This window comes from Candidatus Phytoplasma meliae, assembly GCF_016876135.2.
The window spans coordinates 1-57,671 of sequence record NZ_JACAOD020000005.1 but is presented as its reverse complement, the minus strand read 5'-3'; the positions used below and the strand labels follow the sequence as shown (position 1 = coordinate 57,671).

43 protein-coding genes, 4 tRNA genes and 1 pseudogene (1 of these 48 running past the window's edge) are annotated in these 57,671 nt (G+C 27.3%); 46 read left to right on the top strand and 2 right to left on the bottom strand.

Going from position 1 to position 57,671, the window contains the following annotated elements:
* The 10 genes from CHTY_RS01450 to CHTY_RS01405 form a co-directional block, all read left to right on the top strand.
* A protein-coding gene (locus tag CHTY_RS01450; protein WP_203552152.1) for a type ISP restriction/modification enzyme crosses the window boundary here: on the top strand, positions 1–1,735 show its final stretch. It extends 2,588 nt beyond the left edge of the window; only the last 1,735 of its 4,323 coding nucleotides appear in the window; its start codon lies beyond the left edge, outside the window; it ends in the stop codon at positions 1,733–1,735.
* Positions 1,736–2,132: 397 nt separating this feature from the next.
* Entirely contained in the window at positions 2,133–4,433 is a 2,301-nt protein-coding gene (locus tag CHTY_RS01445) for an ABC transporter substrate-binding protein (protein ID WP_203552151.1), read from the top strand.
* Between the two features lie 92 nt (positions 4,434–4,525).
* Positions 4,526–6,253, top strand: a complete 1,728-nt coding sequence (locus CHTY_RS01440; RefSeq protein ID WP_203552150.1) for an ATP-dependent metallopeptidase FtsH/Yme1/Tma family protein — start codon at positions 4,526–4,528, stop codon at positions 6,251–6,253.
* Positions 6,254–6,333: 80 nt separating this feature from the next.
* Complete coding sequence (locus tag CHTY_RS01435) at positions 6,334–6,939, top strand: ATP-dependent metallopeptidase FtsH/Yme1/Tma family protein (RefSeq protein WP_203552149.1); 606 nt, start codon at positions 6,334–6,336, stop codon at positions 6,937–6,939.
* 1,417 nt (positions 6,940–8,356) lie between these two features.
* Positions 8,357–10,042 (top strand): ribonuclease J, encoded by a 1,686-nt coding sequence (locus CHTY_RS01430; RefSeq protein WP_203552148.1) that lies wholly within the window; start codon positions 8,357–8,359, stop codon positions 10,040–10,042.
* A 224-nt stretch (positions 10,043–10,266) separates the two neighbouring features.
* Complete coding sequence (locus CHTY_RS01425; protein ID WP_203552147.1) at positions 10,267–11,127, top strand: DegV family protein; 861 nt, start codon at positions 10,267–10,269, stop codon at positions 11,125–11,127.
* Positions 11,128–11,416: 289 nt separating this feature from the next.
* Positions 11,417–11,492: transfer RNA gene (locus tag CHTY_RS01420), tRNA-Glu, on the top strand.
* A 6-nt stretch (positions 11,493–11,498) separates the two neighbouring features.
* Positions 11,499–11,575: transfer RNA gene (locus tag CHTY_RS01415), tRNA-Arg, on the top strand.
* 19 nt (positions 11,576–11,594) lie between these two features.
* A tRNA-Pro gene (locus CHTY_RS01410) sits at positions 11,595–11,671 on the top strand.
* 23 nt (positions 11,672–11,694) lie between these two features.
* A tRNA-Gly gene (locus CHTY_RS01405) sits at positions 11,695–11,769 on the top strand.
* Positions 11,770–11,918: 149 nt separating this feature from the next.
* On the opposite strand, the gene CHTY_RS01400 is transcribed toward CHTY_RS01405, so the two are convergent.
* A complete protein-coding gene (locus tag CHTY_RS01400) occupies positions 11,919–12,719 on the bottom strand; it encodes a Cof-type HAD-IIB family hydrolase (protein ID WP_203552146.1) in 801 nt (266 codons plus the stop codon).
* Positions 12,720–12,921: 202 nt separating this feature from the next.
* On the opposite strand from CHTY_RS01400, the gene CHTY_RS01395 reads away from it, so the two are divergent.
* The 36 genes from CHTY_RS01395 (at position 12,922) to gap (ending at position 56,186) form a co-directional block, all read left to right on the top strand.
* Positions 12,922–14,610 (top strand): ribonuclease J, encoded by a 1,689-nt coding sequence (locus CHTY_RS01395; protein ID WP_203552145.1) that lies wholly within the window; start codon positions 12,922–12,924, stop codon positions 14,608–14,610.
* Between the two features lie 623 nt (positions 14,611–15,233).
* Positions 15,234–15,686 carry a transcriptional regulator Spx gene (gene spx, locus CHTY_RS01390; RefSeq protein ID WP_203552144.1) on the top strand — a complete coding sequence of 151 codons (453 nt, stop codon included), beginning with the start codon at positions 15,234–15,236 and terminating at the stop codon, positions 15,684–15,686.
* A 225-nt stretch (positions 15,687–15,911) separates the two neighbouring features.
* Positions 15,912–16,487, top strand: a complete 576-nt coding sequence (gene pduL, locus CHTY_RS01385) for a phosphate propanoyltransferase (protein ID WP_203552143.1) — start codon at positions 15,912–15,914, stop codon at positions 16,485–16,487.
* Positions 16,488–16,714: 227 nt separating this feature from the next.
* Positions 16,715–17,959 carry an HD domain-containing protein gene (locus tag CHTY_RS01380; protein ID WP_246454061.1) on the top strand — a complete coding sequence of 415 codons (1,245 nt, stop codon included), beginning with the start codon at positions 16,715–16,717 and terminating at the stop codon, positions 17,957–17,959.
* Positions 17,960–18,023: 64 nt separating this feature from the next.
* Complete coding sequence (gene rsmA, locus CHTY_RS01375; RefSeq protein ID WP_203552141.1) at positions 18,024–18,863, top strand: 16S rRNA (adenine(1518)-N(6)/adenine(1519)-N(6))-dimethyltransferase RsmA; 840 nt, start codon at positions 18,024–18,026, stop codon at positions 18,861–18,863.
* 200 nt (positions 18,864–19,063) lie between these two features.
* On the top strand, positions 19,064–19,372 hold the full coding sequence (spoVG, locus tag CHTY_RS01370; protein ID WP_203552140.1) for a septation regulator SpoVG: 309 nt from the start codon (positions 19,064–19,066) through the stop codon (positions 19,370–19,372).
* 118 nt (positions 19,373–19,490) lie between these two features.
* Positions 19,491–21,473, top strand: coding sequence for a heavy metal translocating P-type ATPase (locus tag CHTY_RS01365; RefSeq protein WP_203552139.1), 1,983 nt, complete (start codon positions 19,491–19,493; stop codon positions 21,471–21,473).
* Between the two features lie 646 nt (positions 21,474–22,119).
* Positions 22,120–22,389, top strand: a complete 270-nt coding sequence (locus tag CHTY_RS01360) for a GroES family chaperonin (protein WP_203552138.1) — start codon at positions 22,120–22,122, stop codon at positions 22,387–22,389.
* A gap of 158 nt (positions 22,390–22,547) precedes the next feature.
* Entirely contained in the window at positions 22,548–24,161 is a 1,614-nt protein-coding gene (gene groL, locus CHTY_RS01355) for a chaperonin GroEL (RefSeq protein WP_203552137.1), read from the top strand.
* A 119-nt stretch (positions 24,162–24,280) separates the two neighbouring features.
* Positions 24,281–24,757, top strand: coding sequence for a hypothetical protein (locus CHTY_RS01350; protein ID WP_203552136.1), 477 nt, complete (start codon positions 24,281–24,283; stop codon positions 24,755–24,757).
* A 467-nt stretch (positions 24,758–25,224) separates the two neighbouring features.
* Entirely contained in the window at positions 25,225–26,979 is a 1,755-nt protein-coding gene (locus CHTY_RS01345) for a nitrilase-related carbon-nitrogen hydrolase (RefSeq protein ID WP_203552135.1), read from the top strand.
* A 127-nt stretch (positions 26,980–27,106) separates the two neighbouring features.
* On the top strand, positions 27,107–28,234 hold the full coding sequence (gene mnmA, locus CHTY_RS01340) for a tRNA 2-thiouridine(34) synthase MnmA (RefSeq protein ID WP_203552134.1): 1,128 nt from the start codon (positions 27,107–27,109) through the stop codon (positions 28,232–28,234).
* Positions 28,235–28,333: 99 nt separating this feature from the next.
* Positions 28,334–30,544 carry a RelA/SpoT family protein gene (locus tag CHTY_RS01335; RefSeq protein WP_308705368.1) on the top strand — a complete coding sequence of 737 codons (2,211 nt, stop codon included), beginning with the start codon at positions 28,334–28,336 and terminating at the stop codon, positions 30,542–30,544.
* A 1,436-nt stretch (positions 30,545–31,980) separates the two neighbouring features.
* Positions 31,981–32,436, top strand: coding sequence for a hypothetical protein (locus CHTY_RS01330; protein WP_203552133.1), 456 nt, complete (start codon positions 31,981–31,983; stop codon positions 32,434–32,436).
* Positions 32,437–32,917: 481 nt separating this feature from the next.
* Positions 32,918–33,322, top strand: coding sequence for a hypothetical protein (locus tag CHTY_RS01325; protein WP_203552132.1), 405 nt, complete (start codon positions 32,918–32,920; stop codon positions 33,320–33,322).
* 26 nt (positions 33,323–33,348) lie between these two features.
* Positions 33,349–33,501, top strand: coding sequence for a hypothetical protein (locus CHTY_RS01320; protein ID WP_203552131.1), 153 nt, complete (start codon positions 33,349–33,351; stop codon positions 33,499–33,501).
* Positions 33,491–33,838, top strand: a complete 348-nt coding sequence (locus CHTY_RS01315; protein ID WP_203552130.1) for a hypothetical protein — start codon at positions 33,491–33,493, stop codon at positions 33,836–33,838. The genes CHTY_RS01320 and CHTY_RS01315 overlap by 11 nt, the downstream gene beginning before the upstream one ends.
* Before the next feature lie 747 nt (positions 33,839–34,585).
* On the top strand, positions 34,586–35,470 hold the full coding sequence (locus CHTY_RS01310; protein WP_203552129.1) for a hypothetical protein: 885 nt from the start codon (positions 34,586–34,588) through the stop codon (positions 35,468–35,470).
* 56 nt (positions 35,471–35,526) lie between these two features.
* On the top strand, positions 35,527–35,949 hold the full coding sequence (locus CHTY_RS01305) for a hypothetical protein (RefSeq protein ID WP_203552128.1): 423 nt from the start codon (positions 35,527–35,529) through the stop codon (positions 35,947–35,949).
* 1,300 nt (positions 35,950–37,249) lie between these two features.
* Positions 37,250–38,260, top strand: a complete 1,011-nt coding sequence (locus CHTY_RS01300) for a lipoate--protein ligase (protein ID WP_203552127.1) — start codon at positions 37,250–37,252, stop codon at positions 38,258–38,260.
* Between the two features lie 124 nt (positions 38,261–38,384).
* On the top strand, positions 38,385–39,056 hold the full coding sequence (locus CHTY_RS01295) for a hypothetical protein (RefSeq protein WP_203552126.1): 672 nt from the start codon (positions 38,385–38,387) through the stop codon (positions 39,054–39,056).
* 233 nt (positions 39,057–39,289) lie between these two features.
* Complete coding sequence (locus CHTY_RS01290; protein ID WP_246454059.1) at positions 39,290–40,963, top strand: AAA family ATPase; 1,674 nt, start codon at positions 39,290–39,292, stop codon at positions 40,961–40,963.
* Positions 40,964–41,246: 283 nt separating this feature from the next.
* Complete coding sequence (locus CHTY_RS01285) at positions 41,247–44,006, top strand: cation-translocating P-type ATPase (protein ID WP_203552125.1); 2,760 nt, start codon at positions 41,247–41,249, stop codon at positions 44,004–44,006.
* 256 nt (positions 44,007–44,262) lie between these two features.
* Entirely contained in the window at positions 44,263–44,931 is a 669-nt protein-coding gene (locus CHTY_RS01280; protein ID WP_203552124.1) for a S24/S26 family peptidase, read from the top strand.
* Between the two features lie 50 nt (positions 44,932–44,981).
* Entirely contained in the window at positions 44,982–45,623 is a 642-nt protein-coding gene (locus CHTY_RS01275) for a uracil-DNA glycosylase (protein WP_203552123.1), read from the top strand.
* 108 nt (positions 45,624–45,731) lie between these two features.
* A complete protein-coding gene (dut, locus tag CHTY_RS01270) occupies positions 45,732–46,193 on the top strand; it encodes a dUTP diphosphatase (protein WP_203552122.1) in 462 nt (153 codons plus the stop codon).
* Positions 46,194–46,587: 394 nt separating this feature from the next.
* Positions 46,588–47,385, top strand: coding sequence for a 30S ribosomal protein S2 (gene rpsB, locus CHTY_RS01265; RefSeq protein WP_203552121.1), 798 nt, complete (start codon positions 46,588–46,590; stop codon positions 47,383–47,385).
* Positions 47,386–47,610: 225 nt separating this feature from the next.
* Positions 47,611–48,438 carry a translation elongation factor Ts gene (gene tsf, locus CHTY_RS01260; protein WP_203552120.1) on the top strand — a complete coding sequence of 276 codons (828 nt, stop codon included), beginning with the start codon at positions 47,611–47,613 and terminating at the stop codon, positions 48,436–48,438.
* A gap of 81 nt (positions 48,439–48,519) precedes the next feature.
* Positions 48,520–49,239 carry a UMP kinase gene (pyrH, locus tag CHTY_RS01255; RefSeq protein WP_203552119.1) on the top strand — a complete coding sequence of 240 codons (720 nt, stop codon included), beginning with the start codon at positions 48,520–48,522 and terminating at the stop codon, positions 49,237–49,239.
* A 2-nt stretch (positions 49,240–49,241) separates the two neighbouring features.
* Complete coding sequence (gene frr / locus CHTY_RS01250; protein WP_203552118.1) at positions 49,242–49,796, top strand: ribosome recycling factor; 555 nt, start codon at positions 49,242–49,244, stop codon at positions 49,794–49,796.
* A 33-nt stretch (positions 49,797–49,829) separates the two neighbouring features.
* Positions 49,830–50,747, top strand: coding sequence for a phosphatidate cytidylyltransferase (locus CHTY_RS01245; RefSeq protein WP_203552117.1), 918 nt, complete (start codon positions 49,830–49,832; stop codon positions 50,745–50,747).
* A gap of 289 nt (positions 50,748–51,036) precedes the next feature.
* Complete coding sequence (tpiA, locus tag CHTY_RS01240) at positions 51,037–51,843, top strand: triose-phosphate isomerase (RefSeq protein WP_203552116.1); 807 nt, start codon at positions 51,037–51,039, stop codon at positions 51,841–51,843.
* Between the two features lie 102 nt (positions 51,844–51,945).
* Positions 51,946–52,740 (top strand): HAD-IIB family hydrolase, encoded by a 795-nt coding sequence (locus CHTY_RS01235; RefSeq protein ID WP_203552115.1) that lies wholly within the window; start codon positions 51,946–51,948, stop codon positions 52,738–52,740.
* 206 nt (positions 52,741–52,946) lie between these two features.
* The gene (gene fba / locus CHTY_RS01230) at positions 52,947–53,813 is read left to right on the top strand and encodes a class II fructose-1,6-bisphosphate aldolase (RefSeq protein ID WP_203552114.1); all 867 of its coding nucleotides are present in this window, start codon (positions 52,947–52,949) and stop codon (positions 53,811–53,813) included.
* A gap of 99 nt (positions 53,814–53,912) precedes the next feature.
* Complete coding sequence (locus CHTY_RS01225; RefSeq protein ID WP_203552113.1) at positions 53,913–55,115, top strand: phosphoglycerate kinase; 1,203 nt, start codon at positions 53,913–53,915, stop codon at positions 55,113–55,115.
* Between the two features lie 63 nt (positions 55,116–55,178).
* Positions 55,179–56,186: a type I glyceraldehyde-3-phosphate dehydrogenase gene (gap, locus tag CHTY_RS01220; protein WP_203552112.1), complete on the top strand. Its 1,008-nt coding sequence runs from the start codon at positions 55,179–55,181 to the stop codon at positions 56,184–56,186.
* Between the two features lie 83 nt (positions 56,187–56,269).
* Here gap and CHTY_RS01215 read toward each other — a convergent pair.
* A pseudogene (locus tag CHTY_RS01215) lies at positions 56,270–57,671 on the bottom strand (hypothetical protein); the annotation flags it as partial.

Genomic DNA, 57,671 nt, shown 5'->3' with positions numbered 1-57,671 from the left:
ATATTATGATGATTTGTTGCATATTCAAGAAATTAATTTTACTTCTTATATGATTGGTTTGTTTAAGGTTGCCATTGCTGCTAATAAAGATTATTTTTTAAAAAATGCTCATTGGGGCGATTCTTTAAAACCTCCAGCAGAGAATGATCATATTATTAGTAAACAAGGTAATTTGGAGCGCAATAAAATTAAAATTTGTATTACTAATCCTCCTTGGAGGGGCGGTCAAAAAAAAGATACTGGGAGAAAACAAGAATTATATCTTCCTAAGGATTCAGATGCTCAAGAAAAAGGTAAATATTGGGTGGATGAAAGAATTAAAGAAACTTTTGTTAAGAACACTTCTTCTCAAAACCCACGCTCTTTATACGACATGTATTGTCGCTTTTTGAGATGGTCCCTGGATAAAATTCACAAAGGTTGGATTGCTATGGTTTTGCCTAATTCCTTTTTAACAACCACGGTTGAAGGTTTAAGAATTAGTTTGACACAAGAATGTCAAAAAATTTATATTGTGGATTTAAAAGGAAAAGCTGGAATGGAAGCTGATCCTACTCAAGAAGGGGAAAATGTTTTTAAAACCGAGACTCAAGAGGCCAATACCCGAGGCTGCTGTTTATTATTGTGTTATCTTGATAAAGATGCTTCTGTTAAGAATGATACTTTTTATGTTTCAGTTCCTCCTGAAAGTGTTGAAAATAAAAAACACTTTATTGAAACTCATTATAAAGAAAAAGATTTTTTTCAAAAAATTATGTTAAATAAAGAAGGGCATTGGTTTTTTAAATCAGAAAAACTTCCTAAAGGATGGCAACCTTTAACAAAAAAAGAACACAAACAAGATCTGCAACCTCAACAATTTTATTTCACTACTCGCAACGATGGCATAGTAAGCGGTTGTGATGAATTTGTTTATTATCGTGATTATGACCAACTGAAAGAAAGAATGATCTCTTTTATCCAATATTATAATGAGTGTCGCTTTAGCCAAGAAACTCCAGAAAAACCTTTAATTATGAAATGGCATGATAATTTAAGAAAAAAATGTCTTCAAAATAAAGAAATTATTTTTGATGAAAATAAAATTATCAAAGCTTATCGTCGACCTTTTGATAAACAATATCTTTATTTCGATTCACTTATTATTGATGAGATCCACAACCAAGATAAATACTACTCCCATCCTAATCTATCTCTTTGTGTTAGTGATAAAAAACCAACTTTTGATTGTTTAATAGTAGATTGTGTTCCTCATGCGTCCATGTTGTCCCATATAAAATGCTACCCCCTAAGCGAATTCATCCCAAGACCTCCTTATCAACCCAAAGAATGGATGGCAATCTTATATGCTCTTTTCCATCACAAAGGATATAAACAATCTGCTTCTAATTTCCTAAAACATAATCTACCAACTATTCCGCCATTAACCAAAGAACAACAAGAACAGTTATTACCTATTGGAAAAAAATTAATGGAGTTACATCTTAATTATGAAATTGTTGAACCAACTACCATTTATCACAATTCACAAGATGTAGAACATCCAGAAAATTATATTAAATATCATTCAAAAATGCCTTATGTTCCTAAAGTTGCTTTAGAATATTGTTTGCAAGGAAAACCGATGTTGTATAAATTAAGAGATTCTGAAATCTTTGGAAAACTAACGACTGTGGCTTTAGAAACAGCTTTATTATTGCAACAATTAAACAAGATTGAATTAGATCTAGAATAATGTTTTATCTTTAAAAACCTCATTATCATTACTTTTATTATCTTAATTTATTATTGTTGCAATTAATTCCCCTTTCTTCTAAAAAACGCATGTTGGTAAACATAATTAAAGAAGAAATTGAAAAATTAGTTTAATTATTTAAATAATATTACAAATACAAAGAGACTTTTGTAAGTCTCTTTTTTTATTTTAATGAAATTTGATCCAAAATATAAAAAAACAAGTAAAAAATTCATATATAAAGATTATATGAGCATAAAACTTGNTTTTTTTTTTTTTTGGTGTATAATTATAATTAATAGCTATTTATATTGAAAATTTGATAGCTATGTCATGTGATGCGATCATTCAATATTACATTAAAATAAAAAATAAAATGCAATAGAAAGGATTCAAAATGAATAAATTTAAAAACTTTATTAACAAGAATAAAAAAATATTATTAATTAGTAGTTTAAGTTTGTTGCTGGTTTTAACAATTATAGCGGCGGGATGGTGTTGGTGGAAAGTCAAGCAGCCAACTTCATCCATTTCCGAACAAAATATTTCGGAAAGACAACGTTTTAAAGATAATTTAGAACCAGTTAATCAAGAATTATTGCGAATTGCTTATCCAGAAGAAATAGGATCCTTAAATCCTTTGCACCCTCAAACCCCCCCTCATGTTAATGTGAGCAAAGGTCATCTTCATCAATCAATTTATAAATTATTAACTAAATCGTTTTTTGAAGAAAAACAAGACGCCAATTTTTTACTTCTTCTGCCTAATTTGATTGTTTCTGTAAAAGATAATGATAACCAAGAATATCAAATCAAAACAGAAGCAGATTTTCATAATGCCAAAAATATCCAAAGCCCTGCTTTTAGTTTTAAAATACAGGATCATGCCACATTTGAAGATAAACAACCGATTAATACTGATGTTGTTGAATATACAATCGAACAATATTTAAAATATTATCAAAATAATTATCGCAATAAAGATTTTAAAGATAGAATTAAGTCGTTGCAACATATAGGAATTGAGTTCCCTAGCTGTTCAGAAGACAACAGTGTTATTAATTTGAGTCAGTGTTTTGAAAAAGTTTCTGATTTAGAATTTAAAATTAAATATCCTGAACCTAAAAATTTATTAGAAGTGATGCAAAAAATTAATAATATTACATTGGTTCCAAAATTACAATTTTCTCAATCTTTGGTAGGTGATGAAATTAGATACGGCACTAAACAATATCCCTTTATTTCTTATGGTGATTATAAAATTGCTTCAGGTTATAATCCTGATAAATGTATTTTTGTTCGTGTTGATGGCGTTAATTCTGGAAACACACCAGTGATTAATAAAAATAAAAAACCTCAAACAATTGAAATCATTACAATGACTCAAGAAGAACAACAAGAATTGTTACAACAACATAAATTAAGTTTTGTTATCCCTTTGGTGCCCAAAGAATGGAATATGTTAGATAAATACTTAGATAATCCAGGTTTAGAGTCATTTTCTAGTAATTTTATTTCTTTGTTTAGAATAGAAGATGATGAAAATACAGATGAACAATCTTTAAAAAAAGGTGATGCGTTATTAAAAGATGTGTGTTTTAGAAAAGCTTTGTTTTATGGTTTGAACCGTGCCCAAATTGCTGATATAACAAAGATGTCCCCTTCTCTTTCGTTGGTATCAGATGTTGCCAAAGTTTCTGAAAATGCTCCTTTTTATAATGGAACTCAAGAACATCGAGATAATGTTTATGAGTTTTTAAAAGAAGATGGCATTATTGAAAACGATACCAATCATAATTTAGATGACAATAATTTATTGATTTCTTTGAAAGATAAATTTTTGGAAAAAGCAAAAGTTTTAATTAAACAATCTTATGAACAGTTTATTAATAAATATTATTCTGAATCTAATGAAGATTCGATAGTTCCTTTAGAGATTAAATTGCGTTATCAAAGTGATGCAGTTGAAAAAGAAGCAGTGGATAAAACTATTGAAATTTTAGAAAATCTTTTTTCTGATGCTTTAGGTGTTAATAAAATTAAAATTAAGAAAATTAAAGTAGGATTAGAACCGAATGCAACTGAAGAAGAGGTGGCCGCCCTGATGATGGATCCTGAATTATTTAACCCCAGCAACTATTCAGGTTACACTAACCAAGATAAAGATGATCCTGACACTATTCTTTATCACTTTATTCCTTATAACAACCAGCAAACTATTAAATTCAATTTACCACAATTTAGACAATATTTGGAAACCCATTTTGGAAATTTATCAAATGAACAAAAACCCGATTGGTATCCAAAATTAATGACAACAGGTGGAGAATTGGAAATATTGGATTTAACTAGTAAACAATTTAGTGATTTATTAAAATTAGATTCTACAACCACCATTCAAGATGCTACAAGTCAATTAAATGCATCCATTAAAAAGGTACACTTTAATGCCATTAGTGAAAATGGGGATTGGGAAGGAAATGCTACACAATTAATCGGTGTTTTAAGTACTAGTTTATTAAAAGCTAATATTTCACAACAAGCCAAACAAGATGTTTGTGTCGAAATTATTAAAGTGTTAGAAAAAAACCGTTATAATCAATGTTATTCTATTCCTTTAACCACTATTAAAAAATTTGTTGTTTTTGATGATGTTTTACGCGATAAAGACAATTATTTAAATTTTTTTCATTTTTAAAAATTGGATTTTTTAAAAGCAATATTGGAAAATTTAATTAATATTGAATAATCTTCTTTGATTACATAACAGAAAGGAAAACCAAAGCAGGAATGTTTCAAAAAATTAAACGGAATTATTTAAAATTTTTAATTCTTATTGTTTTGCTAATTGTGATTTTTGCTAATGTTTTTTTAGGAGTGGGAAAATTTAATCCGAAAGGAATTTTAATTGGGGAAAATGATGTATTTAAAAAATATAACTCTTCAACTATTAGAAAAATACGTTATAGTCAAAGAGGTTTCCCTCATTTGAGATCTTTTGCCAATTATGATAAAGTAGAAATTGAAGATATTAATGGTATTTTTTTTTATGCTGATGTTTATAAAAACGAAATTGCCCCTTTAATGCAAAAAATTCCTTCTGAAAAAGTTTTTAGTTTTGATGTTGTGACCTTTTTTTTAGATATTTTGAGTCCTTTTTCAACTATAGTATTTTTGTTTTATATTTTATTTCAAAAGAAATTTTTAGGCGGACAATTAGAAGGAGATACTAAGATAAATTCTAAACAAAAATCTCTTTTTACTTTCAAAGATGTTGCAGGCAACGAAGAAGAAAAAGAAGAGATGAAGGAGTTAATTGATTTTCTTAAAAATCCTCGCAAATATGAAGAAATTGGAGCTTCAATTCCTAAAGGGGTTTTATTAGAAGGACCTCCTGGAACAGGAAAAACCTTACTTGCTAAAGCAGTAGCAGGAGAAGCAGGCGTCCCTTTTTTTGCTGTTTCAGGTTCTGAATTTGATGGTATTTTGGTGGGTTTAGGAGTTAAAAAATTACAAAAATTATTCAAAGAAATAAATTATCATGCTCCTTGTGTTTTGTTTATCGATGAAATTGATTCGGTAGGAAAAAAACGCGGAGGAATCGATAATAAACACGAACAAACCCTAAATCAACTATTAACCGAAATGGATGGCTTTAACACTTCTAAGGGGATTTTAATTATTGGAGCCACTAATAGAAAAGACATGCTAGATGCTGCTTTACTTCGTCCTGGTAGATTCGACCGTCAATTTACTGTTGGTTTACCTGATTTCAAAGCAAGAGAGGCCATTTTAAAAGTGCATGCTAAAAATAAAAAACTAGCCCAAGAAGTTGATTTATCACAAATTGCCAAACAAACTCCTTATATGAGTGGAGCTCAACTTGCTTCTGTATTAAATGAAGCTTCTATTTTAACAGTTCGCAATAATAAAACATTAATCACAAATGAAGAATTATATGAAGCTATCGACCGCGTTTTAATGGGTCCTGCCAAAAAATCACGTAAATATGATGAAGATGAGAAAAAAATGGTTTCATATCATGAAGCAGGACATGCTGTTATTGGATTGAAATTGCAGCACGCTCAAAAAGTCCAAAAAGTAACCATTATTCCTCGTGGTAATGCAGGTGGTTACAACTTAATGCTTCCTGAAAAAGAAACTTTTTTTTCTTCTAAAAAACGTATGTTAGCAAATATCATCTCTTTTTTAGGAGGACGTGCAGCTGAAGAATTAATTTTTGATGATATTTCAAATGGTGCTTATGGCGATTTTAAATCTGCCACTCAAATTGCTACTCAAATGGTAACTAAACTTGGCATGAGTGAAATAGGTCCTGTCCAAGATACAGATAAAAAATCTGTTGATAAAGAAATTAAAAATATCATTGATACTTGTATGCAAGAAGCTAATAAGATTATCCAAGAAAACCAAGATTTACTTCATAAAATAGCTAATTTATTACTGAAAAAAGAAACTATTACCAAAGAAGAAATTGAAAAATTAATTTCAAAATAAAGGTCATAAATATGCATTTTTTACGCTTGAAAAAACATATCATATGGGGATTAATATTTGTTCTACTGGTTATAGAAAACATGATGATAATTTTTTATTATAAAAACTTATATAGCCCAACCTCGCCTCCCCCTAACACCATTATTCAAGATGGTGCAACTTGCGACAATAAAGAGGAAGAAACAAAAACTGCTGTTCATGAAGCAGGACATGTAGTGGTAGCTTCGATATTAGGAAGACAAATAAAAAAATCCTATATATCAGGAAGCAAAGGGGGCACATTTTATTATCGCAAAGCTGATAAAGATATGAGTTTACAAGATTATTTAGATGAAATCACAATTAATTGTAGCGGTAGAGCTGCAGAAGTTTTGGTCTTTAATAACGATGGTGGTAAAACAAATTATGAGGATGACGAACAACACACTAAGGAAGAAATAAATAAGATCTTTGATAAACAACTGGGTGATGATTATTTAAAAAAGAGGCATGACGCCAAACATCAAGCTACTTCAGATATTTTAAATGAATGCTATAATAGAGCTAAAAATATTTTGATTAAAAATAAATTTATTTGGAAAATTATTGTTGAAAGGTTATTAAATAACAAGTCATTAGATGATGAAGGTTGTTTGATCAAAAAACCTATGAAAGACTTAACATCGCAAAGATCATGGACTTGGTAATGTTTTTTGTCGTTCACTTCATATTTTTTAAAGAATACACAGAAAAATAAAAATAGCAGCATTGCATAAATCATATTTTAATAAATATTTTGAAGATACAAAGGGTGGGATATACCAAACAATGACTTATTCTTACTTCCTTCCCCCTTTTTTTATTTTTGACCTAAATTACTGAACTTCTATGATTCCTGGGTAACATTAAAATATCAATACCAATATCTTTTGAAATTAGTGAAATATCAAAAAAGTTTAAATACTTTTTCACTCTTCAGATATAAAAATAGATTTCTTTAGTTTGAAAAGATATGAAATGATAGGATTAATTTTTTAACCTTAAAAAATAATTTTAATAGATTAAACAAAAAAACACTTCACCAATAACTGTTTTAAAATGAAATTTCCCAAAAGTTGGTCGCCCCTTTCTTAGTTGTTTCAAAACTCATTTTATCTTTTTTTGGTGCACAGCATCATCGTTCAAAAATGCTAAACAACTTATGCAAGTGATATCAGATGATAATTTATCAATTTTTTCATAAATGTGTTTTTAAAAAGTATTTTTTTAGTATAATATAAGTATATTAGATAGTATTTTTTTATTTTATAAAGCGATTAATTGTATTTCATAAATGTAATTTTATTTGTCAATCATAATTTTGATAATTTAAAAAATATAGCATTTGATTAACTTAATGCGTTTTCAATTAATTGTTAAAGATAAAAAAGCCACACTTTCTTATCACATGAGTCAATAAAATTTATTATTAAATGACTTGTATTTTAAGATTTTTATAAAATTAATACTACTTATATATCGTTTTTTCATTTAATTAAGATGAAACAAAGATATTTAGAATTTTGTTATGTAAAATGATGATCCAATTATCATCAAATGTTATGGTGATAGAATACTATTATAATTACGGGAATGATGATTATTAGTGTCAGTTTTAAACGCAATGGGATAAAATGAAGTTTCCATATGTCTTGTCGATTCTATTTAACCAATACATAAATGAAATTAATCAATAATTTATGTTTCTCCCCCTCATTTGGTTTCAAAATAATGGTTTATATATTTTATTGTTTATTATTTGGCGTGATTGACTATTTGTGATTTATTTTTTGCTTGCTAAAGTTTTTCACATTTAGCAATGAAGCAGCTACCGTGGATCTGATTATTTTTTTGGGACGGGATCGCTTTGTGATCTTGTGACTGAGGCGCTAAAAAATAAAAAAAGCGTAATATTTTGATTGCAAACATTTATCTTCTTCTTATTTTATAATTGTTTACTATAATAAGCGATTGGGGAAGATCGCTTTACATCAACAATATTAATTCATCGTTTAATCTATTTAAATATGATAATTTTTAAGAACTATGAAAAATTAAAAAAAGACAACAATCTGGAGGTCTTAAGTGAATGACATCAAATTTTTTGCTTTAGGTGGCTTGGGTGAAGATGGAAAAAATTTTTATCTTTTACAAATTAACAAATCTTATTTTATTATTGATGCAGGGTTAAAATATCCTAATATTTCTTTGTATGGTATCGATTTTATGATATCTGATTATTATAAATTAGAAGATATCAAAGATCAAATTAAAGGTGTTTTTTTATCATCTTCTTTAGAATCTCATTTAGGAGCTCTACCTTATTTAATTCAAGATTTTAATTTACCTATTTATGCTTCTTATTTTACTATGCAAGTGGTAAAAACATATTTTCAAAGTCATAAAGTACATTATAAAAATTTGAATTTAAATATTGTGAAATCAGAGGATATTGTATATTTTGACAATGTAGCAGTTTCTTTTTTTGCTACCTCACAATTAGTGCCAGAAACATTAGGGATTTCTTTTCAAACAGAAAGAGGAGCCATTGTTTATACTGGTGATTTAAAGTTTTTGGAGTTTAAAAATAAATTTTTTCAAACTAATTTTACTAGTTTATCGCATATAGCGCAACAAAAAGTCTTGGCTTTTTTACCCTCTTCACAAGGTGCTTTTGATAAATCACACAATAATGAAGATGATAATTTTGAATATAAGTTGAATAATTATTTTATTAGTTATGCCTTAAAACCACAAGGAATCATTGTGATAGCTTCTTTAGCTCTTGATTTATTAAAGATTCAAACAGCAATTGATTTAGCTTGTAAATTAAATTTTAAAATAGCTTTTTTAGGTCTTAAAAATGAAAAAATTATTGACGTTGCTTTGAAAAAAAATTTTTTAAAAGTCCCCTCTTTTAATTTAGTTGAATTAAATACTTTTGAAGATCATCGCAAACATAAACAATTAGTTGTTTTTGTTTTTGGCAAGCATTTTGCCACCTTACAGCGTTTGCAACAAATGTCACAACAAAACGATCGCGTTATTCATTTAACTAATCAGGATTTGGTTTTATTAATGTCGAAAGAGATGGCAGGAATTGCTAAAATGCAATCACAAACCTTAGATCTTTTATCTCGCAACCATATTAAAGCTCATGTTTTGGTGAAAGATTTATCGATTTGCCCAAACAATTATGAAAAAAATTTAAAAATCATGTTAAATTTATTAAAACCTAAATATATTATTCCTGTTATTGGTGAATATCGTCATCAACACCAAGTTAAAAAAATAGCTCAAAAAATAGGATTTAAACCTTATAATATTTTTTTATTAGAAAATGGTTCTATTTGGAATTGCCGCGATACGCAAGAACCTTTTGTCGAACATAATCATATGACTTTGGGAGAGATTTTAATTGATGGGACTCCTGTAGTTGAGGGACAAGATTTTATTATGAAAGATCGTGAACTTTTAGCTGCTGATGGAGTGGTGATTGTGGTTGCCCATGTTAATGCTAGATATAAAAAAATTGTGGGTGAACCTCAATTGGTTAGTAAGGGTTTTTTAGCTGTTGCCGAAACTAATCATATTTTCCCCAAATTAAAAGATATTTTCAATGAAAAAAGTGCTATTTTTTTGAAAAAAAAATATCTTAAATGGAATGATTTTAAAAAAAATATTAGAGAATCATTAGGAAAATTCTTATTTAAAGAAACTAAAAAAAGACCTATTGTTATTCCTATTTTTATTAGTGTTAAAAGTGAGTAAATCAATCATTAATAATATTTTTGTTTGTTTGGATAATAACCATATGACATCTTGTTTCTTGCAACATTAATGTGAATGATTCCTCTATAAATTAGTTGATATGTTAAATTATTTTAATATTGCCGTGATAAACATATTGATCTCACCGTTTTAAAAAGAAGGTTTACTTTGTCTTTATAATTTACAATGATTTGTCTAAAATGACCAAATTAAAGGAGTATTATATGAAAATCAAGGTAGCAGCAACTTCGACTAGTTGTCTTGATTATTATTCTCATTATTTTGATATTGATATTATCAGAATTAAGATTTTAATCGATGATCAAGAATATCTTGATGGTAAAACTATGCCATATGAAACCTTTTATCAAATGTTTCAACAAAATCCTGATTTTATGCCAAAAACTTCACAAATATCAGTTGGCGAGATGGTAGTATATTTTGAAAAATTAATAGCTCAAGGTTATCAAAAGGTGTTTATTACAACTTTATCATCCGCCTTAAGTGGCACTTATAATGCTATTTTGCAAGCTCAAAAAATAGTAGCTGATAAAATCGAAGTTTATTGTTATGATACTAAAACGGTTTGTTTTTGTGAAGGTTATTTTGCCTTACAAGCTTATCAAATGTTTCAACAAGGTAGTTCCTTGGAAGAAGTGTTAACAAGGTTAGATTGGATTAAAAATAATAATACTATTTTGTTTATGGCTAAGAAATTAACTCAATTAATCAATAATGGACGTCTTACAGGTGCTAAAAGTTTTTTTGGTAGACTTTTGAGGATTAAACCACTTTTGCAAGTGCAAGATAATGGTCAAATTGCTCTTATTCAAAAACACTTAACCACTCATAAAACTTTTTTATCGATAGTTGATAAAGTTAAAGAATATACTAAAAATCACAAATACCAAGCTCATTTAATTTTTACAGGTTATCCTGAATTAAAAAATGATTTTAAACAAATTTTAAAGGAACAATTAGGGTTAACTAATTTATTAGAAATTCCTTTGACTCCTGTTATTGGTTGCCATGTAGGCGATAGTGCTATTGGTTTGGGGATTATTCGCAATCCATTAGTAAGTTAAGATAGATTATTAACACATTCACTGTGTTATTATCATTTTTTCATACAATTAGTGTATCTAAGGTTTTTAATATGACTAATAAATATTTATTTTGTTCCTTCTTGCCATTTTTACTTGACTTTTTTGATAAATATTGATAAAATTTAAAAGTAACCTTTTTCATTTATTTTGGAGTTTTTTAAATAAATATTTTCAAAGATTAAAATAATTTTATTATAGATGCAGATTGGGTTATGGGTTTTGTAAATGGATAATGATAAGTAATTACAATTATAAGAAATTTTAAATTGGCCCGTTGGAGAAACGGTTAACTCACATGCCTTTCACGCATGCATTCACGGGTTCAAATCCCGTACGGGTCACCAAAAAAAGCACCCATAGCTCAATTGGATAGAGCGTCTGACTACGGATCAGGAGGCTAGGGGTTCAAATCCTCTTGGGTGTGCCATGAAACTAATATTATTTTACGGGAAGTAGCTTAGCTTGGCATAGCGCCTGGTTTGGGACCAGGAGGTCGCGGGTTCAAATCCTGCCTTCCCGACCATATAAGCTGTTGTGTTTATTAAAGCGGGCGTCGTATAATGGCCATTACCTTAGCCTTCCAAGCTAAAGACGTGGGTTCGATTCCCATCGCCCGCTCCATTTTATTGATTTAAATGAATAAAAATTATAAAATTAAAAGTCAAACTACTTCTTTTCTGAAAGAAACTAGTTTGACTTTCTTTTTTTATTCAAAAACATTGGCATTAAACATTATTATATCTTATCTTATAATGACTTTACCCCTTTAATTAAATTAATTTGGCTTGTTCGAAAAAATCATAGATACGATCTTCGTCGATATGAGGAGTTATTAGATTAGCAATGTTTTTCAATTTTTCTATTTTGCTGTTTCCCATAGTGATAGCTATATCAGCTAATTGGAGCATTTCAAAATCATTAGGTCCATCACCAATGCAAATTAATTGATGTTGAGGATATAATTTTTTAATTTGTTTAATGCCATATGATTTATCTACTGCAAGATACATTAAATCAATATATCCGTCATCCCAAAAATAAGTTTTTAATTGTGTCATTTTATTTAAAAAATGCCTAATTTGTTCTTTTTGTGAGGGTGGACGATATAATAAACCAATTTGATAGATTTTATTTTGTAAGTGGAAATCATGTGTTAAAGTAACTTTGATTTCATCTTTAAAATCGCTAAGATCTGGGCAATTACAATGAGGATCATTAATTGCAAAAACATCTTTTAAACCGAAAAGTTTCATGGCAATTTCGCTCTTTATTTGGTGTTTTTGAACTTCTTGATATATGGTTGTAATATCTTGGGGATCAAAACAGATTTCATTAATAATTTGATCCTGGCACATAGTTAAGGCTCCATTGGAAAGTACCCAATATTTAAATAAAGGTCTTAATTCTTCTAATACTCTTAATCTTCCGTAATTTCTTCCTGTAGCAATTCCTAATTCTACGTTAGGGTTTTGTGCTAATTTCTTAATTAATTTTTTAGTTTGTGAAAGAATTTCTTTCTTTTCGTTACTTCTTAAAGTGCCATCGATATCAAAAAAAATTAATTTTTTCATATTCTTATTTCCGCCTATTTTTTTTATGGTATTTTGATAATTTTTTCATAATTATATTTGTGAGTGAATCATTATGATGAAAAATCAACATATTATAAATAATTAATTACAATTATTGCTTATATTATACTATAATATAGATAGTAATAATTGTTAAAATGCTATTTTATTCGATTGTCTTACCTTAAAGGAGTATATTTTTATGAATAATACCATTACTAAATTTTCTTCTTCTAATAACGATATTTCTTTTTTTGCTTTGGGAGGCCTTGGAGAAGTTGGAAAAAATATGTATGTTTTTGAAATTGAAAAACAAATTTTTATTGTTGATTCAGGAATTTTATTTTCGGATAATTTTTTATTAGGAGTTAATTATGTGATCCCGGATTATCAATATTTAAGAGAAAATGAATCGCGAATTATGGGGCTTTTTATTACTCATGGTCATGAAGATCATATTGGAGGAGTCCCTTATTTATTAAAGAAAGTGCGTATTCCTAAGATTTTTGTTTCAGGGATTGCCTATTATTTAGTAGAACATAAATTATTAGAACATAAAGATATTGGTTCGTTTCCGCAAATAGAAAAATTTCATGCTGATTCTTGTTATTATTTTAAAAATGTGAGTATTTCTTTTATTCGCGTCAATCACTCTATTCCTGATACTTTTGGAATTGTTTTAAAAACTAAATATGGTAATATTTTTTATACAGGTGATTTTAAAATTGATTATACACCGGTTGGTCCTGCGGCTGAATATGATAAATTAATTAAAATTAAACAAGAAGGTGTTTTGTGTTTGCTATCAGATTCAACTAATGCCGAACAAGAAGGGCTGGTACAATCAGAAAGTACAATTGGGCACTCTATTAACGAATTGTTTGTCCAAATTCCTGATAGAATTATTGTCGTTACTTTTGCTTCTAATTTTTATCGTATTAAACAAATTGTAGAAGCTACTATTTTAACTAAAAGAAAAATTGCTGTTTTTGGTCGTAGCATGGAAAAAGCTTTGGAAATTGGTCAAAAACATGGTTATTTGGATATTCCGGCAGGTACTTTGATTGCAAGTCATAATATTCATAAATATCGTGATATTATCTTATTATGCACAGGTTCGCAAGGTGAGCCTTTGGCGGCTTTAAGTCGTATCGCCAATAACACTCATAGACAAATTAAACTGCACCCCAAAGACACTATTATTTTTTCTTCATCTCCGATTCCAGGAAATCAAGAAAATATTAATAAAATTTTTGATTTACTTTTTAAAAAAGACGTTAATGTGATTGTGCATGGGCCTTTAATTAATACCCATGTTTCAGGGCATGGTAATCAAAATGATTTAAAATTAATGTTAACTTTAACTAAACCGAAATATTTTATTCCTGTTCACGGAGAGCATCGTATGTTGATGGCTCATAAAAATTTAGCTTTGGAATGCGGCATTCCTCTAAAAAATATTTTTATCTTAGAAAATGGTCAAACAGTCACTTTTACTCCTGAAAAAGCCCTAATTTCGAAACAATTAACTGTTGATAATGTTTTTATTGATGCTTCAGGGATTGATGATCTTGGTAGTGAAGTTTTAAAAGAAAGACGTAATTTGAGTCAAGAAGGTTTATTTTCGGTAGTAATGAGCATTGATGTTAAAAACAAAAAAGTGCTTAATTCCCCTACTATTGTTTCTCGTGGTTTCATTTATATGAAAGGTAATCAAGAAATGATTAAAAAAATCTCTTTTGATATTAAAAAAAATGTTGAAAATGCTATTAGAAATAAACCTATTAAAAAAGAAGTTTTAAATCAGTTGATTATTGATTATCTTTCTGGTAAAATATATGAAATTACTTTAAGAAACCCCATTATTATTCCTATTATTTTATCTATTTAACCCTTCCCCTTTATTATTTTATCTATTTATTATTACCTTATTGCCTTATTTTTATTAGAAAAGAGTTTTTTCAAGCATTTAACTATTTTTAGCCCTTGCCCTGTTTCTCCCTTTATTAGGGCTAACAAACAATTTAAAATTTTTTGAACCAAACTATTTTATCTTTAGTTTTAGTTTGGATTATCTTATGAATACCGTTTTTATTATTAAAATATATTTGTTGCTATATTAAGTAAACAATTTTTTTAACCAAAAAGGGTATTTTTTTTATATTTACGAAACAAGAAGAGTTCTTCTTATTTAAATATAATCCTTATCATTTTTAGTTTATAATGAACTCCCCCCCTTTTTTATAATTTTCTTATTTTATGTATTATTTTTTAACATTATTATCATATTTTCTCATCATAATATGATTAAATTAATTGGCAATTATCGCTCCTTATTATTATAATCAAAGTACAAATTCAATTCATTTTTAAATTATCAATAATTAATTATTATAATTTAAAAATTAAAGAGTATAATATTTATTAATATATAAATTTTTAAAACTACATTTTTTAAATTAAGAATCACTTTCATTATTTATAAATTTGTTAAAAAGGAATATATAAATCAGTATGGTAGTTGTTTATACTAGTTTTAGTTGTATTTCGTGTCAAAAAGCTAAAAAATGGTTAAAAATGCATGGAATTAGTTTTCAAGAAAGGAATGTGTTTAGTTATAAATTTCAACTTAAGGATTTAGATTCAATTTTAAAAAATTGTGATTATGGATTTGATGATATTATTTCCAAACGTTCTAATTTCTTCACAGTAACTAAAATAGATTTACAAAACCTTAATACAGCTGATATGAAACAAATTATTATGGCAAATCCAGGTGTTTTAAAAAGACCTATTTTGATCGAAGGGAATAAAATTCAAATTGGTTATAATGAACAAGGGATTCGTATTTTTATTCCTAAAAAATTACGCGAATACTTGATTCAAAATAATGTTAATTTTTATAAAGAAAATAGTCAATATGAAGCTTTATTGCGTAATTTTTTTAAAAATAACAAATTATCATGAACAATAATTTATTAATAATATAACGAAACTGATATTTCTTATGGCTTTTGGTTTTAATTGCGGCCAACTAACTAAACAACAATATGGCAGATATCTTTATTTTTAAATTAACTTTTTTAGTCCATTGTTATTGTTTTTGTGTGATTTTATCTGTTTTAATATTTTTAAACAAGATAATAAATGTTATAATAAAATTGTAAAATAAAAATTTAAAGGAGTCAATAAATGTCTTTAATCACAGTAGGAATTTCAGGAAGGCATGTGCATTTATCACAAAAAACCTTAGATATATTATTTGGTCAAAAAGATTATCAATTAACTTTTTTTAAAGCTCTTAAGCAAGTGGGACAATTTGCGGCAGCAGAAAAAATCGATATTCAAAGTCCTTCAGGCAAAATTCTTTCTCAAGTTCGTATTTTAGGACCAACTCGTCCTTTTGATCAAGTAGAAATTAGTCAAAGCGATGCTTTAAGACATCAATTTCAAGCACCTGTTAGATCTTCAGGAGATATTAAAGGCTCAGGAGCTGCTGTTTTAATTGGTCCTAAAGGACAAGTAGCCATTTCAGAAGGAGTTATTATTGCTGATCGTCATATTCACTTTTCTCCCCAAGATGCTCAAAATTTTGGTGTTTGCGATAAGCAAATAGTGAGTATTCATATTGATGGCGTTAAGTCAGGTACTTTAGAAAAAGTTTTATGTAGAGTTCATCCTGATTTTCGATTGGAATGTCATTTAGATGTTGATGATGGTAGTGCTTTTTTATTAAAAAACGGAGATCAAGTAATTTTAATTAAATAAAGTTGTTTTTCTCCTTAAAAAGACTTGTTATTAGTGGTTAATGTTAGCCCTATTTTTTTATCGAACGAAAGACATAAATAGTTTAATTTGCGTCTTTCGCTCCATAAAAAATTTTGTCACGAATTTTTTTAAATAAGGAGGAAAAAAGGATAAAGATAAAAATTATTGTTAAGTTACAACAATAAACTATATTGATTTATACTTAAAAATTAATGTCACAATTTAAAATGATTAATAAAAAGTTTCGTAGACCAGAAGTTTTCCGTGATCCTATTTATGGTTATATTTATCTTCAATATCAGATAATTGAAAAATTAATTGATACCTCCGCTTTTCAAAGGTTAAGACGCATTAAGCAATTAAGCGGTGCTAATATTATTTTTCACAGTGCAGAGCATTCGCGTTTTACTCATAGTTTAGGAGTTTATGAATTAGCTAGGCGTTTTTTAAATATTGAAAATTTACAAAAAAATTTTTCTGAAAATGAACAATTACTTTTATTAATATCTGCCTTATTGCATGATATAGGACATAGCTTCTATTCGCATTCTTTTGAATCCTTGTTCGGTTGTCAACATGAAAAACAAGGTGCTTTGATTATCCAACATGATCAAGAAATTAGTACGTTATTAGATGAAATAAATCCTAATTTTAAAAATGATGTTGCAAGCATTATTAATAAAGAAAATAAATTTCCTTTGATAGAACAAATTTTAAGTAGTCAAATTGATATTGACCGATTAGATTATTTAGAAAGAGATGCTTATTTTACAGGGGCGATTTATGGTCATATTGATTTAGAACGGTTAATGCGCAGTATGATTATTGAAATAAATCCAAAAACTCAACAAAAATGTATTGCTTTTCGTCAAAGTGGTGTTTTTGCTGTTGAAAATTATTTAATTAATCGTTATCATATGTTTTGGCAAGTATATTATCATCCCAAAGTAAGAGCTTATATGACTATTTTAGAAAAAATTTGTCAACGCCTTAAGTTGTTGTTAGAAACTAATTACTCTTTTGATTCTTATATTGATGTTTTTAAAAATTTATGCGATGATCCTCGAAATTATGTTAATTATTTAGCCCTGGATGACACTTACATTAATGGTTTAATTTTACATTTACAAAATAGTTCTGATCTGATTTTGAAAAATTTATGTCGTGATTTTACCAATCGTTCTATTTGGAATGTGTTAGATAATAACGAAGACAACCAAACTAAGATTAATGATATTAAAAATCAATATGCTAACCTTAATCCTGAATATGTATCATATTATACATCTTCGAATACCGTTGATAAAATAGCTTATTCCGAAAATAATGACAACTTTGCGGATAATATTTTAATAAAAACACAAAATCAACTAAAAAGCCTGAAAGAAGAATCCCTAATTATTAAGAGTTTAATAGAAAGTGGTTCAAAAAAAGATCATAAATTTTTTTATCGCCCCCTACCTCATAACTAATGACAACTATGTTTGCGATGCACAAATGTTTACTAATTGATTTTTGAAACATAAGGGAACTTTAATGCAACACCAACCCAAAAAAAAATATGGTCAAAATTTTTTAAAAGATAATAATTTATTAAAAGCAATTGTTTCACAAGCGTCTTTAAAAGATAAAAATGTTATCGAAATTGGTCCTGGTAAAGGTGCTTTAACGCAATTCATTATTCCTCAAGCCAAACATGTTTTAGCTTATGAAATTGATTTTGCTTTAAAACCTTTTTTAGTCTTTCCTGATTCTCATAAAATTGATATTATTTATGATGATTTTTTAAAAAGAGATTTATCCCTTGATTTTGCTACTTACTTTCCTATAGCTTCTCCAGGAACAAAATTTAGTTTAATCAGCAACCTCCCTTATTGTATTACTTCACCTATTCTTTTTAAAATTATTGATACACCACAAATTAATGATGCTACTATGATGATACAAAAAGAAGTAGGATGGCATTTAATGGCAAAACCCAATAATAAAAATTATAACGCTTTATCTGTTATGATTCAATTTCTTTTTGATATTCACAAAGTTAAAGATGTATCAAGACATATGTTTTTTCCTCAACCTAAAGTAGATAGCATGGTAATCAAATTAGAGAGAAAAACAACCCCATTACATTTTGAGTCATGGGCTTTACAACAAGCATTTATGAAGTTTGTGAAAGCTTCTTTTAAACAAAAAAGAAAAATTTTATTAAATAACTTGGCACAACAATTTTCTCTTCCCAAAGAATTAATTATTCTTTTTTTAAAACAACACAACATCCCCTTAAATATTAGAGCAGAACAAATTACTTTAGAAGAATTTAAAAAAATAACTTTGCAATGGTTGCTTTTTGCCCAACAAATCCAATACAATAAGTAGATAAAATAAATTTAAAAAAACCTGTAATTTATTTATTAGCACACTTTATGCAAAAACATTTAAAATTAATGTTAGTTTATGTTAAAATGAGAAGTAGTTTAAGAGTTTTTTTATTACTATTAAATTATTAAAAAATAGGAATATCAATAATAAATGAAAATAAATTCAGAAAATGAAACCAAAATATGGAGGCTTAAGAAATGAAAGTTACCAATGTAAAAATTAGAAAAATTAATGGCGAAAGTAGATTAAGAGGAGTTTCTTCAGTTACTTTTGATGATAGTTTCGTTGTTAATGATATTAGAATTATAGAAGGCGAAAGAGGTATTTTTATCGCTATGCCAAGCCGAAAAACTTCAAAAGGAAATTTCAGAGATATTGCCCATCCTGTTAACACTGAAACTCGTCAACTTATTGAAGACTCTATTAAAACTAAATATCAATATTTGTTAGATAACCCAACAGAAGAAGAACACGAATATCATAATCCTGCTTCTTCCCAAAACTAATTATATGCTTAAAAAATTCCAGATTTTTTTGGATTTTTTTTATATACCCTGAACTTTTTAACCAATAAATTTTCTTCAACTCTACAAAAAAAGTGATCGATAGAAAGGTGTTATAAATTTGAACTGTTGTCATCATTCTTCTGTTAAACGCGAAGAAATAAAAGATAAAAAACCTTTAATTTGTTTTTTGATCGGTATTTTTTTGTTTGCTTTGCATGCACTCTTTCCTTATATTTCATCAATTCCCTTACAACCTTATCATAACGTTTTAATATCATTTGTGATTTTATTTTTATTAGGTTATCATGTGATTATAGAAGGTTTTGTTGATACTTGGAAAGATACTTTACAAAAGAAAAAATTTACTCCTAATATTCATATTTTAATGACTTTAGCTGCTTTAGGTTCTTTCGGTTTGCGAGAATATCATGATGGTATTTTATTAATTTTAATTTTTTCAGGAGCTTCTTTTTTGGAAGAATATGTTGAAAATAAAAGCCAAAAAGAAATCAAAAACCTTTTAAAATTACGTCCTTTAGAAGCGCGTTTGTTAAAAAAGGATGGTAGTACTGAAATAATTACTTCAGAAAGCCTTAAAATAGACGATACAGTTTTAATTTTACATGGCGATCAAATACCTACTGATGGAATGATTGTTTCTGGTAACCCTAATATTGATGAATCCAATATTACAGGTGAAGGGATGCCTTGTGAAAAAAAACCTGGTGATTTTGTTTATGGGAGCACTATTAATGGTAGCAATACGTTTGTAATGCGCGTGGTTGCAACACATGAAAAAACTATTTTTGCTCAAATTATTCAATTGGTTAATCAAACTAAAAATAATTTTTCTAAAACAGCTACTTTTATTAAAAAAATAGAACCTCTTTATGTCAAAGTTGTTATGGCTATAGTTGCTTTAGTTTTAACTACAACAGGAATTATATACTGTAATCGAGACTTTTTGGGTGTATCAGATTTTTCTTATTCGCAGTGGTTTTATAAGACTATGGTGTTTTTAACAGTTTCTTCTCCTTGTGCTTTAGCGGCCGCAGCTGTTCCTTCATCTCTTGCTGCCATTTCTAACTTGGCTAAAAAAGGAGTTTTATTTAAAAATGTGAAAACCTTAGAGATGGTCCCTGATATTAAAGTTTTTGTTTGCGACAAAACAGGTACTTTAACAGAAGGAAAACCAGAAGTTACTGATATTTATATTGCACCTCATGTTTCTAAAATTCATTATGATCAATATGTAGACATATTATTGGCGATGGAACAAAAATCAAATCATCCCTTAGCAACAGCTATTAAAAAATATTTTGATAAAAGTTCGCATTTAGCAATTGAAATTACAAATGCAGTTGGGATTGGCTTAGAATCCATTTATCAAGATAATTATTATCAAATTACTAAAGCGATTGCTGCTTCGCAAGTATCAGAGGATTTAACAGCTAAAACAAAAATATTGTTGTCTCAAGGAAAAACAGTTATTTATTTTAGTGCCAATAAGCAAGTTATGATAGCTTTAGCTTTTTTAGATAAATTGCGTCCTCAAGCTCTTCAACTCATCAATTATTTTAATCAAAAAAAAGTTTATACAATAGTTCTTACGGGGGATAATCAACAAAGTGCTTCTTTTTTAAAAAAACAATTGCATTTAAAAAACGCTTGGGGCAATAATTTACCTGTGGATAAAGTTGAAAAAATTAAAGAATTGCAAAAACAATATGGAACCACTATTATGGTAGGTGATGGCATTAATGACGCTCCTGCTTTAACGTCTGCTGATGTGGGAATTGCTATGCAAAATGGAACTGATGCTTCTATTGATTTAGCTGATGCTGTTTTAATGAATAATGATTTATCTAAAATTATTTATACTCATCAAATTGCGATAAAATTAAAAAATATTATTTGGCAAAATATTATTTTTGCTATGAGTGTAGTTGTTTTGTTGAATTTGATTAATTTAGGTATTTTTAGTTCTTATCGCATCCCTCTTCCTCTTGCAGTAGCTTGTCATGAAGGAAGCACTTTAATAGTTATTTTAAATGGGTTAAGGCTTTTAAAAACACAAAAAGATTTGCCGGTTAAAAAATAATAAAACTTGATATCTCACCTAGATCAAAACATTGGACTCCAACTAAATCTTTAATAAAAACCATCATTTTTGATGGTTTTTTTATACCCAAATCCCAAATCAAAAAAAGAAGTTCCTAAAATGGCAATAATCACATTTCAAATCAACCAACTTTATTAAATAATTACTTCTTTATTAAAACAACCATTTTTAACTACCAACGACCAAAACAAACTTTTAACTTTACAACAAAAAGAAACAACTTTGATATAACAATACGAAAAACAAGCAACTCTTAAATACAAAAACAAAAAAGATTAATGAATTAGAACGACGAAAACACCCACAAAAAAACGAACTAAAAAAATTAAAAAAACTTCAAGACTAACTTTTTAGTTGTTTTTTTAATTTATCATGAAATGATAACCCTATTTGCTGTCTTTATTTTTAAATGACCCAAACACTTATATCAAAAGCAATTATCTCATATTGCTTACTATTTTAAATACTTGATGCTTGACATTTATTTCGCGTTCAGTTATAATAAAGTTGGTTTGGCACTAACCTCATGTAATTGCCAAAATAATAATTTTTTTAATTTCCTGCTTATATTTCAATATTTAAAATATTTTCAAAAATCAAATTTAAACTAAAAGGAGAATTTAAAATGAAGAAAACAATTGTTCCTTTACATGATAATGTTGTTTTAAAATTAAAAATGGAAGAAACTAAAACTGACAGTGGTATTCTTTTGGCTTTATCTGAAAAAGAAAAGTCTTCTGTTGGCATTGTGGTTAATGTAGGTCCTAAAGTTGAAGGACTTTGTCAAAATGATGAAGTAGTTTATAAAAGTTATGCTGGTAGTAAAATTACTTTAGATCAAGAAGAATATTTAATTTTAGCTATGAAAGATATTTTAGCACAAATTAAAGCTTAAAAACTTAATAATATGGTTTTTTACCTATATAGCGATTAATATAACATATATATGCGTTATATATATCTAAAAATAATTAATAATTAAATAATTGATAAATCATATTAACTTATTGACTAAGATTATTAATAAAAACACATTTTAAAGGAGTAAAAGAAATGAGTAAACAAATACTTTTAGGCAAAGATGCTAGAAAAGCCTTATTAAAAGGTGTTGATGCAATTTCTGATGTAGTTAAAGTAACTTTAGGGCCAAAAGGACGTAATGTTATTTTAGAAAAAAAATATGAATCACCTGCAATTGTAAATGATGGTGTTTCGATTGCCAAAGAAATTGAATTAAAAAACCCTTATCAAAATATGGGGGCTAAATTAGTTTATGAAGTGGCTGCTAAAACTAATGATAAAGCAGGAGATGGAACTACGACAGCAACTGTTTTGGCCCAAAGTATGATTCATCGTGGTTTTAAAGCGATTGATGCAGGGGCTAATCCTATTTTAGTTAAAGAAGGAATTGAATTAGCTTCGCAAGCGGTTTCTAAAAAACTATTAGCTAAAACTAAAAAAGTAGCAGCTCAAGAGGATATTCAAAATGTAGCAGCTATTTCTTCAGGAAGTCAAGAAATTGGTAAAATTATTGCTCAAGCTATGGAAAAAGTTGGCAAAAATGGTGTTATTAATGTTGATGAATCAAAAGGATTTGAAACCGAGTTGGAAGTAGTTCAAGGTTTGCAATATGATAAAGGATACGCTTCTCCTTATTTTGTGTCAGATAGAGAATCTATGGCAGTTGAATTAAATCAACCATTAGTTTTAGTAACTGATCATAAAATTAGCACTATTCAAGAAATTTTACCTATTTTAGAAGGTGTTGTGAAAGAATCTAAATCTTTATTAATTGTGGCTGAATCAGTTGAAAATGAAGTTTTAGGAGTTTTGGTTGCTAATAAATTAAGAGGTACTTTTAATGTAGTTGTTACTAATGCTCCTGGTTTTGGCGATAACCAAAAAGAAATTTTACAAGATATTGCTGTTTTAACTAAAGCTACTTTTGTTTCCAAAGAATTAAATATGAAATTAGCAGATGTTAAAATTGATGATTTAGGAACCATTAATAAAGTTATTATTAAAAAAGATAACACTACTTTAGTAGGAGCTGCTATGACAGAAGCTTTAACTAAGCGTATTGCATTATTAGAAAAACAAATTAAACATTCTACTTTGGAATATGAAACTAAAACATTACAAGAAAGATTAGCTAAGTTAACTGGTGGGATTGCTTTAATTAAAGTTGGAGCTACTACTGATACTGAATTAAAAGATAAAAAATTACGTCTTGAAGATGCTCTTAATGCTACTAAAGCAGCTATTACTGAAGGAACTGTTGTTGGTGGTGGTAAAGCTTTAGTTGAAGTGTATCAAGAATTAAAAGATACTTTATCAAGCGAGCATAAAGAAATTCAAAAAGGGATTAATGTAGTTATTGAAAGTCTTTTAACTCCGACTTATCAAATTGCTGAAAATGCTGGTTTTGATGGTGATCATATAGTAAGACAACAGTTACACCAGAAAATAAATTTTGGTTTTAATGCTAAAACAGGTCAATATGTTGATTTGGCTCATGCAGGTATTATTGATCCTACTAAAGTTACTCGTCAAGCTATTTTAAATGCTGCTTCCATTTCTTCTTTAATGATTACTACTGAAGCTGCTGTTGTTAGTTTAAAAGATGAGAAAATACAAAGCGATATGAATATGAGTATGCCTGAATAATATTTTTTTAAGTAATTTTTTTCTTTTTTTATGTTAAACTAATAATAGGTTTTGGTTATCTTTCTTATCTTAGAAAGATATACTAAAACACTTTTAAAACATAAAAGAAAGGAAAAAACATGCAAAACAAAAACGTTCAAAAGTCTTTGATTACTAAATTAACTACTTTATTTGCTGTTATTGCTTTAAGTTTAGGCTTAGTTGTTTCTTCTTCAGTTTTTGCTGTTAGTAAAGACCTTAGTACATTAAATGACACAGAAAAAAAAGTAACATTGAAAGCAGATGATGCAGCTGACAAAACCAAAGTTGTAGCAGAATTAAAAAAAGTTGATTCTTTAAAAGAAATTACAGAATCAGATATTGATTCAGTTACACCAAGTCCTGATAAAAGTAAAATAACAGTTAAAGCAAAAGCTGATTCAAGTAAAGTTTCAGGACAAGTTGATTTAACTCGTGTTGATCCAAGTTCTGACGCAGCTAAAGCAGCAGCGGAAAAATGGTATGCAAAATGGTGGGTTTGGGCTCTAGTAGCAGCTGTTGTTGCAACAATCATCGGAGTTTCTTACTACGTTGTTAAAAAAAGACAACAAAAATAATTTAATTAATTAATTTTTCTAATATGTTTTTAAAAAGCTAGCTTTAAAACCTAGCTTTTTTTCTTTATTCTTTTTTATATCCTTGATGTATTAATTTTTTTGCTTAGCAATATTAAAGTGTTTTAATAAAGATAAGTTATCTTAAACTCTTTAAATAGTTTATATTTGTTAAAAAACTATAGTATTGCTTTTAGCAAATTGCTTTTTTGTTTTGGTTTTATTAAAAACTATGATTAAGAATGTATATAATATATAATGGTTTTTTACAATCACAAACATAATTATATAATTATTACCAAACAAGTAAAATTATTTCATCTTTATATATTCTGATAAATAGCAATTGATATAAGTATTTTTAATAACACTAAGCTGCTTTTTTCAGAAACATATATTTCTTTTTCCAATGTATCTACAAATAATAATTAATTATTTCTAAACAAACTAAGAAAGTTAACAATAACAAAATGTATAAAAACGGTATTATCAAAATTCAATTATCAAGTCCTTCTTTAAAAGTGGCCAATCCTTTAGCTAATGCTTATAGCATTAATCAAATTTTAAACATTAGTAAAGCTAGTTTTGTGATTTTTCCAGAACTTTGTTTAAGTGGTTATACTGCTGGAGATTTATTTTTTGAAACTACTTTTTTAAAAGAAAATTTAAAAGCTTTAGAATGGTTATTACAAAATAATACTTATGAAGGGGTTTATATTTTAGGCATGCCTTTGGCTTTACAAGAGGTTTTATTTAATGTCGCTGTGGTTATTCAAAAAGACAAAATTTTAGGAATTGTGCCTAAAAAAACTATTCCTAATTATAAAGAATTTCATGAAAAAAGATGGTTTCAATCAGGAAAAACATGGAGTTCACAACATATTGATATTTTAGGTCAAAAAGCTCCTTTTGGAGATATTTTATTTATTAATCAGCAATATGATGTTATTTTTGGAGTAGAAATTTGTCAAGATTTATGGACTATTTTTTCTCCTAGTGATACACTTGCTTTAAATGGAGCTCATTTGATTTTTAATCTCTCCTCATCAACAGAACATATTGGTAAAGTCATTCCCCGCCAAATAGCAGTTTTAGATCATTCACGCAAACAAATAGGCGGTTATTTTTATACTAGTAGCGGCATCACTGAATCTACTGTTGATAATTTATTTTCCAATCATAAAATAGCTGCCGTAGTAGGTCAATTAGTAGGTGAAAAGGATTTGTTTAACCAAGAACATCATAGTTTAATAGTTGATGTAGATATTGATTATATTAAATTTCAAAGAAGAATTGATACTACTTATGGTGATCAAAGAATTGGGCAAGAATTCCCTTTTTTAAAAGCTTATTTTACAATTCAAGAAACTCCTTTATATTGTTTTGAAAAGAAGTTAAGCCGCGCTCCTTTTATCACTTCTTCCCCTTTAGAACAACAATTAAAATTAGCTAATAAAATTCAAACTTTAGCCTTAAAAACTAAATTAAAGAATGTTGATGCGAAAGTAATTTTAGAAATAACCGATGACCATAATGATTTTTTAACTTTTATGGTAGTGCTCCAAACTTTTGCACTTTTACACAAATCATATCATGATTTAATCATTGTCCTTAATCCTCAAACTTTTAAAGATCAAAATCATTATCAACTTTTAAAAACTTTTTTAATTTCTGAAGAAATTATTCACATTAGTGAACATAGTTTTTTCAATCAACAGCAATTATTATCTTTTTTAAATAGCGACCAAACGCCTCCTATTTTACTTTTAGAAAATAATAATTTTTCTAATATAGCAATAGGAAATATGAGTACTCGCGGATATTATGATCACCTTTATAACGTTAATGTTGGCATCCCTAATACTTTAATCAAAGAGTTACTTCTTTTTCATTTAACTAAAGATTTTTGGAAGCAATATCAAACTTTACAATCGCTTTATCAACAAAAAGCCCAAAATATGATTTCTGAAAAATTATTAATAGAAGACTTTATTTTATTTCACTATATTAAAAATGGTTTTGAAAAAGATAAAATTGCTTTTTTATTGCAACAAACTTTTAATTTCAATCAAAAACAAAGTCAAGCATTAGTCACTTCTTATTTAAAACTTTTTCATCAAAGTCAATTTAAAAGACAATATATGGCTCCAGGACCTAAAATTTTAGAAAATAGTCTTTCTCCTCGTAATGAATATCGTTTGCCAATGGATTTGCAAAGACAATAAATTTGATTATATCAAAAGCTTTAAGAAATATCGGCATGAATAAACTATTTGATAATTGCTAAATAACTAAATAAAATGATTAATCTTATTAGTGATTAAATCAAGAAGCAAGGAAATGAGGGTTAAAATGAAAAAAGTAATTGTAGGTTTATCAGGGGGAGTTGATAGTGCTGTTGCTGCTTTGCTTTTAAAGCAAGCTGGTTATACAGTAGAAGCTGTGTTTATGCGCAATTGGGATAGTAATCTTAATTTTGATATTCATGGCAATCCTTCTGTTAACAAAACATGCCCTCAAGAACTGGATTATCAAGTCGCTTGCCAGGTGGCTTTACAATTAGGAATCCCTTTACATCGAGTTGATTTTATTGAAGAATATTGGCAAAAAGTGTTTTTATCATTTATCGATGCTTTTAAAAAAAATTTAACCCCTAATCCTGATGTTTTGTGTAACAATGAAATTAAATTTAAAGCTTTTATCGATTATGCCTTTCAAAAATTTAATCCTCAATATATTGCTATGGGTCATTATGCTAATATTATTTATGATTCCCAAGGTGTTCCTTGTTTGGCTTGTGCTTCTGATGCCAATAAAGATCAAACTTATTTTTTATCTCAGTTAAAAACTTCACAATTACGCCACATTCTCTTCCCCTTAGGTAATTTAACCAAACCTGAAGTAAGACAAATAGCTTATCAAAATCAACTTATTAATGCCGCTAAAAAAGATTCTACTGGTATTTGTTTTATTGGAGAACGCAATTTTTCCCAATTTTTAACCAATTATTTACCTGCTCAAAAAGGGAAAATTAAAAGGTTAGATGGTACTTTTTTAAAATATCATCAAGGTGTTATGTATTATACTATTGGCCAACGTAAAAATTTAGGATTAGGGGATATTGCAGGGATTAATGAGCCTTGGTTTGTAGTTGGAAAAAGCTTAAAAACTAATACTTTATATGTTGAAACAGGAAAATCACATCCTTATTTATACAGCGATAAAGCTTTAATAGTAGATGTTATTTGGCGCGGTAGTCGCAAGCAAACTAAAATGAAAGCCAAAATGCGTCATCGTCAAGCTAACCAAACTGTTTTTTTAACATGGGTGAATGATACTACTTTAGAAATCTATTACCCTCAAACTCTTAAAGCTGTGACACCTGGTCAAATTTGTGCTTTTTATGATCAAAATATTTGTTATGGAGCCGGCCTTATTAAAGAAGTTTATTGCCAAAATCAAAAACGATTATATGCTTAAATGTTAAGAACTGTTCTTCTGTTGGCTCTTTTATATTTGTTATTTCAAACAAATATAATTGTTGGGAATCCATTAAAATTATAAAAAGAAGGTAATATTGTGATCGTAGTTTTAGAAAAAGATCCTTTATATCAAGATTTAATGAAATTAATTAGGCAAAATATTTGTGATACTAATATTTTAAATAAAATTACTCAAGCATATCTTTTTGCTCAAAAAAAGCATGCAGGGCAATTGCGTTTAACAGGTGAACCTTATTTTATTCACCCTTGTGCTGTTACTAAAATTTTAGCTCAATTAAACAGTGAATCCAATACTTTAATAGCTGGTTTACTTCACGATGTGTTAGAAGATACTCAAACTACTATGGAAGAATTAACTGATCTTTTTGGTCAAGATATCGCCTATTTAGTTTATCGCGCTACTAAGTTAACTAAAATCGCTTTTCATCAAAATAAAGGACAAACCGACAATCAACAAAATATGTTTTTAGCTATGGCCAAAGATATTCGTGTAGTTATTATTAAAATAGCTGATCGTTTACACAATATGCAAACTTTAGGAATTATGCCGCAAGAAAAGCAAAAACGGATTGCCAAAGAGACTTTAGAAATTCACGCTCCCTTAACTCATCGTTTAGGTCTTTTTCAAATTAAATCACAATTAGAAGATTTGTCCTTAAGATATACCTTTCCTGAACAATACTATCGTATTTCTAATTTAATTAAGTTAAAGAAAGAACAGCGTGAAAAATCAGTCATTAATATTATTCAAGATATTAAAAGTCTTTTTGATAAACATCAATTAAAAGAAACTATTATCAAAGGTCGCATTAAAAATATTTATAGTATTTATAAAAAAATTACTCAAAGAAAAGTTCAATTTGAAGAAATTTTTGATCTTTTAGCGATTCGCATTATTGTTCATAATGTCGATCTTTGTTATCAATCATTAGGGATTATTCATGGGCACTTTTCACCCTTACCTTTAAGATTTAAGGATTATATTGCCGTTCCCAAACCCAATCTTTATCAATCATTGCATACAACAGTCTTAACCAAAGATGGTTCTTTATTTGAAATTCAAATTCGTACCAAAGAAATGGATGAAATAGCAGAAAAAGGAATTGCTGCGCACTGGGCTTATAAAGAAAATAAAATTTATTCTCCAAAAGATAAACAAATTGAAATTGCTAAAAAATTACGATGGTATCAAGAACTGGTGAAAATAACTAATGAATCACAAAATCACCCTGAAGAAACCTCAAAAGATTTTGTTGATGCCATTAAAAATGATATTTTAAGCGATAATGTTTATGTTTTCACCCCTAAACAAGAAGTTTTTGAACTTCCTAAAGGCTCTACTCCTGTTGATTTCGCCTTTCGTATTCACTCTGCAATTGGTAGCAAAATGATAGCAGCTATTGTTAATGGTCAAATTGTTCCCTTAGATTATCAACTTAAAAATGGGGATATTATTTCTATTAAAACTAATAAAAATATTTTATCCATTAATAAAGACTGGTTGCGTATCGTAAAAACTACTCACGCTAAAAGAAAAATTAAAGCTTTTTTAAAAAAAAACCAAAAAGAAGAAGATTTGTTAGCCATTCAAAAAGGGAAAGAAATAATTGAAAAAGAAATGGCTTTGCATAAAATTGAGGTAGTTTTAGATCAAAATTTAATTCAAAAACATTTTGAACGTTACAATATTCAAACTTTAAATGAATTTTATGAAGAAATTAGTAAAAAACAATTAAATCTTAAAACAGTTATTAATAAATTATTATCTTTAAAAACTCCTAATTTAAGCGAAATCCTTTTAAAAAAACAAATGGTCAAATCGCAAAATAAATTAACTCACCAAAATGAAACAGGAGTAATTATCGAAGGTCTTAAAAACCCTCAATTAAAATTAGCTAGTTGTTGTTCTCCTGTTTGGGGCGATGTTATTGCTGGCTTTTTAACCAAAGGACGCGGCATTGTCGTTCATCGTGAAGAATGTCTTAATTTTAAACAATCAGAACCTGCAAGAATGGTAGTAGCTAGTTGGGGGAATACAGTAAATTTTAAATATTCGGCATGGATTAATTTAATAGCGACTACTCAAAGTACTTTATTACAACAAGTGATTAATAAAGTGAATAGTTTGAAAATTAGTATTTTAGAATTTAATGTTATTAATAATCAAAAATTAGAAACTATTGTGAAATTACGAGTTTTAGTAACTGACATCCAAGAATTAAATAATTTAATGACTAATTTACATAAAATATCCAATATTTATCAAATTCAAAGAGGAAATCGTTAAAATTTATTGTTTTCTAAAACACTAACAATGACTCGCATATATTTTATTTTATTTTTCAAATGCCCTGTTCCGACATTTTAGACACTTTTTATTTTTGAAATATTCTTTAAGGCTAACTATTAAGTTAGTCTTTTTTTGTTTTAAAGACTGAAATTAAATGTATGTTTTTTGTCATTTTCTTCATTTTTCTACCGAAGGTGCCAATTTCATCACCAAACTTTCCCAACGCACCTTTATACCGTTTCACAACATCAACATTATCAAAAACTCTTGTAAAACCAAAAACTACCCAACTCCCCTCAGCTAATTTTCAGATTAACCCTCTTTTTTAAAACAATACACACAACACACACGTAACAACCTCCACCAAAAAAAACCCAAAGCCAAGCAATACTCTTGCAAAAAAAAAAAAAAGAGTATAATAGAAAATGTATGATTAAATACTAAATAAAGGAGAAATAAAAATATGAATTTTATTAAAATTAAAAACACGTTAAAAAACCCAATTATCTTCATTTCAATTATTACCCTAACTACATAGGAATTACTTACTCAGAAACTAGCTTAAAGCTGGTACGAGTTGGCAAACTAAATACAATGAAAGTTTTCTGTTCATTTTAGATAGAAACTAGTTTAGTTTTTAATAAGCAAGAAAATATAAATCTCTTGTTGAAACGTATCCAATTCTAAATAAGAAAGAAAAGAAAAAATATGAACACCGATTATTTATTTACCCTATCTATACTCTATGACCACTTAAGAAATTTATTAATATGTTTATCAATAACTTTCGCCTTCTTAATCTTCTTTTATAAAAAAGGTAAGAACAAAGGTAAACAAGGTTTAGAATTAACCGACATTAAATATTTTATCTTAATTTTTGTTATTCCGATTTATATTTGGGGTTATAACAAAGGAATACAAGAATTTCTATTAAAAAATTTACCAAGACAACAGGCGAAGTAGAACTATTTTCGATTATCCAAAACTTAGTACAAAAATTAAAGATTTAAAAAATAAAAAATTTTAATTAAAATTAATAAATATTAATAATAATATTTCAAAGTTATAAAGAAAGTAAAAAAACAGAAGAAAAATACAAAAATTAGCTGACAAAATTAATTTGCATATGAAAAAATTTGTTTTTTATCACTCTATTTACCATGAATTAAATTAAAATTAAGCAATTATCTACTTATAATCAATGTATTGAAATTTTAAAAGATAAATACGTTACAGTTAAAGGCAATTATTTTTGATATAAAGATTGTAAAGTAGAAAATAGATTTCTTAAAAGATTCAGATAAAGGATTAGAAAGATAAAAGATTAGAAAACCATCGTATTAAAGAATATTAAAAAATGATCATTATTCGGTGGAATATATGCCATCAGTCAATATCACAAAACCAAAACAGCAACCGAAATCACAGTAAACTTGGCGCCCCGTCAAGACATCATCAAACTAGATAATGTTAGAACAAACTCTACCCTATTGTTAGTCCCCAACAATTCCAACATCTTTGACAACACAAAGGAAACCAAAGAAATAAACCACCAAGCAACAATAACCAATCAATCCCCAACAGAAACTTTACACCTAAAAATAGGTAATCACGAAATCGAAATAAAAAACGATAACGCAATCTTAAAAGAACAAGTAAACAAATTGTTAAACATTAAATACTACTACAACCAAAACGGAACAGAGACAGAATATAACGATTTAAATCCACCAACAATGAAACCCCAAGAAGCTAAAGACGTAACTATCAAAATAACCTTAAAGGAGGAAGAATTATCAGGTTTCACAGAAACTGACTTAAACACTTTTCGTAACAATTGGCAACCTAATACAGTTAAAATTAACATACCAATTGAACTTGTTGAATAATGCCCCCAGTTTCCCATATCATAACAATATCACTTCAACAACTATAGATATCCTAATTAAAATCCATCCCAAAAACTATACACGAAGCTATTAACGATGATGAAAACTTAACCAATGATCTCACAAATTGCACCAACATAACCGAAGTAAAAAACGTTTTAAAAGCACACAACATCATTGATGATTATCTATTCTACGCATCCTATATACAACCACCGCCAGAAGATAAAAAGTATGTAATAATCATGGTCACCAGAAACAACCCATATTATATTAAATTAACCAATAAAATACTCGAAGTCTCCCCAGACTACAATTAACTCAGAACTAATCTTGAAAGATTAGTTCTTTTTTTATACAACAACCAACCACACGTAACAACCTCCACCAAAAAAACCCAAAGCCAAGCAATACTCTTGCAAAAAAAAAGAGTATAATAGAAAATGTATGATTAAATACTAAATAAAGGAGAAATAAAAATATGAATTTTATTAAAATTAAAAACACATTAAAAAACCCAATTATCTTCATTTCAATTATTACCCTAACTACGGGAGTATTATTCGGCGGAATATACGCCATCAGTCAATATCACAAAACCAAAGAATCAACCGAAACCACAGTAAAATTGACTCCCCAAAAAGACATCATCAAACTAGATAATGTTAGAACAAACTCTAACCTATCATTAACCCCTAAAGATGCCATCCTCTTTGACAACACAAATGAAACCAAAGAAATAAACCACCAAGCAACAATAACCAATCAATCAAAAACAGAAACTTTACACCTAAAAATAGATGATGCGATAATAACAAGTAATAACACATCCTTAAAAGAAAAACTAAAAAACTTAATTACTACAACCAAAACGGAACAGAGATAGAATATAACAATTCAAAACAACCAAAAATGAACCCCGGAGAAGCTAAAGACGTAATTATCAAAATAACCTTCAAGGAGGAAGAATTATCAGGTTTCACAGAAACTGACTTAAACACTTTTCGTAACAATTGGCAACCTAATACAGTTAAAATTAACATACCAATTGAACTTGTTAAATAATACCCCCAGTTTCCCATATCATAACAATATCACTTCAACAACTATAGAATTCTACGCAAAACCCATCAAAAAAATCAACATATACAATGCTATTCAAGGTAATGACTATTTATTAAACAAGCTAAAAACTTGCACCAATCAAGCACAAGTAGAAAACGTTTTACAAGAATACAATCTCATTAATGAATACTCAAAGCAATATCTATCCTATGAAAAGCAATCTTTTGATTATTCTGATGGGACCCAAAGTATTTGCATCAAACCCACTCCCTTTCGTGAAAACCCATATTACGATCCGCATGGTAAAATATTTGAAGTCTCCCCAGACTACAATTAACTCAGAACTAATCTTCCAAGATTAGTTCTTTTTTATACCCTCAGCTAATCTTCAGATTAACGCCTAACACACACGTAAGGAGAACCAAAACATGAAATAGGAGGAACAAATCAACATGCAAAGATTAAAAATATGCTTCAAAAAAGAGAAAGTGGAGTAGAAAAAATGTATATTTTCGGCGTTAAGAAAAAAACAAAAACAGTAAAGTAAGTACAATTTTAAAATAAAAAAGAGACTTGTAAAAGTCTCTTTTTTATTTTAATGAAATGTGATCTAAAATATAAAAAAACAAGGTAATTGCTCGGGTATTAAGTTTATGTGAGCGTAAAACTTGTTTTTTTTTTTTGGTGTATAATTATAATTAATAGCTATTTATTATAGAAATCAATAGTTATCAAAAAAATAAAAGAAAGGTTGAAAAAATTAATAAATTTAAAAGTTTGCTTAACAAGGATAAAAATAATAATGTTATTTATTTTTTATTATGGGATTTTAAAAACTTTTTGTTTGGTTTTTCTAAGTTTTTATGATGAAGCAATGCCCCAATTATTGTCTATAGGTGGCGAAGATTTATGAATAAAAACATTTAACTCAACAAGCATATGACGAAATTTAAAAAAATATTAGGTTTAGTTGAGGAATATAAATTTTCTATTTTGTTAGTAAATTATATAACAATAGAACAAATTTAAATTGTTTTTTGTTGAAATGAAAAATTATTTTTCAAAGAAAGGTATAGATAAAGAAATGGAAAACGTAAAAGCTTTAAAAGTTAAAATCAAAGAGTTAGAAAATAAAATAAAAATTTTAGAAGAACAAATAGAAAATTCAGAAGATGAAGATCAAATAGAAGCTTTAGAAGATCAAATAGAAAATTTAGAAGAACAAATAGAAGACGCAGAAGAACGAATAGAAACTTTAGAAGATCAAATAGAAGACGAAGAAGATCAAATAGAAAATTCAAAATATGAAGGATATACAAAAATTTCCCAAAATAAAATAAAAACTTTCGAACCTAATAAGAAGTTGTTAACAAAGGAACAACAAGCAGACCAAGAGAAGGGTGTAAGAGAATTAAAAGGTGAAGTAGATAAATTAGAAAAAAAGATAACAAAAGATAAAAAAAACATATTGAAAATATTTGTCATAAATTTCATTCTTATTTTATTTCTGATTTTTTGTACATCTAAAATTAATTTTTTGCAAAAAAAAGTTTGGATTTCGTTAATAATTGTATTACTTTTTGTCCCGCTGTGGGCGTTTTTTACGCGTAGACTTAATAAAAACTATCGACAAAAAGATAAAACATTTATACAAATAATGGAAAAAGAATCAGAAGAATTATATAACGACAACAATCTTCTTTCCCAAAAGTTGAAAATCATTAACAAACATGTAAATGAATTGTTTGAAAACATGAAAAAACAATTTAATAATTCAAGTAATGAATTGCCACAAATACAAATAAAAGATACAGATGATATTAAGCAATACTCTTGCGCTTGGAAACAAATATCAACCCTGAGAAACACATTTGAAGAAAACATAACAACATATAAGAAAGATATAAAAAAAGATATAAAAATGTATAAAATACAGAAAGAAAATTCTAAATTAAAGCAAGCTAATTAAATAATAAATAAAAAACTAGTAAAAATCAAGAATAAGAAACAAATGAGGTATAAATAATGGAAAACAATTGGATTTTAAAAACAGTCTCCAATGTGCTTAACAAGATATCTAATAATGATAATTTAATGTATTTTTTTGTTTTTGATATTGCTATATTTATCTTTTTACTTATATCTTTTATAACATTAATAATTAAATATAAAAAAACTAAAAATACTTGTGAAACTTATAAATCATTTGCTACTGATAACGAATTAGTTGATAAAATAATGACATTAAAATTAAAACAAATTACAGCAGAAATGAAAAAAACCCTAGGTTTTACTGATTCAGTTATCGAAAATAGTTTAAAAAGGTTATCAAAGAAAAAATTAATTCAAAAAGATATAAAAGAGTTATCAAAGCAAAAATTAACTCAAAAAGATATAAAAGAATTGATTCAAAAAGATCAAAATTCTAAACCAAAAACCAAAAAATAATTAAATATCTCAAATGAACTTTATTAACTTAAAAAAACATCAAAGACGATATTTTAATAATTAAATGACGCAAAAAGTTGTTTAATAAACAAAGAAATAAAGATATGAAAATAATACAAGTTCCATCATTTTCTTAGATGAAACAAACATTATTATAATCTTAAATTTTTAAAAATTAATTATATTTAAAAATTTAATAATTATAAAATTTTAATAAAAGGTTTTAACTTCATCATGACAAAAAAACCATATATAAGAAAAATTAAAAATTTTATATAAATTGCTAAATTAAGGTGGAATACATTTTATGATTTTCATAGGTGCGTTAATTAATTTAAAATTAAAAATTTTACAATTTATAGATTTTTGTATAAATTATATGTGTAAATTAATTAAAATAACTAAAATTAAAACTACAATTCAAGAATTTATATCTAACAATATTTTATCCGAACAATGCATCCCTAAAGAAAGAATAAGCCAATTGATAAGTTTAATTTTTTTGCTTTTAATTTTATCTTGTTGGCCTTATATAGCTTATACCATCCAATTTACATATTATGTGTTAGATTTTATTTTTTTACTAATTAAAAAAATCATAAAAGGGGTATTAAATTTATTTTCTAAAAAAAGAACATAAAAGGGATATTAAATTTTTTTTAATTAAAAAAATTATATAATAAAGGAGAAATTACATGGATCCGAATAAATTATTTTCTAAAATTTTTTGGTTTGTGATTAAAATGATATTTAGAATTTTATTTTTTATTATAATATTTTGGTTTGTAAAAAGTGTTCAATTAGCTTGGCGAAGAATAAAAACAGGTTTTTTAGTTAGTTTGTATAAACAGATGTCAATGGAAAATAAAAAGGAAGTTGTAAAAAAATAATATGTGGAGTTGGTTAGAAAACATTTTAATAAATCATAAAAAGGAAATTGGTATCGTTATAGATGTAATAGAATTTTTGATTTTAATCCCCTGCTTTTTATTATTATTGTGTGTCTTTGATGATATTTGCAAAGTAATAAATAAAGTTTTTAAATTTTTCAAGTCAACCAAGAATAAATCAAATAATGATTCTAATAGACAACAACAAATTAATTAATAATCTGAAATTAAACCAGAAATCTTTTTAAAATACTTAACTAATAAATATTTAAAAGATTAAGATAAAGTATATGTTATCATAAAACCACTTTTTAAGTGGTTTTATTATTATTTTATTAATTACTATAAATGTTATAATAAAGGTGAAAGATAGTGGTTAATAAAATAATAATAGAAAGATAATGATATAGATGACTTTAATTCAAATGAATCATGTTTGTGATTTAAAACCTTATTTTTATTATGCTTTAGAACAATATGCTCTTGATTATTTATTAAAAAAGAATAAAGAAGAAAGTTATTTCTTTATTTGGAAAATTAAAGGGGTTGTAGTAGGTAAAAATCAAATTATTGAAAATGAAGTTAATTTAGAATATCTTAAAAATAATAATATTGCTTTATTTAGAAGACCTACTGGGGGAGGATGCGTTTATAATGATCTTCAAACTCCTCTTTTTAGTATGATTGTTCCACGAAGTGATAATTTTAACTTTAAACCATATTTATTAAAAATTGTTACTCTTTTGAAACAATTAGGACTTAATGTTTCTTTTAGTGGCCGTAATGATATTTTATTAGAAGGTAAAAAAATATCTGGGAATGCTTTTAGACAAACTAAAAATGGTATGGTTACTCATGGAACCCTTCTTTATAATTGTGATTTTAATACTATGGTAAATGTGATTACCCCTAATGATCAAAAATTAATTTCTAAAGGAATTAAAAGCGTTCGTTCAAGAGTAGTTAATATTAAAAATTATCTCCCTTCTGGGATGACTCAAGGTGACTTAATGCAATACCTTATTCAAGGGTTAACTGCTAAAATTTATTATCTTAGTCAAAAAGAAGAAGAATTATTAGCAAAAGAAGCTTTAAGATATAGTTCTTCTGAATTTATTTTTCAAGTTCAACCACATCATACTAAAATACTTAAAAAACGTTTTTCTTGGGGAAACTTAGAAATCTTTTTAGATTTACGTTTTGGTAAAATAGAAGATATCTATTTAATTGGTGATTTTTTTCATAAAGAAGATAATTTAGCTCTCTTTTGTCAAACTTTTAAAGGTACCCCTTATCAAACTAAGTCTTTAAAAGAAGTTTTATTAAAACAAGATATTAAAGATTATATTTTTAACGCTACTAATGAAGATTTTTTAATGTTATTACAAGAAGGAATCCTAGAAGAACAATTAAGTTATTAGAGATATTAATCAATAATTATTAAAATCATCAACAGTTATGCTTATTAAGTATGTGTATAAATAGCAAACACTTATTAAGACCCTTCTTAATCAACTAATAGACATAATATAAAGGAATATTTTCATGTTACAAAATCAAAAAAATATTTTAAAAAAAATTATTGCAACATCATTTTTATTATTTTTAGCTTTCTTTGTTGAAATAATATCCCGTTATACTATTAACTTAAATTCTCCTTGTGATTATTCTTTGTTTAAAATTGAATTAGTTTTTATTATTTTAATTGGTTTTCTTTTTGGTTTTAAATACAGTTTTTGTTCTAGCCTAACTTATTTATTAATTCATTATGCTTTTGAATATTTTATAATGGAATTATTAATTAATTCTCATACTCATTCTCATGAAGAACATCACCAATATTCTTCATATTTAATCTTTTTTTATCGCTTTTTTATCCCTTATCTTATTTGTTCTTTTTCTGGTATCTTTTATCAAAAAGAAACAAAGAAATTATTTACTAGCTTTTCTTTAATAATAACTTTATCAATTATAAGTATAGTTCAAATTATAGCAAGTATATTATTTATTAATTTAATAAAAGAACATTTTTTAGAACATCAAACTCAAAATTTAGTTACATATTTTTTTTCAAACGATTATAGTTTTGCTATTAATGTCATTTATAGTGTATTATCTGTTATCATTAATAATTTAATTATAGGAGTTACCCTTTATCTAATTAATCGTCATCTTTTAAATAAATTAGATTTTTGGTATAGTTTAAAAAAAGATTAGTTATTAATGCAATTAGTCTTTTCTTGATATTGCTTTTTATACTTTTTTATCTTCTTCTTTTATTTTACTTTTAATTTTAATCTTCCCTTTTTATCAAATATTTATATAGATCATGGAGTTTTATCTTCTTCTTTTTAAAAAGTTTTTGTATCAAAAACAAAATTATTTTTTATCTTCTTCTTTTTGCTATTTTTATTATTTTAACCCTAATAACTTTTGAAATATTTTATTTTATGAAAGAATATATATCCTTAAAAGGAGCCTCTTTAATCAATTTTTATGAATTAATAGATAAAATAAAAACACAAGATATTAAGAAAATTCATTACACTTATAAAAATAATTATAATTTCTTTTTTAAAGATCATTATTTGATTCAAGCAGAAAGCTATCAACATCAAAAATATTATTGTCAAATACCAACTTCCTTTTATAGTAATTTTTTATTTTATATTAACAAATATAAGTCATTTTCAACTATAGTAATCTCTGATACTAAATATAATTTCTTAGAAGTATATATTCGTATAGTTTTCTTTTTATCTTCTTTTATTTTTATGTTTTATATTGCAAGCAATCTTGGCAAACTCTTATTTCATTATAGAAATAGCTTTTCTCATCATCTTTATCAAAATCAAAAAAAAACTAATATTACTTTTCATCATATTGCAGGTTTAATTACCGAAAAAATAGAAATACAAGAATTTATCGATTTTTTAAAGCAACCTCAAAAATATCAAAACATAGGTTTAACTATTCCAAAAGGGGTTTTATTAGAAGGACCTCCAGGAACAGGAAAAACTCTTTTAGCACAAGCTTTAGCTAATAAAGCCGATGTCCCTTTTTATTCTTTCTCTGGATCTGAATTTGTTGAAATTTATGTTGGCCTTGGAGCATCCCGTATTAGAAATTTATTTCAAGAAATTAAAAATAATTCTCCTTGTGTCTTATTTATTGATGAAATCGATACTTTAGGGGCTAAAAGAGGAATCAGTTTACACAGTGTTCATCAAGAAAAAGATCAAACTCTAAACCAACTATTAACTGAAATGGATGGCTTTAATCCGTTAACACAAATTGTTGTGATAGCGGCTACTAACAGAGTAGATATTTTAGATCCCGCTTTACTTCGCCCTGGAAGATTTGACCGTATTATTAAAATTAATTTACCTGATTTAGAAGCGCGAAAAGCTATTTTAACTCTTCATGCACAAAACAAAAAAATAGCTAAGAATTTTGATTTTTCCTATTTGGCTCAACAAACACAAGGATTAAATGGGGCTCAATTAGCTGCTATTTTAAATGAAGCCTCTATTTTAACTCTTCGCTTAAAACAAGAATTTATTGATGAAAAGATCTTAGAACAAGCTCTTAATCGTTTGTTAATGGGGTTTAATCCTAAATACCATAAGCATTCTTTAGAAGAACAAAAAATAATTTCTTATCATGAAGCAGGAAGAGCTATTATTAGTTTAAAAGTTCCTTTAGCCCCTAAGTTAAAAGAATTTACTCGCGATAGTCATAAAATTCAAAAAGATTATCATAGTAATTGTTTAGAACAAAATTTCGACTTAACTTCTTTACAAAAAAAAATAGCCTTAATTACTTATTATTTAGGAGGCAAAGCAGCAGAACAATTAATTTTTAATGATTTTTTTGATCTTTTTGATGATTTTAATCAAACTAAAATAATTGCTCAATTAATCCTTGATAAATATACGATTAATGATATCAATTCGCTTAATGTAACAAATATGATGAATCCTGCAATTAAACATATTATTTCTTTTTGTTTTTCAGAAGCACAACAAATTATTAAAGCTAATCAAACTTTATTAACTACTATTGCACAAACTTTATTACAGCAAGAAAATGTTAATTTAGATGATATTAATGGTCTCAGTTAGAGCTTTCGGTCTAACTGAGGATCTTTTTTTATTTCCAGTTCTATTCACAATATTATTTCTTTTTGTGATCTCGTGCGAAAAAGCACCAACAATTACATATTTTCTTTTTTTTAGCATTTATTGTTTGCTTTTATTTTTATATTTGTTATAATTTAATCAGGCTTAAAGAATAAATTAAAAAACAGCCTGATGATTTTATTATGATTTATTAAATAAAAGCGTTTATTAATAATAGATATTTACAAAAGCAACAAAATATTGTCAAAGGAAGAAAGAACTTTATATGAATAAAAAAGAAGAACTTTTGCAAATAAGTAGTCTTGATAAAGATGATGTTTTAAAATATTTAAAAACAAATGTTCATGGTCTTACCAATGAACAAGCTATTCAAAGACAACAAATATATGGCAAAAATATTATTAAACAAAATCGATCTTTTCACTTTTGGAAACAATTCATCAAACAATTTACCTCTTTAATGGCGATTTTATTATGGATTGCTGCCTTTTTTTCTTTTTGTCTTGGTCATGAGCATTACAGTATAGGTGTGGCTATTGTTTTAGTAATTGTGGTTAATGGTTTATTTTCTTTTTCGCAAGAATATAAAGCTGATAAAATGTTATCTTCTTTAGGCAAAATGATTCCTAAAAAAGTACAAGTTTATAGAGAACAAAAAAATGAAATGATTGATGTAGCTGAATTGACTATTGGAGATGTGATCTTTTTAGAAACTGGAACTCAAGTGCCAGTGGATGCCAGGATTATTCAAGCTAATAGTTTTTTTGTTGATAATTCTATGTTATCAGGGGAAACCATTCCTTTAAACCGCAATGAGTCCCCTAATGATCGCCATGATTATTCTATTGCTGAAATTCCTAATTTAGTTTATGCCGGCACAACAGTTACTCAAGGAAGTTGTTTGGCTGTAGTTTATGCTATCGGTAATGATACTCAAATTGGAGAAGTTTCTAGTTTGTCTCAAACTATTGATAAAGGACGTAGTATTTTAGATCAAGAAATGCACCATATTATTAAAAAAGTGAGCATCATCGCTACTTGTGTTGCCTCAATTGCTTTTGCTATTTCCTTTTTTTTTACAGGAGCAGAAGTTTTTTCAAAAGCTAATTTTAAATGCGCAGTTATTGCTGCTGTAGGAATGTTAGTTGCTAATATTCCTGAAGGCTTATTGCCAACAGTTAATTTGAGTTTGGCGGTGGGTTCTCAAAGAATGGCTAAACAAAATGCTTTAGTTAAAAAAATTACTTCTTTAGAAACCTTAAGTTCGACTACTGTTATTTGCACTGATAAAACAGGTACTTTAACACAAAATCAATTAACAGTTAGAAAAATTTTAACTCCAGATACTTTAATCAAATTTGCTGGTTCTGGTTATAATGATCAAGAACGATATCAACTTTCTTCCGATCAAATGTTTGCTCAAAAAGGAATTGAAAAGTTTTTAGTAGCTGCCATTTTATGTTCTGAAGCTAAATTGATTCCGTCAGACAAAAAACCTCATCAATTTAATTTAATTGGTAATCCAACTGAAGGAGCTTTATTGATTGCTGCTAAAAAATATGGTTATAATTTAGAAAGCGTCCAAAAAAGTGTTGATATTTTAAAATTAAATCCTTTTACTTCAGAACGTAAAAAAATGAGTATTTTAGTTAAAAATAATCATGAAAAAGTATATGACTTAAATTCAGAATATTTATTCATTAAAGGCGCTCCTAATATTATTTTAGAACAATGTCAAATGCAATATAAAAATCAGAAAGTCAATCTTTTTACTCAAGAAGAAAAAGCCTCTTTTTTAAAACATAACGATAATTTTGCCAGTCAAGGTTACCGTGTGTTAGCGCTCGCTTATAAAAAAATTGAGCAAAATCAACCCCTAGAAGAAGATATGGTTTTCTTAGGTTTTGCTGTTAATTATGATCCACCAAGAGAAGAAGTTAAAGAAGCTGTTCATAACTTGACTCAATCAGGACTTAAAATTACTATTATTACAGGAGATTATGGTTTAACTGCAGCCGCTATAGGTAAGCAAATAGGCATTATTAAAGATGATTTTATTGGCTTAGATGGGGTTGAAGTTGAAAAAATGACTATGGAACAATTACAAGAAGCTTTACAAAGTCATAAACCAGTAGTTTTTTCGCGCACTACTCCTAAACATAAATTAAAAATAGTACAAGCTTATCGTAATAATGGTGAAATCGTAGGTGTTACTGGCGATGGCGTTAATGATATTTTAGCCCTTAAAGCAGCTCATATTGGTATTGCTATGGGTCGATCAGGAACTGATGTGGCTCGCAATGCTGCTGATATGATTTTGTTAGATGATAACTTTGCTACTATTTCCAAAGCCGTCTTAGAAGGACGCTGTATTTATGAAAATATTAAAAAATTTATTACTTATGTTTTTGCCTCTAACATTCCTCAAATTTTCCCTTTCCTGGCAATGGCTTTTTTAGGAATTAAAGAGTCTTATTTATATGTTTTACATATTTTAGCTATTGATCTTTTAACTGATTTAATTCCTGCGATTGCTTTAGGGGCTGAAAAAACTGATTCTAGTTTATTAGCTCAAAAACCTCGTAGTAAACACGATCATTTAATGGATGCTAAAGTATTAAAAAGAAGTTATGGCTTTTTAGGTATAGTTGAAGGTCTTATTTCTTTATCCTTATTTTTAATTTTTTACAAAGTACTTGATGAACCATTCAGATTAGCCTCTACTATGGCTTTTGGAGCTGTTATTTTTGCACAAGTAGGCAATGCTTTTGCGTGTCGTTCTAATAAATTTTATTTTTGGCAAACATTAAAAAAACCCAATAAAATCTTATATTACGGTATTTTAATAGAAATATTATTCTTTATCTTAATTACACAAATTGAGTTTTTAAGTAATATTTTTCACACCCAAATACTTGATTTCAAGTATTATTTATGGTTTATCTTATGTCCTATTATCCTTTTATTATTTGATACTATTTGGAAAAAAGTTTTTGTTTTTAATAAAAAAAACCCTCAATTATAAAAATTATTTTAATTTGGGATTTTCTTTTTTTAGTTATTACATTAATATTGATATTTTCAAAGAGAATCTTCGGAATCTCTTTTTTCTTTTTTCCTGTCTTTTTTCTCTTCTTTTAAACCTCTTTGTTTTTATCCCTAAGTTCTCTTTGGTTTTACTCCTCAAAATATTTTTTATATGCTATAATTAAATTGTATTATGTATTATAAAATCCCATAAATGATAGATTTAAATAAATAGAAGGATTCCTGTGTCAATTATGAAACCAAATCGCAAAGAACAAACAATATCTAAGAAATCTCCTATTGCATGTGTTAAGAAAACACTATTGATCATTTTTGATATTTTTCTTTTTTATTTATTAATTGCTTTTTTAGGTCAACTTTTTTTTGCCAAACATTCAACTAAATGGTTAGGGATTTCTATTTTTCCTGTTGCTTCAGGAAGCATGGAACCCTATATTCAAGGACCTCCTAAGGAAAATCCAAATGCCTCTGGTGATTTTGTTTTTATTAGAGGGGTTTGGAATCCTACTAAATTAAAACCTGTGGGAGGAACAAGGGAAACCAATCCTACAAACAAGCCTGATAAAAAAAACAATCAAGATGGTGATATTGTAGTTTTTGAAAACCCTTGTTATGAACGAAACCCATCCGGTGAAAAAAAACTTATTATTCATCGAATGGTCTATAATGATCCAGTTAAGAAAGTAATTGGCACTTGGGGCGATAACAATTTCAATCAATTAGAATGTGAAAAAAAAATCCCTTATGATAAAATTGTGGGTAAATATATTTTTAAAGACTCTCGTATTATGCCTAATCTTAAAAATTTTTTAAAACAATATTGGTATTATATTCCCTTAGTGGGCGTTTATTTGATTATAATGTTTTATTTCATCCGTGCTATTATTAAAAATAAAGAATAGTTCTAAATTTGCCTAATTTTTAAAAATCAAAAATTTCAAAGGAATAAATAATGTGGCAAAAAATAATTTCTTTGGAACAAAAGAAACTTTATTTTCAAAAAAAAGTTAAATTTTTACAACAAGAATATTTGAATAATAAAATTATTTACCCTGATCAAAAAGATATTTTTGCAGCCTTTCGTTTAACCCCTTTTGAAAAAGTAAAAGTAGTGCTCTTAGGTCAAGATCCTTATCATGGACCTAATCAGGCTCATGGATTATCTTTTAGTGTTAAATCTTTGTATAGGCCTCCTAGTCTTAATAATATTTTTAAAGAATTAAATAATGATTTGCAAGTTAATAATCATAAAAATGATTTAACTTCATGGGCTTTACAAGGGGTTTTATTACTTAACGCTATTTTAACAGTTCAAAAAGGTCAACCCTTAAGTCATCATAATATCGGTTGGCAAGAATTTACTAAAAATATTTTTAAAACTTTACAAACTAAAAAAAATATAGTATATCTTTTATGGGGAAACTTTGCTCAAAATTATCAAAAATACATTATCAAAGAAAATAATTATATTATCAAAAGTTCTCATCCTTCTCCCCTTTCTGCTTTTAAAAGTTTTTTTGGTTCCAAACCATTTTCCAAAATTAATATTTATTTAAAATCTCACGGAATTAAAGAAATTAATTGGGTTCTTTAGATCCCTTAGATATACTTTTTTACATCCTTTTTTATCCTTCTTTCCTCATCATTTTGTTTTGACCATCAATATTATTATAAAATAAAAGAAAACTAAGGTTTATTGTTTATGAATACAAAACAACGTTTTTTCGAAAAAATTAGCATTTACCAACATCAAGCAATTAATCTTCCTCAAAGGCAAACTCAAATGAGTGCTGGATATGATTTTGAAGCTGCTCAAAATTGCGAAATTCCTTCTCAAACAGTTGTTTTAGTTCCTACTGGAATTAAAGCTTCTTTTCCTCAAGATGAAGTTTTATTAATTTATATTAGGTCTTCTATTCCTTTGAAAAAAAAATTAATGATGGCTAATGGAGTTGGAGTAATTGACAGCGATTATTATCATAATATTAAAAATGAAGGACATATTTTAATTCCTTTATATAATTTTTCAAATCAAACAGTTCAAATTACCAAAGGAGAAAGAATTGCACAAGGTCTTTTTCAAAGTGTGTTACTAAGCGCCAAAGAAGCAACTCCTTTATCGTTAAGAGAAGGAGGTTTTGGTAGCACAACTCATAAAAATTGATTTACTATCATAAAACTATCATTATATGCACTGAAATATGCTAAAATATTTTAGGAAAAAAGATATTTTTTTATTTGTCATCATGATGATGTTTTGTTTTTTTGATATTTTATGATTTGTTATGTTTTTTATATTGTTTTTTATTTATTCTTCTTCTTCTTTTCTTTATTAACGAATTAATTATAAACCATTTTCACAAAATGTAAAAACAAATTAAAAAAAATATTTTTACTTGTTACAATTTTGATAACAAAATAGTAAACAGCAAATTGCAACAAATCACAACACAAAAATAATTTAGATTTTTAACTTTTATGTTAGGAAATCAAAAAAACAAATTGCAATCATTTATTATTTATATCGCAAATACCAAAAAAGGAGTTTTTTAACGAACATGGCAGTAGTTACAATGAAACAATTATTAGAATCAGGAGTCCATTTTGGTCACGCTACTAGAAAATGGAATCCCAAAATGAAAAATTATATTTTTACTTCAAGAAATGGAATTCACATTATTGACCTTAAAAAAACCTTAGAAAAAATTGAACAAAATTATCAGGAATTATTAAAAATAATTGCAGAAGGTGGAAAAATTTTATTTTTGGGAACCAAAAAACAAATCCACGCATCTATTAAAGAAGAATCGCAACGTTCTCAACAATACTACATTACTCAACGTTGGTTGGGAGGCACTTTAACTAATTTTAACACTATTTTAAAACGTATTCAATTGCTTCACACCTTATACAAAGAAGAAGAAGATGGAATTTGGCAAAAATTACCTAAAAAAGAAGTAGTTAAATTAAAAAGAAAAAGAGATAAATTAGAAAAATTTTTAGGCGGCATTAAAAACATGCAAGAATTACCTCAAGCTCTTTTTGTAATCGACCCTGAAAAAGAAAAGATTGCAGTTGCAGAAGCTCGTAAATTAAATATTAAAATTTTTGGCATTGTTGACACTAATTGTGATCCTGATTTAGTTGATTATATCATTCCTGCTAATGATGATGCTATTAGAGGGGTTAAATTAATAACTTGGGCTATAGCTAACGCTTGTGTTGAAGGAGCTGGTGGAGTTCCTGAAAAATTAGAACAATTTGATGCTAAAAATGCATTAAAACCTCAAACTTTTAACAATGCAAATCCACACCACAGAAGATCTTATCAAAATAAAGTTAGAAAATCAGCTTAATTGTTTAATTGACAAAATAGAAAAAAAGTGGTTATAATTAAATAACTAATTTTTTTTGTATTTTTTAAAATCAAGCAACATGTCTTAAGTGTTTGGTCGTATAAAACACGAAAAATATAAATGTTTACCAAAATTTAAAAGCACCAAATTAATCAAGAAGCGTTTTTTCTTTTTATCAACAGCCACGCCAACATTATTTTAAAAACCAAAATAAAAGGAGCAAAAATGAAAATTACAATAGACATGATTAAAGAATTGCGTCAAAAAACTCATGCAAGTATGATTGAGTGTAAAAAATCTTTAGAAAAAACCTTAGGAAATATTGAAAAAGCAATTGTTTTGTTAAGAGAAAAAGGAATTATTAAAGCATCTCAAAAACAACACCGCATTACTGCTGAAGGATTGATTAATATTGTTATTGATCAAAATAATGCTTTTTTATATGAATTAAATTCAGAAACTGATTTTGTCGCTAAAAACGAACACTTTCAACAATTAGTTGACACCATAGGAAAAACAATTCTTCAAAAACAACTACAAACAGTAGAAGATATTTTATCTGCTACATATCAAAATAAAAAAATAAAAGATTTGATTTTAGAAAAAATATCTATTTTAGGAGAAACAATTACTCTTAAACGAGTTTTAAAAATTACTAAAAAAGATCAAGAATGTTTTGGAACTTACAAACATCAAGGAGGGCGGATTTCTGTTTTAACCATTCTTAAAAACAATTGTCCTTTAATTGCTGAAGATATTGCTATGCATATAGCAGCAGTAGAACCGAAATTTTTAACCTTTGATCAAATTGATCCTCAATTTATAAAGTTAGAAAAAAATATTTTACAAAACCAAACCGAAAAAGAATTTTTAGATAAAAAACCATTACATATTTTAGATAAAATAGTGCAAGAACGTTTAAACAAGGTTTTAAGAGACCATTGTTTGTTAGAACAATTTTTTATTAAAAACCCTAAACAAAAAATAAAAGATTATCTAAAAAAAAATCAAACAGATGTTACCTATTTTATTCGTTGGGCAATCACTAATTAATGATGGTAATTATTTTTTTTAAAAAGAAAAAAATAAACCTTCGAAATTATTTTTTCAAGGTTCATGAAATAAGGTTTTGGCATGTATAAAAAAATTCTTTTAAAATTAAGCGGCGAATCCCTGAAAGGGAACTCCCCTTATGGCATCGATCCTCTAACTATTAAAAAAATTGCTTTAGAAATTAAAGAAATTAAAGACTTAGGGGTTCAAATCGCTATTATTGTAGGAGCAGGTAATCTTTGGCGCGGTCGTATCGGAGAAGAATTAGGAATGGATCGTTCTCAAGCTGATTACATGGGAATGCTAGGAACTATTATGAATTCTTTAGCTTTACAAGATGCTTTAGAACAAACCCAAACAATTACACGCGTTATGACTGCTTTCCCTGTTTCTGCGGTGGCAGAACCTTATATCCGTCGTAAAGCTATTCGTCATTTAGAAAAAGGGAGAGTAGTTATTTTGGGAGCAGGAGCTGGATCTCCTTATTTTTCAACCGATACTGCTGCCGCTTTAAGAGCTGCTGAATTACATATTGATATCATTTTAATGGCTAAAAATAATATTGAAGGGGTTTATAATAAAGATCCGAAAAAACACAATGATGCTATTTTGTTAAAAACTATGAAACATGAGCAAATTTTATCACAAAGACTTGCTGTTATGGATATTACGGCCGCTTCTCTTTGTTTAGAAAATGATATTGATATTGTCGTTTTTAATATGCTTCAATCAGGAAATATTAAAAAAGCGGTTTTACAAAAAGAAATTGGCACTATTATTAGTTCAAAAGGAGATTCATAAAGATGGAACAACAAACTCAAGAAATTCTTGCATTAATCGATAATAAAATGTTACAAGCCCAAAACATTATGTTCAAAAATTTTGCTGATATTCGCACTGGAACGGCGAATCCTAATATTTTAAATAAATTAACTGTTAATTATTATGGAATACCCACTTCTTTAAAAACATTAGCTTCAATTAGTGTTTCTGAAGGCAATCAATTGAACATTAAACCATATGAAAAAACTTTAATTCCAGCTATTAAAAAATCAATTTTAGCTTCTGATTTAGGAATCACTCCTGAAACAGATGGTGTTGTTTTAAGACTTATTTTTCCTAAGCCAACTGAAGAAAAAAGAAAAGCTTTAATGAAAGAAGTTGAAAAAATAGCTGAAAAAACCAAAGTAGCGATTAGAAATATTCGTCGTGATGGTAATGATAAAATTAAAAAAATGGCACTTACTAAAGATTTAGAAACTTTAAGTTTAAATAAAATTCAAATTTTAACTGATAAAAATATTAAAATTATCAATAATGAAACTGTTAATAAAAATAAAGAGCTTTTAAAAGTTTAATTTTTTTATAATCACTAAATAGGGGGGGTTTTTATGATAAAAAAGAGAATAATAACTGCTTGTGTTTTGGTATTATGTTCCTTCTTCTTTTATTGTTTACCTCGTAATATGAAAATTATAACATTTCTTCCTTTAACCATCAAAGGCACACAAGAAATGTTAATTTTATTTCATCATTCCCATAGCAAAACTCATAAAAATCAATTTTGGACTCGTTTTTGGGTAGTCTTTTTATTCACCTTATTATTTTTTATCAGTGTTTTGATTGCATTTGATTTCTTTCCTTCTTTGGGCCAATTATTTATTTTTGAAAACAAATCAAAATTATCCTTTTTTCTTTTGTTTTATCCTTTCATTTTGTTTTTATTGGTTTTTGTGTTTTTACCTTCTTACAACACTTCAGATATTAGTAAAACTTTTTTAATTATGATTTATGTTGGTGGTGGGATGGCATCTCTTTTAACTTTAATTTTAGCGCCCCTCCCATATTTACTTTTTTTTGTGTTAATTGTTGTTTTAACTGATTCTTTCGCTTTTTTCGCTCGTTTTCACAAACTTTTCCCATTTTTAAATCTAGGACTTTTGGCTCCGCAATTAAGTCCTAAAAAAACAAAAAAAGGAGCTATTTTAGGGACTTTTGGCTCGCCTTTGGCTACTCTTCTTTTTTTCTTGATAACATCCCTCTTCAACTCGAATTTCCAAATTAAACATTTTCCTTTATTTTTTATATTTGCTTTTTTAATTTCCATTGTTTCTCAAATCAGCGATTTACTTGCTTCTAAATTTAAAAGAGAATATAATATTAAAGATTTTGGCAATTTTTTACCAGGACATGGTGGTTTGTTAGATCGCTTTGATTCTTGGATATTTACTTCTTTTTTTGCCCTTTTTCTTTTTTTTGTGTCATCCTCCCTCTCCCCTATTTTTGAAGTTTATTTTTCATCACCTTGATTTGTATATAATTTAATACCTTTTCCTTTGTTGAAATTATGATATAATCTTATTTGTGAGTGATTTATATTAAAATTTCTTTTTTTGTTTTCTTTATTGCTCTTTTTTTATCGTTTGATTGCTTCATATCCTTGCAACATAAATGATTTATTCAAATTTATATTAAATGTTTTTTTCACTATTTTATGTTTATAGATATAGACTTTCGTCAGCAAATCAACGAAGTAAATTCATTTGTTTAAAATAATTTATCTTTTTACAAAAAATTAACATAAAAAGGAGTTATTTTATGAATTATCATCAAAGAACCAAGATTATCGCAGGTAATTGGAAGATGTATAAAAACAAAAATGAAGCTTTAAAGTTTATTCAAAAAATTAATGTTTTAATTCCGGATATAACCAAAGTAGAAACTATGCTTTTTGCCCAAGCTACTTTGTTAGATGTTTTAGTTCAAAATCAAGGCCCTAATTTAAAAATTGGTGCTCAAAATATGTTTTATGAAAATGAAGGCCCTTTTACAGGAGAAATCTCCCCTCTTAATTTAAAATCTTTAGGGGTCCAATGTGTTTTATTAGGTCATAGCGAAAGAAGAGAGCGTTTCCAAGAAACAAATCAATTAATTAATAAAAAATTGTTACTAGCTCTTCAAAACGATTTATATCCTGTTTTATGCTTAGGAGAAACTTTAACCATTAGAGAGCAAAATCAAACTAAACTCTTTTTAGAACAACAATTAACTCAAGCTTTACAAGGTGTTTCCCTTGAATCAATGGATAAAATAACCATTGCTTATGAACCTATTTGGGCTATTGGCACAGGTAAAAGCGCTAGTCCTGTTGATGCTAATAATACCATTAAGCAAATTAGAAATAAAATTGCCTCTTTATATTCAAAACAAATATCAGAAACTGTAAGAATCATTTATGGTGGTTCTGTTTCTCCCGAAAATATTCAAAACATTTTAGAACAAAAAGATATTGATGGTATTTTAGCAGGAAAAGCTGCTTTAGAACCTGAAAACTTTTTATCTTTTGTTAAAATAGCTTTGCAATATTCTATTCCACGTTTGCAAACGCTTCATAATAAAAAATAATTTCAACCTCTTATGTTTGACTTGTTTCAAAAATAAACTTATTTATTAACTTTTTAATTTTAATTTCATTGTTTATCGCAATATTATAAGGAGTTTTTTAAAATGCAACAACAAAAAAGGATGTTTTTTTTTGATATTGACGGAACCCTTTTAAGTTCTAAATATAAAAAGATTTTTTCTCAAACTACTGAAGCTATTAAAAAATTATCGCAAAATCCTAATAATATTTTAGGAATTGCTACTGGTAGAAACACAAAAAGAATCGATGTTTTAGGGGAATTGCTCCCTTGCTTTAAACATTTTATTTTATTTAACGGCGGTCTTACAAAAGTTAATGACAAAATTATTGATGATCGACCTTTTAACAAAGAAGTGGTTAAAGAATTGATTCAAAAAGCTCATCAAGCCAAAATCCATATTGGTTTAACAGGGATGAATCAAGAAATTGTCCCTAGTAAGCAAGATTTAATCCCCGCTTCATTACAAGAAATGTATTGCACTAGCAAAAATTCTTTAGTGGATCCTCAATTTCATCTATACAATAATGTTTATCAAATTTGGCTATTCGAACCTAATCGTGAAAAACTAGAAGCATTTATCAAAGACCTTAAAAACTTACAAATATATTATTGGCGAAGTGAAGGTGGTGTAGATTTGGTTCCTGAAAAAATTAATAAAACTTGTGGCATTGAACTTATTAAATCCTTATACCCCCAACATCAATTAATTTGTGTAGGAGATGGTTATAATGATGTTGATATGTTGAAGTACGCTGATATTGGTATAGGAATGGACAACACTAATTGTTCCGAAGTTAGAGATAATTCCACCCTTTTAGCTCCCCACATTGATACTAATAAATTTTATGATTTTTTAAAAAAACAATGTTTAGTTTAATATTTTTTTTAGATAATCAAAATATTTAATTTGTGAATTGTTTTTTAACAAATTTTAAAATTTGTTAGTTAAATAATTTGGTTGATTTATTTTTTGAATTATAATGTTTTAAAAATATTAAAAAAGTTAACCATCAAAAAGAATAATTTATCCATATTTTGTCACTTTCATTTTATGAAATACAAGATAAGAAAGGTTGTAGTTAAATGTTGACTTCAGATAAAAAAATTATTTTAAAGGCGCATCAACAAGGATACGCAATAGCTCAAGTAAATATTAATAATTTAGAATGGGCCAAGGCAGCCTTACAAACAGCTGAAGAATTGAAATCTCCTGTTATCTTAGGAGTATCTGAGGGAGCCGCAAAATATATGGGAGGTTTAAAAACAGTTTTTGCCATGGTAAAAGAACTAGATGTTTTTTATAATGTGTCTGTTCCTGTGATCCTTCATTTAGATCATGGTTCTTATGATGGTGGATTAAAAGCTATTGATGCTGGCTTTACTTCAATTATGTTTGATGGCAGTCATTATGATTTTGAAACCAACTTACGCAAAACTAAAGAAATGACTAAAATATGTCATGATAAATCCCTTTTAATAGAAGCAGAAGTAGGTGGCATTGGTGGCGAAGAAGATGGCATCGTTGGACAAGGAGAAATAGCTGATCCTGAAGAATGTAAACAAATAGCTGATTTAGGGGTAGATATGCTTGCTGCTGGAATTGGAAATGTTCATGGAAAATATCCTGATAATTGGTCTGGTCTTGATTTTAACATTTTTGCTAAAATTAGAGAATTAACTAACAAAAAAACACCTTTAGTCCTTCACGGAGGAACTGGGATTGCAGAAGACATGATCAAAAAAGCTATTTCTTTAGGGGTGGTAAAAATTAATGTTAATACAGAGTTTCAATTAGTTTTTGCTCAAGCAACAAGACAATATATTGAAGATAAAAAAGACTTAACCAATAAAGGATTTGACCCTCGTAAATTATTAAATCCTGGCTTTTTAGCTATTAAAGAGTTAATGAAACATAAATTATCTCTTTTTGGCTCCATCAACAAGGCATAATTTCATATTTGTTTTGCTAAAAAAACTTTGTTGAATTCAAAATTTTGCAAACAAGAAAAACAATATTTAACATTTTCCAAATTAAAAGGTACCTATGTTATGAATTTATCATTAACCAATTTAAATGTTGCTAATAAAAAAGTGTTATTAAGAGCAGATTTAAATGTTCCTTTAGAAAATAATATTATTACAGATAATAACAGAATTAAAGCTATTTTGCCGACGCTAAAATATTTAATCCAAAAGAAAAGCAAAATTATTATTTTTTCTCATTTAGGACGCATCAAAGATGAATCTCAAAAAAAACATTTTAGTTTACAAGTGGTAGCTGATAAAATATCTCTTTATTTAAATCAAAAAGTATTTTTTGTCCCTCAAACTAAAGGTCCTCTTTTAGAACAAACTATTAATAATTTATCTCCGGGTGATGTTTTGGTTGTGGAAAATACTCGTTTTGAAGATTTAAATCAAAAAAAAGAAAGTAAAAATAATCCTGAATTAGGAAAATATTGGGCTTCTTTAGGAGACGTTTTTGTCAATGAGGCTTTTGGAACTTGCCATCGAACTCATGCTTCTAATGTTGGGATTGCCACCAACATTAAAGAAAAATGTTTTGGCTTTTTAGTTGAAAAAGAGATTAATTTCATTCAAAAAATTATCAATCAACCACAAAGACCACTAGTAGCTATTTTAGGCGGTTCTAAAGTATCGGATAAAATTGAACTTATTAAAAATCTTTTAAAAAAAGTTGATTATCTTTTAATTGGCGGCGGTATGAGTTATACTTTTTTAAAAGCTCAAGGTTTTAACATTGGAACTAGTTTATTAGAAAAAGATAAAATACCTTTAGTTCAACAGTTATTAGCGTCTCCAGAAGGTCAAAAAATAATTTTACCTAAAGATTTTGTTTGTAGTCAAGAATTTTCTTCAGATACTCCAACTTCTATTTATCAGTATTTTAATATTCCTGATAATTTCATGGGACTTGATATAGGCCCTACAACTGTTGAACTTTTCAAAAGTTATTTGCAAAAAGCAAAAACTATTGTTTGGAATGGTCCTGTAGGTGTTTTTGAATTTGAAAAATTTAGCCATGGAACTCGGTCTTTAGCTCAAATAATTAGCAATTTGCCTCCAACAACCACCACTATTATTGGTGGCGGTGATAGTGCAGCAGCTGTTTTTAAATTTGGTTTAGAAAAACATTTTAGTCATATTTCAACTGGTGGAGGGGCATTTTTAGAGTTTTTAGAAGGAAAACCAATGCCAGGATTAGCTTGCATTACAAATGAATTCAAATAATATTTTGACTAAAAAAATGTTACAATTTTAATTTTAAAAAAATAAAAAAGAGGTTTAAAAAATATGAAAGTACGAGTAGCAATTAATGGGTTTGGTCGCATTGGTAAATTAGCCTTTCGTCTTATTTTTGGAAATCCTAAATTTCAAGTAGTAGCAATTAATGATTTAGCAAATTTAGAAACTATTTCTTATTTATTAAAATATGATAGCATGCAAAAACCTTATAAAATAAATGATATTAGTTATCAAGATAATTATTTAGTAGTTGAGGGACAAAAAATTCCTGTATTCCAAGAAAAAAATCCTCAAGATTTACCGTGGGGTTCTTTAAAAGTTGATATCGTTTTAGAATGTACAGGGTTTTTCACAAGTAAAGAAAAAGCATCTTTACATTTAAAAGCCGGCGCTAACAAAGTTTTAATTAGTGCTCCTGCCAATGATGATGTGAAAACTATTGTTTATAATGTTAATGATCACACCTTAAATAAAGATGATATAATTGTCAGTGGAGCTTCATGCACTACTAACTGTTTAGCGCCAATTGTTAAAATATTAAATGATCATTTTGGAATCAAACAAGCTTTTATGACTACTGTTCACAGTTATACTGGCGATCAATCTTTAATAGATCAAAATCACCCTAAAGGGATTTGGACACGACGCGGTAGAGCAGCTGCCTTTAATATAGTTCCAAGTTCTACTGGGGCAGCTAAAGCTATTGGTTTAGTTATTCCTGAATTAAAAGGGAAATTAGATGGCACAGCAATTCGAGTTCCTACTATTACAGGTTCTTTAGTTGATTTAACAGCGGAATTAAACAAGAAAGTAACTGTAGAAGAAGTTAACACTATTTTGAAAAAAAGTGCTAACGAAACATTAGCTTTCATTACAGATCCCATTGTATCATCAGATGTTGTAGGAACTACTTATGGTTCTTTATATGATGCTAACACTTTGCAAATTTTAAAAGATAATCCAAAATTTATTAAATTAATGTCTTGGTATGATAATGAAATGAGTTATGTTAATCAATTAGTAAGATTGTTGCATAAAGTAGCAAGCTTAATTTAATTTATTTATTGTTTAAAATTATATAAAAAAACAAACTATTATAAAATAGTTTGTTTTTTTATATAATTTTAAACAATTAATTATTAATTAAAAACACTTAATTTTGAATTATTTAATTGTTTTCTAATCCGCTTCATATTAAAATAACTATAAACAGCAAAAAGACAAGAAGAACAAAGAACTACAATTTTAATTAATAAATTGAACCAATCAAAATAATTGTTATGAATGAAATTAAAATCTTTTAACTTTAAAGTAGCTATTTTTTGTTCTAAGATGTTTTGTGACATGGGCTTTAATTTACAAATAAAATAGTTGCCGCTTTTATCTTGTAATTCAATAATATATTGTAATCCATCTAACCAACTGTTTTTAGTAATATAAGTCATTCTTTCAATTTCATAATGATCAACTTTATAAAATAACTCTGAAGCATTTATAAGTTTATCTTTGTTTTCATAAAATGGTAAAAAACTAAAATAATCATTAAGTTCGCTTATAATTGTTATCATTGAAAACATTAAACTGGCGATAATTATTATCAATAATATAATTTTTTTGTTGCCAATAAATAATTTGTTTTTAATTTTAAACTTAAACCAAATGATTTTCAGTAAGACAATTAACAATAAAATAATTATAAAGAAAAAGCAAAATAAACACATTAAATTTATTAAATGATTACATTTTCTTTTTTGTTTAGAATCGGTTTCAAGTTGAAAACCAAAACTATTATGTTTTTGAAAATCTTCTATTTCGTCTACAGTTGTAATCTCTTTTAGTTGAAATTGATCGGCTAATTCTTGAATTAAATTTCTTTTTTTGTAAACTAAAGCTTTAGCGTTACTGAAACATTTTTGTATAATTTCCTTTTGGTAATCATCCTTATCCTTATCATTTATGGCGATATAACTAAAATTAGTTAATTCTTGAGCTTTAAGAAAAGCTTCTTGAAAATCTTGGCAAGTTTTATCAACAGTTTTTTCTAATAAAACTTCTTCAGCCGCTTTTCCTGATAAATTTACTATAATTTCTTTTAACAAAACATCACTAAATTTAATATTTTGGTTTTGGCTTTTGGGAAACAAAGTTAAAATTTTATCATTAAATCGAGGAATTAAAGAAATTGAATTTAAGAAATGAGTTTGGTGCACTTGGCTAGCTATTATTTTAGCAGCTTGATGAATAGCGACAGCTTTTTTTTCACCTTCATTATATTTATTAATTTTGGCAATCCCTAATAAAATATTATCTTTAGCTTTAGCTATTAATTCATCGTTAATTTCTTTAAAATTGCCAGTTATTTGCAAAATAGCCGCTTCGTTTAAAATAGCTTTTAATTGAGCGCCGCTTAAACCTTGAGTTTGTTGAGCAAGTTGTTCTATATTTTTATGGGTTATTCCTTTTTTATTTTTTGCATGAAGTGCTAAAATAGCTGTTCTTGCTTCAAAATCAGGGAGTGATACTTTGACCTTATAATCAAAT

Excerpts from the sequence above, each read along its gene's own strand:
- CHTY_RS01445 (WP_203552151.1), top strand. The coding sequence starts at position 2,133 with ATGAATAAATTTAAAAACTTTATTAACAAGAATAAAAAAATATTATTA.
- CHTY_RS01440 (WP_203552150.1), top strand. The coding sequence starts at position 4,526 with ATGTTTCAAAAAATTAAACGGAATTATTTAAAATTTTTAATTCTTATT.
- CHTY_RS01435 (WP_203552149.1), top strand. The coding sequence starts at position 6,334 with ATGATGATAATTTTTTATTATAAAAACTTATATAGCCCAACCTCGCCT.
- CHTY_RS01425 (WP_203552147.1), top strand. The coding sequence starts at position 10,267 with ATGAAAATCAAGGTAGCAGCAACTTCGACTAGTTGTCTTGATTATTAT.
- CHTY_RS01400 (WP_203552146.1), bottom strand. The coding sequence starts at position 12,719 with ATGAAAAAATTAATTTTTTTTGATATCGATGGCACTTTAAGAAGTAAC.
- CHTY_RS01395 (WP_203552145.1), top strand. The coding sequence starts at position 12,922 with ATGAATAATACCATTACTAAATTTTCTTCTTCTAATAACGATATTTCT.
- spx (WP_203552144.1), top strand. The coding sequence starts at position 15,234 with ATGGTAGTTGTTTATACTAGTTTTAGTTGTATTTCGTGTCAAAAAGCT.
- pduL (WP_203552143.1), top strand. The coding sequence starts at position 15,912 with ATGTCTTTAATCACAGTAGGAATTTCAGGAAGGCATGTGCATTTATCA.
- CHTY_RS01380 (WP_246454061.1), top strand. The coding sequence starts at position 16,715 with ATGATTAATAAAAAGTTTCGTAGACCAGAAGTTTTCCGTGATCCTATT.
- rsmA (WP_203552141.1), top strand. The coding sequence starts at position 18,024 with ATGCAACACCAACCCAAAAAAAAATATGGTCAAAATTTTTTAAAAGAT.
- spoVG (WP_203552140.1), top strand. The coding sequence starts at position 19,064 with ATGAAAGTTACCAATGTAAAAATTAGAAAAATTAATGGCGAAAGTAGA.
- CHTY_RS01360 (WP_203552138.1), top strand. The coding sequence starts at position 22,120 with ATGAAGAAAACAATTGTTCCTTTACATGATAATGTTGTTTTAAAATTA.
- groL (WP_203552137.1), top strand. The coding sequence starts at position 22,548 with ATGAGTAAACAAATACTTTTAGGCAAAGATGCTAGAAAAGCCTTATTA.
- CHTY_RS01350 (WP_203552136.1), top strand. The coding sequence starts at position 24,281 with ATGCAAAACAAAAACGTTCAAAAGTCTTTGATTACTAAATTAACTACT.
- CHTY_RS01345 (WP_203552135.1), top strand. The coding sequence starts at position 25,225 with ATGTATAAAAACGGTATTATCAAAATTCAATTATCAAGTCCTTCTTTA.
- mnmA (WP_203552134.1), top strand. The coding sequence starts at position 27,107 with ATGAAAAAAGTAATTGTAGGTTTATCAGGGGGAGTTGATAGTGCTGTT.
- CHTY_RS01325 (WP_203552132.1), top strand. The coding sequence starts at position 32,918 with ATGAATTTTATTAAAATTAAAAACACATTAAAAAACCCAATTATCTTC.
- CHTY_RS01320 (WP_203552131.1), top strand. The coding sequence starts at position 33,349 with ATGAACCCCGGAGAAGCTAAAGACGTAATTATCAAAATAACCTTCAAG.
- CHTY_RS01310 (WP_203552129.1), top strand. The coding sequence starts at position 34,586 with ATGGAAAACGTAAAAGCTTTAAAAGTTAAAATCAAAGAGTTAGAAAAT.
- CHTY_RS01305 (WP_203552128.1), top strand. The coding sequence starts at position 35,527 with ATGGAAAACAATTGGATTTTAAAAACAGTCTCCAATGTGCTTAACAAG.
- CHTY_RS01300 (WP_203552127.1), top strand. The coding sequence starts at position 37,250 with ATGACTTTAATTCAAATGAATCATGTTTGTGATTTAAAACCTTATTTT.
- CHTY_RS01295 (WP_203552126.1), top strand. The coding sequence starts at position 38,385 with ATGTTACAAAATCAAAAAAATATTTTAAAAAAAATTATTGCAACATCA.
- CHTY_RS01290 (WP_246454059.1), top strand. The coding sequence starts at position 39,290 with ATGAAAGAATATATATCCTTAAAAGGAGCCTCTTTAATCAATTTTTAT.
- CHTY_RS01285 (WP_203552125.1), top strand. The coding sequence starts at position 41,247 with ATGAATAAAAAAGAAGAACTTTTGCAAATAAGTAGTCTTGATAAAGAT.
- CHTY_RS01280 (WP_203552124.1), top strand. The coding sequence starts at position 44,263 with ATGAAACCAAATCGCAAAGAACAAACAATATCTAAGAAATCTCCTATT.
- CHTY_RS01275 (WP_203552123.1), top strand. The coding sequence starts at position 44,982 with ATGTGGCAAAAAATAATTTCTTTGGAACAAAAGAAACTTTATTTTCAA.
- dut (WP_203552122.1), top strand. The coding sequence starts at position 45,732 with ATGAATACAAAACAACGTTTTTTCGAAAAAATTAGCATTTACCAACAT.
- rpsB (WP_203552121.1), top strand. The coding sequence starts at position 46,588 with ATGGCAGTAGTTACAATGAAACAATTATTAGAATCAGGAGTCCATTTT.
- tsf (WP_203552120.1), top strand. The coding sequence starts at position 47,611 with ATGAAAATTACAATAGACATGATTAAAGAATTGCGTCAAAAAACTCAT.
- pyrH (WP_203552119.1), top strand. The coding sequence starts at position 48,520 with ATGTATAAAAAAATTCTTTTAAAATTAAGCGGCGAATCCCTGAAAGGG.
- frr (WP_203552118.1), top strand. The coding sequence starts at position 49,242 with ATGGAACAACAAACTCAAGAAATTCTTGCATTAATCGATAATAAAATG.
- CHTY_RS01245 (WP_203552117.1), top strand. The coding sequence starts at position 49,830 with ATGATAAAAAAGAGAATAATAACTGCTTGTGTTTTGGTATTATGTTCC.
- tpiA (WP_203552116.1), top strand. The coding sequence starts at position 51,037 with ATGAATTATCATCAAAGAACCAAGATTATCGCAGGTAATTGGAAGATG.
- CHTY_RS01235 (WP_203552115.1), top strand. The coding sequence starts at position 51,946 with ATGCAACAACAAAAAAGGATGTTTTTTTTTGATATTGACGGAACCCTT.
- fba (WP_203552114.1), top strand. The coding sequence starts at position 52,947 with ATGTTGACTTCAGATAAAAAAATTATTTTAAAGGCGCATCAACAAGGA.
- CHTY_RS01225 (WP_203552113.1), top strand. The coding sequence starts at position 53,913 with ATGAATTTATCATTAACCAATTTAAATGTTGCTAATAAAAAAGTGTTA.
- gap (WP_203552112.1), top strand. The coding sequence starts at position 55,179 with ATGAAAGTACGAGTAGCAATTAATGGGTTTGGTCGCATTGGTAAATTA.